Annotated in this window: 44 protein-coding genes (2 of these 44 cut by a window edge); 24 read left to right on the forward strand and 20 right to left on the reverse strand. The window is 63.6% G+C overall.

The genetic code is table 11. The features are described 5' to 3' along the window. Window positions 1-239, forward strand: partial view of an aminotransferase class IV gene (locus ACYVGC_RS08345; RefSeq protein WP_460583352.1) — the end only. Its footprint begins 571 nt before the window's first position; the window shows 239 of its 810 coding nt (coding positions 572-810); its start codon lies beyond the left edge, outside the window; its stop codon occupies window positions 237-239. 29 nt (window positions 240-268) lie between these two features. Here ACYVGC_RS08345 and ACYVGC_RS08350 read toward each other — a convergent pair whose 3' ends face one another. The 4 genes from ACYVGC_RS08350 to ACYVGC_RS08365 all read right to left on the reverse strand — a co-directional run bounded on the left by ACYVGC_RS08350 (window position 269) and on the right by ACYVGC_RS08365 (window position 3,289). Then, window positions 269-790, reverse strand: a complete 522-nt coding sequence (locus ACYVGC_RS08350; RefSeq protein ID WP_460583353.1) for a hypothetical protein — start codon at window positions 788-790, stop codon at window positions 269-271. A 23-nt stretch (window positions 791-813) separates the two neighbouring features. Continuing rightward, window positions 814-1,608, reverse strand: coding sequence for a thymidylate synthase (locus ACYVGC_RS08355; RefSeq protein ID WP_460583354.1), 795 nt, complete (start codon window positions 1,606-1,608; stop codon window positions 814-816). Between the two features lie 154 nt (window positions 1,609-1,762). Continuing rightward, on the reverse strand, window positions 1,763-2,818 hold the full coding sequence (locus tag ACYVGC_RS08360) for a type I restriction endonuclease (RefSeq protein ID WP_460583416.1): 1,056 nt from the start codon (window positions 2,816-2,818) through the stop codon (window positions 1,763-1,765). 219 nt (window positions 2,819-3,037) lie between these two features. Then, window positions 3,038-3,289 (reverse strand): hypothetical protein, encoded by a 252-nt coding sequence (locus ACYVGC_RS08365; protein ID WP_460583355.1) that lies wholly within the window; start codon window positions 3,287-3,289, stop codon window positions 3,038-3,040. A gap of 142 nt (window positions 3,290-3,431) precedes the next feature. Between ACYVGC_RS08365 and ACYVGC_RS08370 the strand changes: the two genes are divergently transcribed. The 8 genes from ACYVGC_RS08370 (at window position 3,432) to ACYVGC_RS08405 (ending at window position 13,373) form a co-directional block, all read left to right on the forward strand. Beyond that, window positions 3,432-5,747 (forward strand): efflux RND transporter permease subunit, encoded by a 2,316-nt coding sequence (locus tag ACYVGC_RS08370; protein WP_460583356.1) that lies wholly within the window; start codon window positions 3,432-3,434, stop codon window positions 5,745-5,747. 167 nt (window positions 5,748-5,914) lie between these two features. Next, window positions 5,915-7,222 carry a TraB/GumN family protein gene (locus ACYVGC_RS08375; protein WP_460583357.1) on the forward strand — a complete coding sequence of 436 codons (1,308 nt, stop codon included), beginning with the start codon at window positions 5,915-5,917 and terminating at the stop codon, window positions 7,220-7,222. Between the two features lie 89 nt (window positions 7,223-7,311). After that, a complete protein-coding gene (locus tag ACYVGC_RS08380; protein ID WP_460583358.1) occupies window positions 7,312-8,340 on the forward strand; it encodes a sensor histidine kinase in 1,029 nt (342 codons plus the stop codon). Window positions 8,341-8,455: 115 nt separating this feature from the next. Further along, window positions 8,456-9,253 carry a LytR/AlgR family response regulator transcription factor gene (locus ACYVGC_RS08385; RefSeq protein WP_460583359.1) on the forward strand — a complete coding sequence of 266 codons (798 nt, stop codon included), beginning with the start codon at window positions 8,456-8,458 and terminating at the stop codon, window positions 9,251-9,253. Window positions 9,254-9,659: 406 nt separating this feature from the next. Continuing rightward, window positions 9,660-10,439, forward strand: coding sequence for an oxygenase MpaB family protein (locus ACYVGC_RS08390; RefSeq protein WP_460583360.1), 780 nt, complete (start codon window positions 9,660-9,662; stop codon window positions 10,437-10,439). 69 nt (window positions 10,440-10,508) lie between these two features. Then, window positions 10,509-10,889 carry a ribosomal maturation YjgA family protein gene (locus ACYVGC_RS08395; protein WP_460583361.1) on the forward strand — a complete coding sequence of 127 codons (381 nt, stop codon included), beginning with the start codon at window positions 10,509-10,511 and terminating at the stop codon, window positions 10,887-10,889. Between the two features lie 221 nt (window positions 10,890-11,110). Then, a complete protein-coding gene (locus ACYVGC_RS08400) occupies window positions 11,111-12,988 on the forward strand; it encodes a PAS domain-containing sensor histidine kinase (RefSeq protein ID WP_460583362.1) in 1,878 nt (625 codons plus the stop codon). Next, window positions 12,969-13,373 carry a response regulator gene (locus ACYVGC_RS08405; RefSeq protein ID WP_460583363.1) on the forward strand — a complete coding sequence of 135 codons (405 nt, stop codon included), beginning with the start codon at window positions 12,969-12,971 and terminating at the stop codon, window positions 13,371-13,373. Before ACYVGC_RS08400 ends, ACYVGC_RS08405 begins: the two co-directional genes overlap by 20 nt. A 295-nt stretch (window positions 13,374-13,668) precedes the next feature. Here ACYVGC_RS08405 and ACYVGC_RS08410 read toward each other — a convergent pair whose 3' ends face one another. Both ACYVGC_RS08410 and ACYVGC_RS08415 read right to left on the reverse strand, forming a co-directional pair. Next, the gene (locus ACYVGC_RS08410; RefSeq protein WP_460583364.1) at window positions 13,669-16,221 is read right to left on the reverse strand and encodes an excinuclease ABC subunit UvrA; all 2,553 of its coding nucleotides are present in this window, start codon (window positions 16,219-16,221) and stop codon (window positions 13,669-13,671) included. Between the two features lie 100 nt (window positions 16,222-16,321). Further along, window positions 16,322-18,088 carry a VanW family protein gene (locus ACYVGC_RS08415; RefSeq protein WP_460583365.1) on the reverse strand — a complete coding sequence of 589 codons (1,767 nt, stop codon included), beginning with the start codon at window positions 18,086-18,088 and terminating at the stop codon, window positions 16,322-16,324. A 300-nt stretch (window positions 18,089-18,388) separates the two neighbouring features. On the opposite strand from ACYVGC_RS08415, the gene ACYVGC_RS08420 reads away from it, so the two are divergent. The 8 genes from ACYVGC_RS08420 to ACYVGC_RS08455 all read left to right on the forward strand — a co-directional run bounded on the left by ACYVGC_RS08420 (window position 18,389) and on the right by ACYVGC_RS08455 (window position 34,419). Then, window positions 18,389-19,729, forward strand: coding sequence for an SWIM zinc finger family protein (locus ACYVGC_RS08420; protein WP_460583366.1), 1,341 nt, complete (start codon window positions 18,389-18,391; stop codon window positions 19,727-19,729). A 53-nt stretch (window positions 19,730-19,782) separates the two neighbouring features. Next, window positions 19,783-22,773 carry a DUF6493 family protein gene (locus ACYVGC_RS08425; RefSeq protein ID WP_460583367.1) on the forward strand — a complete coding sequence of 997 codons (2,991 nt, stop codon included), beginning with the start codon at window positions 19,783-19,785 and terminating at the stop codon, window positions 22,771-22,773. A gap of 40 nt (window positions 22,774-22,813) precedes the next feature. Beyond that, entirely contained in the window at window positions 22,814-25,837 is a 3,024-nt protein-coding gene (locus ACYVGC_RS08430) for a DUF6493 family protein (protein ID WP_460583368.1), read from the forward strand. Window positions 25,838-25,991: 154 nt separating this feature from the next. Further along, window positions 25,992-28,991 carry a DUF6493 family protein gene (locus ACYVGC_RS08435; protein WP_460583369.1) on the forward strand — a complete coding sequence of 1,000 codons (3,000 nt, stop codon included), beginning with the start codon at window positions 25,992-25,994 and terminating at the stop codon, window positions 28,989-28,991. 30 nt (window positions 28,992-29,021) lie between these two features. Next, entirely contained in the window at window positions 29,022-29,420 is a 399-nt protein-coding gene (locus tag ACYVGC_RS08440) for a hypothetical protein (RefSeq protein ID WP_460583370.1), read from the forward strand. Window positions 29,421-29,593: 173 nt separating this feature from the next. Further along, window positions 29,594-32,146, forward strand: a complete 2,553-nt coding sequence (locus tag ACYVGC_RS08445) for a DUF4132 domain-containing protein (RefSeq protein WP_460583371.1) — start codon at window positions 29,594-29,596, stop codon at window positions 32,144-32,146. After that, window positions 32,125-33,021 (forward strand): YwqG family protein, encoded by an 897-nt coding sequence (locus ACYVGC_RS08450; protein ID WP_460583372.1) that lies wholly within the window; start codon window positions 32,125-32,127, stop codon window positions 33,019-33,021. The genes ACYVGC_RS08445 and ACYVGC_RS08450 overlap by 22 nt, the downstream gene beginning before the upstream one ends. Before the next feature lie 255 nt (window positions 33,022-33,276). Then, entirely contained in the window at window positions 33,277-34,419 is a 1,143-nt protein-coding gene (locus tag ACYVGC_RS08455; protein WP_460583373.1) for a flavin-dependent monooxygenase, read from the forward strand. A gap of 162 nt (window positions 34,420-34,581) precedes the next feature. Here ACYVGC_RS08455 and ACYVGC_RS08460 read toward each other — a convergent pair whose 3' ends face one another. After that, the gene (locus ACYVGC_RS08460; protein WP_460583374.1) at window positions 34,582-35,910 is read right to left on the reverse strand and encodes an erythromycin esterase family protein; all 1,329 of its coding nucleotides are present in this window, start codon (window positions 35,908-35,910) and stop codon (window positions 34,582-34,584) included. 286 nt (window positions 35,911-36,196) lie between these two features. Between ACYVGC_RS08460 and ACYVGC_RS08465 the strand changes: the two genes are divergently transcribed. Then, window positions 36,197-36,469 (forward strand): DUF1294 domain-containing protein, encoded by a 273-nt coding sequence (locus tag ACYVGC_RS08465; protein WP_460583375.1) that lies wholly within the window; start codon window positions 36,197-36,199, stop codon window positions 36,467-36,469. On the opposite strand, the gene ACYVGC_RS08470 is transcribed toward ACYVGC_RS08465, so the two are convergent. From ACYVGC_RS08470 to ACYVGC_RS08525, 12 genes are all read right to left on the reverse strand, one after another. Next, window positions 36,441-37,283, reverse strand: a complete 843-nt coding sequence (locus tag ACYVGC_RS08470; RefSeq protein ID WP_460583376.1) for an alpha/beta fold hydrolase — start codon at window positions 37,281-37,283, stop codon at window positions 36,441-36,443. The genes ACYVGC_RS08465 and ACYVGC_RS08470 overlap by 29 nt on opposite strands. Next, the gene (locus tag ACYVGC_RS08475) at window positions 37,273-38,706 is read right to left on the reverse strand and encodes a phytoene desaturase family protein (protein WP_460583377.1); all 1,434 of its coding nucleotides are present in this window, start codon (window positions 38,704-38,706) and stop codon (window positions 37,273-37,275) included. The genes ACYVGC_RS08470 and ACYVGC_RS08475 overlap by 11 nt, the downstream gene beginning before the upstream one ends. 54 nt (window positions 38,707-38,760) lie before the next feature. Next, window positions 38,761-39,327, reverse strand: a complete 567-nt coding sequence (locus tag ACYVGC_RS08480; protein WP_460583378.1) for a hypothetical protein — start codon at window positions 39,325-39,327, stop codon at window positions 38,761-38,763. A gap of 112 nt (window positions 39,328-39,439) precedes the next feature. Next, window positions 39,440-43,096 carry a DEAD/DEAH box helicase gene (locus tag ACYVGC_RS08485; RefSeq protein ID WP_460583379.1) on the reverse strand — a complete coding sequence of 1,219 codons (3,657 nt, stop codon included), beginning with the start codon at window positions 43,094-43,096 and terminating at the stop codon, window positions 39,440-39,442. 117 nt (window positions 43,097-43,213) lie between these two features. Beyond that, window positions 43,214-43,903 carry a 2,3-bisphosphoglycerate-dependent phosphoglycerate mutase gene (gene gpmA, locus ACYVGC_RS08490; RefSeq protein ID WP_460583380.1) on the reverse strand — a complete coding sequence of 230 codons (690 nt, stop codon included), beginning with the start codon at window positions 43,901-43,903 and terminating at the stop codon, window positions 43,214-43,216. 163 nt (window positions 43,904-44,066) lie between these two features. After that, window positions 44,067-44,651 carry a DUF2911 domain-containing protein gene (locus tag ACYVGC_RS08495; RefSeq protein ID WP_460583381.1) on the reverse strand — a complete coding sequence of 195 codons (585 nt, stop codon included), beginning with the start codon at window positions 44,649-44,651 and terminating at the stop codon, window positions 44,067-44,069. A 115-nt stretch (window positions 44,652-44,766) separates the two neighbouring features. Then, window positions 44,767-46,074: an MFS transporter gene (locus ACYVGC_RS08500; RefSeq protein ID WP_460583382.1), complete on the reverse strand. Its 1,308-nt coding sequence runs from the start codon at window positions 46,072-46,074 to the stop codon at window positions 44,767-44,769. Between the two features lie 61 nt (window positions 46,075-46,135). Beyond that, window positions 46,136-46,831, reverse strand: coding sequence for a hypothetical protein (locus tag ACYVGC_RS08505; RefSeq protein WP_460583383.1), 696 nt, complete (start codon window positions 46,829-46,831; stop codon window positions 46,136-46,138). A gap of 42 nt (window positions 46,832-46,873) precedes the next feature. Continuing rightward, the gene (locus ACYVGC_RS08510; RefSeq protein WP_460583384.1) at window positions 46,874-47,743 is read right to left on the reverse strand and encodes a helix-turn-helix domain-containing protein; all 870 of its coding nucleotides are present in this window, start codon (window positions 47,741-47,743) and stop codon (window positions 46,874-46,876) included. A 35-nt stretch (window positions 47,744-47,778) separates the two neighbouring features. After that, window positions 47,779-48,753 carry an NADP-dependent oxidoreductase gene (locus tag ACYVGC_RS08515; protein WP_460583385.1) on the reverse strand — a complete coding sequence of 325 codons (975 nt, stop codon included), beginning with the start codon at window positions 48,751-48,753 and terminating at the stop codon, window positions 47,779-47,781. A gap of 79 nt (window positions 48,754-48,832) precedes the next feature. Beyond that, the gene (locus tag ACYVGC_RS08520; protein WP_460583386.1) at window positions 48,833-48,967 is read right to left on the reverse strand and encodes a hypothetical protein; all 135 of its coding nucleotides are present in this window, start codon (window positions 48,965-48,967) and stop codon (window positions 48,833-48,835) included. Between the two features lie 179 nt (window positions 48,968-49,146). Next, entirely contained in the window at window positions 49,147-49,554 is a 408-nt protein-coding gene (locus ACYVGC_RS08525) for a hypothetical protein (RefSeq protein ID WP_460583387.1), read from the reverse strand. A gap of 266 nt (window positions 49,555-49,820) precedes the next feature. Between ACYVGC_RS08525 and ACYVGC_RS08530 the strand changes: the two genes are divergently transcribed. From ACYVGC_RS08530 to ACYVGC_RS08550, 5 genes are all read left to right on the forward strand, one after another. After that, complete coding sequence (locus ACYVGC_RS08530) at window positions 49,821-51,398, forward strand: NAD(P)/FAD-dependent oxidoreductase (protein WP_460583388.1); 1,578 nt, start codon at window positions 49,821-49,823, stop codon at window positions 51,396-51,398. A gap of 130 nt (window positions 51,399-51,528) precedes the next feature. Beyond that, window positions 51,529-51,891, forward strand: coding sequence for a CoA-binding protein (locus ACYVGC_RS08535; RefSeq protein ID WP_460583389.1), 363 nt, complete (start codon window positions 51,529-51,531; stop codon window positions 51,889-51,891). Between the two features lie 166 nt (window positions 51,892-52,057). Next, window positions 52,058-52,594, forward strand: a complete 537-nt coding sequence (locus ACYVGC_RS08540) for an RNA polymerase sigma factor (protein ID WP_460583390.1) — start codon at window positions 52,058-52,060, stop codon at window positions 52,592-52,594. 49 nt (window positions 52,595-52,643) lie between these two features. Beyond that, a complete protein-coding gene (locus ACYVGC_RS08545; RefSeq protein WP_460583391.1) occupies window positions 52,644-53,687 on the forward strand; it encodes a hypothetical protein in 1,044 nt (347 codons plus the stop codon). 101 nt (window positions 53,688-53,788) lie between these two features. Continuing rightward, window positions 53,789-54,937: a porin family protein gene (locus ACYVGC_RS08550; protein WP_460583392.1), complete on the forward strand. Its 1,149-nt coding sequence runs from the start codon at window positions 53,789-53,791 to the stop codon at window positions 54,935-54,937. Window positions 54,938-55,052: 115 nt separating this feature from the next. Here the strand turns inward: ACYVGC_RS08550 and ACYVGC_RS08555 are convergent, their stop codons facing one another. Next, on the reverse strand, window positions 55,053-55,808 hold the full coding sequence (locus tag ACYVGC_RS08555) for a TrmH family RNA methyltransferase (protein WP_460583393.1): 756 nt from the start codon (window positions 55,806-55,808) through the stop codon (window positions 55,053-55,055). Here ACYVGC_RS08555 and ACYVGC_RS08560 point away from each other — a divergent pair. Beyond that, window positions 55,799-57,671, forward strand: the 5' portion of a protein-coding gene (locus ACYVGC_RS08560) for a BamA/TamA family outer membrane protein (RefSeq protein ID WP_460583394.1). It continues 1,028 nt past the right edge of the window; only the first 1,873 of its 2,901 coding nucleotides appear in the window; it begins with the start codon at window positions 55,799-55,801; its stop codon lies beyond the right edge, outside the window. The two genes, ACYVGC_RS08555 and ACYVGC_RS08560, sit on opposite strands and share 10 nt — an antisense overlap.

The raw sequence follows: 57,671 nt of genomic DNA on the forward strand, positions 1-57,671 counted from the left end.
TGTTCACCCCGTCGCTGGCCAGCGGCTGCGTGGCCGGCGTGCGCCGCGCCGAGGTGCTGCGGGCAGCGCAGGCGCAGGGCGTGGAATGCCGGGAAGGGCTGTTTTTACGGGAAGAGTTGCTAGCGGCCGATGCCGTATTCACAGCCAACGTGGCGGCCGTGCGAATAGTGAAGCAGGTAGGCCAGCAGCCTTTCAACCCGCCCTCCCCGGCCTGGCAGCAGCTAATAAGTAGTTTATAATTTATCTTAACACGTTATCAACAAGATAGTTACTCCGCAATAAAGCGCATGGGCACCACCAGCGAATCCAGCGCGGCTGGGGAGCGCACGAAGCGCAGCGCGCCCAGTACGCGCAGGGCCTCGGCGTCGAGGGCGCGGATGGCGGCGGGCGGGTACTCGGCCTCGGGGCGGCTCAGCTCGCGGCGGGTGATGCGCGGGGGCTGGCGCACCGAGCCGTTGGCCCGAACGCGCACGCTCACCAGGATGCGGCCGGTGGGCATGAGGTCGTTGGGCTGGCCGGGGGCCGGGCGGGCGGCGGCCGGGTAGTGCGCCTGCTCCGACACAAACTGGAAGAACTGCTCGCGGCCCGCCGCCTGCCGGGTGGCGTCGGACTCGTGCCAGAAGCGCGCGAGCACCGGCGAAAGCAGCTTGGGCGCGGTGGGGCCGGCGGGCGGCAGCGGGCGGTGGTGCGGCAGCATCGGGAAGCCGGGGGCCGAGTAGCCCTCCTGGGCGTGGGCGGCCCCGCCGGCCAGCAGCAGCGCGCCCAGCAGGGCCAAGCATTGGTTTCTCATGCGGCAGTTGTCATGCTGCCAAGTTACACCGCAACGGGCGCTTTGATGGCCGGCCAGGGGTCGTAGCTTTCCAGCTGAAAATCTTCGAATTGGAAGCCGAAAATGTCGGTCACGGCCGGGTTGAGGCGCATGGTGGGCAGCGGGCGCGGGGCGCGCTCCAGCTGCTGGCGGGCCTGCTCCAGGTGGTTGCTGTAGAGGTGGGTATCGCCGCCGGTCCAGATGAATTCGCCGGGTTGCAGGCCCGTTACCTGGGCCACCATGAGGGTGAGCAGCGCGTAGGAGGCAATATTGAAGGGCACGCCCAAAAACACGTCGGCCGAGCGCTGGTAGAGCTGGCAGCTGAGGCGGCCATCGGCTACGTAAAACTGGAACAGGGCGTGGCAGGCGGGCAGCTTCATGGCCGGCAGGTCAGCCACGTTCCAGGCGCTTACTACCATGCGGCGCGAGTCGGGCTGCGTCTTTAATTGATTGATAATCTGCGAAATCTGGTCGGTGTGGCCGCCGTGGCCATCGGGCCAGCTGCGCCACTGGTAGCCATACACGGGGCCGAGGTCGCCGTTTTCGTCGGCCCACTCATTCCAAATTTTTACGCCGTTCTGCTGCAAATAAGCAATATTAGTGTCACCCTTCAAAAACCACAGCAGCTCATGGATAATACTCTTCAGATGAACCTTTTTGGTGGTCACTAAAGGAAAACCAGCCGTTAAATCAAACCGCATTTGGTGACCAAATATGGACATCGTACAGGTGCCGGTACGGTCGGTTTTAAGCGCGCCAGTTTCTAAAATCTGGTGCAGCAAGGCTTGGTACTGACGCATAACAGGGCAACTTAGATAGTGAGAAGCAGGTATATCAAGCAACCAGTAAGTTGAGCAACTTAGCTGCCATGAGGGGCGCAAAGGTACCCCGGCGACCCAAAAAAAGCCACCTCGAAACGGAGGTGGCTTTGCTTAGGAATAAGCATTTTTAGTGTCAGGCAGGCTGCATTTCCTGGCCTTTGGCCTCGTGGCGCTGCACCGCCGCCCGAATGCGCGATGCCAGCTCATACAGGTTATCCAGTGAGGTAATATCCACGCGTTCACCGCCTTCCACGTCAAATACCGTCACGTATTTTTTGCTGCTGTTGAAGTGCAACCGGCAAATTGGCTTGCGGTTGTTATCATCCAGCAATATTCCGCAGTACGATTGCACATCGCGCATTATTACCCGGCTCACAGCCACGGTTTTGCGCAGGATAGCGCGCACAATCATAAAGCCTTCCGTTTCTTCCACTGTTGTTTCAATCTCCTTGTCAACCGATTCGGCTGCTGTCAGTGGCAGCGCCAGTTCCGCCACGGTAATGGTTGGCACCGCCACAACCAAGGCGCTGCTCGTAGTATCCAGCATGGCCGAGCGCAGGCGCATGGTTATCTTATCATTTAGAAACTGATGAAACGAGCGGTGCACCAACACGCTGAATTGTTCTTTCAGCTTCGGTGTGAGCGTGCCATCATAAATCTGCTTGGAAACGAAGTGAATAAACTCAGCCGACGGCTGATTGAACTGTTCCTCGAAGTACTTTTTAAAGGCCCGCATGTACTTCAGGTTGTAAGCCGCAAACAGCATGTCGTCGATGCTGAAATCGGCCTTGCTAAGCTTTTTTATTTCAGAGACGTCGTTCTCCTGAAAATTGAACAAGTCAAACTCCATGAATGGCCGCTCGTCCATTTTATTGGCCTGCTCCAAATCGGTAAACAGCTTGTAGTGAATGCCATTAGTCAGAATAGCAATCCGGGCCTCCGTTACGTGAAAGTATCGGAATAGCTGGCTGGCGTGGTTGATATTCAAATCACCGCCAACGTGCTTACACTCAAACAGGATAATGGGCTTGCCATCGCGCATGATGGCGTAGTCTATCTTCTCCCCTTTTTTGGTGCCTATATCACAGATGAACTCAGGCACGACTTCCGTAGGGTCGAAAACGTTATAGCCCAGCGCATTAATGAACGGCATGATTAAGGCCGTTTTCGTAGCTTCCTCCGTCTGAATATGCTAAATCTGCTTTTGCGCCCGTGAGGCTAAGTTGGCAAGTTGGTCAATAAGCTCCATAGGCTAGGATTGAGTGAGTGAAAAGACATTGAAATGTACTGCTTTGTGATTTACTTTTAATTAAATACTTCACCGCTGCAAAAACAATAGCGTAGTAAAACAGAAAAAGCCACCTAGTAAGGTGGCTTTTTCTGTTTTACCTGATACTGAATCCAGACCTTACATCGACTTCACTACCGGCACTTTTGCATTGGCTGTGGCCGGAGTAGCAGCCTTGGCGGCGGCCATTTTGGCGCGGCAGCAGGCGGGCATGCCGGCCATGCTGGTGCCGGCCATACCTTTCTCGCATTTGGCGGCGGCTACGCCGGTGCAGTTATCGGCTTTTTTGCCTTTGGCGGGCTTGTCGCCGTCGTGAGCGAAGGCAGTGGCGGCCGAAGCCAGCAGGGCAAAGGCGAGCAGGGACTTTTTCATGGGCGCAGGGAGAAACAATTGGGGAAAACGGGGGGTTGCTGGTAGTTGCGGCTTCTAAAGTACAAAGCGTTTCGGAAATGCCGAAGCGGATACTTGCTGGTTGCTAACGATTACGCGGATTATAAAATTCGCGCTCCTGCTTATGCCCCTTCGCCGAACTGCCTACCTCACGCTGCTCGTGCTGGCCCTGCTCACGGGGCTGGCCGGCTACTTTGCTGCCCAGCTGCGCTTCAACTACAATTTCAACGACTTTTACCCCGCCGGCGACCCCGACCTGGACTACTACCAGGGCTACACCCAGCGCTTTGGCAACGACAACGACTACCTGCTGCTGGCCGTGGAGGCCGGGCCGGGGCAAACGGCCTTTTCGCCGGCCTTCCTGACGCAGGTGGACAGCCTCACGCGCGTGGCGCGGCGGCAGCGCAACGTGCTGCACGTCATCTCCCCCACCACGCTCAGCCAAACCGTGGTGGAGGGCCTCGGGGCCTACACCCTGCCCTACCTGCACCCGGCCGAGTACCGCGCCGACCCCAGCCGCCGCGCCGCCGACTCGACCTTGATTTACCAAACGCCCGGCCTGGTGGGCAACGTCTTCAGCCCCGATGCGCGGGCCGTGGCCCTGGTCATCCAAACCACGCCCGACCTCAAGAAGCCGCCCGGCGACTCGCTACTGACGCAGCTGCGCGCCGGCTTGGCACGGGCCGGGCTGCCGGCGGCGCGGGTCCACTTTGCGGGCAAGGCGGTGGCGCAGTCCGTGTTTGTGGACCGCCTACAGCGGGAGATGATTATTTTCATGTCGCTGTCTTTCCTGCTGGTAATGGGGCTGTTGTGGCTCACGTTTCGCACCTGGTGGGGCGTGGTGCTGCCGCTGGTGGTGGTGGTGGGCGCCATCATCTGGGGGCTGGGCGTGATGGGCGCCTGCGGCATCAGCATTGATTTGATGACGGCCCTGCTGCCGCTCATGCTCTTCGTGGTGGGCATGTCGGATACCATCCACATTATCAGCCGCTACGTGAGCGAGCTGGGCTACGGCGCGGGCAAGCGGCACGCCCTGCGTACCACCATGAAGGAGTCGGGCTTCGGCTCGGGGCTGTCGGCGCTCACCACTAGCATCGGCTTTTTTACGCTGATGACGAGCACCATCCGGCCCATTCACAACTTCGGGCTGTTTACGGGCATCGCCGTTATTCTAGCGTTCTTCCTGAGCTTCACGCTGTTGCCGGCCATGCTGGTGCTGCTCAATAAGCCGGCGCTGCGCGAGCCGCGCAAGCACGGCCACGACTGGGACGGCGTGCTGGGCCGCCTCTTTATGAGCGTGCTGCGGCGGCGGCGGCTGGTGTTTATGCTCAGCGGGCTCGTTTTGGTGGCCAGCATCGGGCTGGCCACGCGGGTGCGCATCAACTCGGCCATGCTCGACGACCTATCGAAGAGCGACCCGGTGCGGCAGGATTTTGCGTTTTTCAACGACCGCTTTGCCGGGGTGCGGCCCTTCGAGCTGGAGCTGAAGCCCGCCGGCGGGCGCGACGTGTACGACCCCGCCGTGCTCATCCAAACCGAGAAAGTGGAGCGCTACCTGACTACCACCTACGGCCTCAAGTTTTCGGCCTCGCCGGCCACGCTGGTGCGCACGGTGCACCAGGCCCTGCACGGCGGCGGGCTGGCCGAATACCGCCTGCCCCCCGATTCGGCGGGCCTGGCGCGGCTGCGGGGGCCGCTGCGGCAGTTTCGTAAGCGGCCCGAGTTTCGGGCGCTGGCCCTGCCCGACGGCAGCGCCGGCCGCCTCACCGGCCGCATGGTGGACGTGGGCAGTATGCGCGCCGATGCGCTCAACGGCGCGCTGCGGCACTTCCTGCGCACGGGCATCGATACCACCATTTTGCGCACGCGCCTCACGGGTTCGTCCAACCTCATCGATAAAAACAATGAGAACCTGACCCTCAATATGATACAGGGCATGGCGATTGACGTGGCCATGGTTACGCTTATTGTGCTGGTGCTGTTCCGGTCGGTACGCATGACGGTGGTGGTGCTCATTCCCAACCTGCTGCCCATCTTGGTAGTGGCGGGCGTGATGGGGCTGGCCGGGGTCAGCATGAAGGTGAGCACGAGCATCATCTTCACCATCGCCTTCGGCATTGCGGTCGATGATACCATTCACTTTATCAGCAAGTTGCGCCTGACCATGGGCCACGAGCCCAACTTGTTTAAGGCCGTGCGGCGCACCTATATCTTGGCGGGGCAGGCGGTTATCGTGACGTCGCTCATTCTGGTGGGCGGCTTCGGCACGTTGCTGTTTTCGTCGTTTGACGGCACGTTTTACGTGGGCCTGCTCATTGGCCTCACGCTGCTGTTTGGGGTGGTGGCCGAGCTGACGCTGCTGCCGCTGCTGATACTGGGCATTTATGGGCGCAAGCGGAAGAAGACCGGGGCCGTGCCCGAACTGGTGGGCGGCAAGTAGCCCGGCCGCCTGGGGCGCGGGCCCGCGCAGGCTGGCACCCGGGGCACTGACTCGCCAGCTTTTTCAGCGGCTTCGGCAGCTTTTTCCCTGGGTTCGGGGGCGGGCGCTGGGGAAAGGTCGGGCTAGCGGCGTGGTTTGGGCCACGTTTCACCCTAGCCTTTCTGAGCATGAACCTTCGCCCTCTCCTTCGCCCGGCCCGGCTGGTGGCTGCCCTGCTGCTGGCCGGGCTCGCCGCCCGCGCCCAGCAGCCCGAATCCATTTTTACCGACGCGCCCCGCGAAACTCTGGACCTGGCCGGCTCGCCCCAGTTCCGGCTTTTTGACCGGGCTTTTTACCAGAACAAGGTGTTTTTGCTGGGCGAGTCGCACGGCGTGCAGCGGGTGCAGGACGTGGACTTTGCCCTGCTGCGCCACCTCAACCAGCGCGCCGGCGTGCGCCGCTACCTGGCCGAAGTGGACTGTGCCAAAGCCTATTACCTCAACGAGTACCTGCGCACCGGCGACGCGGCCACCCTCGACCGCGTGTTTGCCAGCTGGGTGCGCGAGCAGGCGCAGTGGGGCAACGCCGACTTCCGGGCCAAAATCGTGCGCATCCGGGGCCTGAACCAGACGCTGCCCGCCGGCCGCCGCATCCAGTTTGTGGGCATTGACGGGGTGCAGGATTTCGCCCTGCTGGCCGACTACCTGCGCGACTTGCGCGCCGCCGGCTGGCCCCTGCCCCCGGCCCTGGCTACCAGCCTCGACTCGGTGCAAGCTGCCCTGCGCTCCCAGCCAGCCCAGGCCGCCGACCTGGCCCTGCGCGCCCAGCACGCCCTGCGCCAGGCCGCCCCCGCCGCCCGCCGTGCCCTCGGCACCGACGCCTACGCCGAGGTGCAGCACGCGCTCACCAACGTGGGCTACGCCCGCACCCTGCCCAGCCGCGAGCAGCAGCTCTTTGCCAACTACCAGGCCGCTTTGCCGCTCTGGCACCTCACGCACGAAAAGCTCTATGGCCTCTGGGGCCTGGGCCACGTGCCACAGCAAAAGGGGCTGAATTTCACTAGCCTGGCCGCCTATATCCTGCGCAGCGACCTGCCGGGCCACGACAAAATCGTGTCCATCCTCAGCACGTATTCGGGCTGCCAGATGCTGATGGCCTCGGCCAGCCTGCCCGCGCCCTGGCGCACGCCGGACCAGCTGTTTTCAGTGGTCGACAAGTTCAACCACGACGGGCCGCTGGTGCGCCTGCAAGGCCTAGCGGCGCTCAAAGCGTGCACCCAGCCCGGCAGCACCACGCTCGTGCGGCTCGACGCCCCCGGCACGGCCGCCCACCGCCTGCCCGTGCAGCTCAGCTACGCCTCCGGCCTGCCCGCCAATCAGCAAATGCAGTTTGACCCCGCCCTGCCCGCCACGGCCTACGTGCAGTACCTGCTGCTGGTGCGCGACTCGGGGCCCGTGCAGCCGCTGCCGGTGGCGGGCGGGGTAGCCGGCCGCTAGTGCGCGCCGCCCTCTCGCCGCCTCGCCTACCCATTGCCCCGTTTGAGCCGGGAGGCGGCCGGCGCGGCATCTTGCCCCTTCTTTGCCCCATGGAGTTGGATTCATCCTTTACCACCCAGCGCCCCTCGCGCTCCGACCTCGGCCTGGTGGCCGCCTACTGGCTGGTGGTGGCCCCCGTGCTACTGCTTCAGTACCAGGCCGATGCCGGGGCCGCGGCCAGCCGGGTGCTGCCTATTGTAGCCGCCACGGTGCTCTTCGACACGGCCACCGTGGCCCTGTTGGTAGGCGGGCTGCTGCCGTTGTTTCTGAGCCGGCGGCGCTGGCTGGGGCTGGCGCTGCTGCCCGGGTTTTTGCTGCTGAGCGGCGGGGCCTACGAGCGCCTATACAGCGTTCTATTCGGGCACCCGGCGGCGTGGTCGCTGGGCCGCGTGGTGCTGGGGGCCGTGCAGCACGCCAAAAGCTACGGCCTGCTAGCGGTGCTGCTCACTGGCAAGCGCTACTTCGAGGCCCAGCGCCACGTGCTACACTTACAAAAAGCCCAGGCCGAAAGCGAACTGCGCGCCCTCAAGGCTCAGATTGACCCGCATTTTTTGTTTAACAACCTGAATGTCTTGCACATGCTTATTGGGCAAGACGCCGAGGTGGCGAGCCACTACCTGGGCTGCTTCGCGGGCCTCTACCGCTACCTCATCCGGCACCGCGATGCCGATTTTGTAACCCTGGCCGACGAGCTGCGCTTTCTCGACGACTACGTGTACCTGCTGCGCCACCGCTTCGGGGCGGCCTACGCGTTTGAAACCACCCTGGCCCCCGCCCTCGACCCCGCCCGGCTGCACACCGTGCCCGGCACGCTCCAGATTCTGGTCGAAAATGCCCTCAAGCACAACAGCGGCGACGACGACGACCCGCTGCGTATCTCGCTGGAAGTGAGTTCCACCAGCCTGCGCGTGCGCAACCCCCGCCGCCCCAAGCACACCCGCCCTGAGCCCGGCGGCACCGGCCTGCGCAACTTGCAGGAGCGCTACCGCCTGCTGGCCGGCCAGCCCGTGCAGATAGTAGCTGATGCTGAGCACTTTACCGTCACGGTGCCGCTGCTGCGCCAAGTGCCTGTAGCGTAAGCTTTAGCTTGCGAGCGGGCGCAGCGAGCGGGCGGGACCGGGGGCACCCAATGCCCCTAACGCCAGCTGCTCGCTGCGCTCGCTCGCAAGCTACACCCGTTAAATCCCCGCTCATTTGCGCCTGCTCATCATCGAAGACGAGGCCCCCACGGCCGCCCAAATCCGCCGCTTCGCGGCCCGCTACGGCCTACCGGCCACTGACGTGCACGAGGTGCGCAGCATTAAAAAAGGCCTTGCCTGGTTTGCTGAGCACGAGATGCCAGCGCTCATTTTCTCCGACATTGAGCTGCTCGATGGCAACGTGTTCAGCCTCTACGCGCAGGTGGCCGTTACGTGCCCCATTATTTTTATCACCGCCTACGACCAGTTTTTGCTGCCCGCCTTTCAAGCCACTGGCATTGGCTACCTCTTAAAACCCTTTGATTACGAGCAATTTGCCGCCGCCCTGGCCAAGTACGACGGCCTGCGCGCCAGCTTCACGCCCGCGCCAGCCGCCGCGGCGATTCTGCCCGCGCCGGGCTTGTCGGCCGCCGTGGTTGAGCAGTTGCGCGCTGCCCTGCGCCCACCGGCCGCCAGCTACCGGCAGCGCTTCACCGTGCGCCAGCCCAACAACAGCTTTTACCTGCTGCCCGCCGACGAGGTGGCCTTTTTGCAGGCCGATGAGGGCGTGGTGTTCGCCATCGACCAGCGCGGGGGGCGCCACCCGCTCACCGGCACCCTCACCGAGTGGGAGCAGCAGCTCGACCCCGCCCGTTTTTTCCGCCTCAACCGCAGCGAGCTGGTGCAGCTCAGCGCCATCGTCAAGGCCGAGCCCTATTTCAATAATCGCTTGCTGGTCAGCTTAAAGCACGGCGCGACCCTCACCAGCAGCACCGCCCTCACCGCCGCCTTCCGCCGCTGGCTGGAGGGCTGAGCGCCGGCGCGTCGTATTGGGCAGGGTGGCAGCTATCGTATGGAAACGACATAGCCGGGGGCGATGATGCGGTGGTGGAAACTTGAGCAGGGTGGCAGCTATCATACTAGAAGGCAGGCGCTACTCCCTTGCATCTGTCCTGCTGACGAAGGAAGCATCTTATTGCGACACAATGACTTGTGCTAATGCGGTAGGATGCTTCCTTCGTCAGCAGGACAATGGAGCACCCTATCGCCCCCAGGCTGCGGCAGGGAAGCATGCTGCTCAAGGCTCACCTTAAAATTATTGCCTTTGTGGAAGAAGGTAAATTAACTAGTCAGGTATTAACTTTGAATTTCAAAGTAAAATTGAACACAAAGCAAAGCACACGGCACCTCTGGTTGCCGCCGCTTGTTTGGCCCTGCTTATGGACTACTTCGTTGCCCCCACTTCCATTGTGCGCCGCATCTGGGGCACTTCCGATACGGTGCTGTTCATCTTTGCCGGGGCGGCCGCCGAATTTGCCCTCAACAAGGCCGTGGACTGGCTCTACTTCACCGGGCGGCTGCCGGCCGACCCGCTGGGCCGGCTGTTTTCGACCGTCGATTACGCCCGCCGCATTGTGTTTGCCGACCGGGCGGGGGCCGAAAAGGCCATCGACAGCATCGCCGCCATTCACGGCGCGGTGGAGGCCAGCCGGGGGCGGGCCATTCCGGCCTGGGCGTATCGCGACGTGCTGTACCTGCTCATCGCCTACTCCATTCGGGCGTTTGAGGTGCTGGAGCGGCCCCTCACGCCGGCCGAGTGCGAGGAGATAACGGACGTTTTTTGCCGCCTCGGGCGGCGCATGGGCGTGCCCGATTTGCCCACTTCCTACGCTGCCTGGCTCGCCGACCGCGCCCGGCACCTGGCCGCCAATCTGGCCCCGAGCCGCTTCACGGCCGACCTCTATTTACAATATCGCAAGCACCTGGGCGGCGTGCGCTACGCGCTGCTGCGCGGCGTGCAGGGCCTGGTAGTGCCGCCCCCGGTAGCCGCACATTTGGCGCTGGGCAGCGGCGCGTGGCTACACCTGGCCCTGGTTTTTTACCGCCACACCAAGCAACTGGCCGCCAGCCAATGGTTGAAAAATACGATGCTCCCCACCGAGTACGCCGCCCGCATAAAAGCGCTGGATGAAGCACCCAAGGCCTACCAGCCAGCGTAAGCTATGCTTGTTATTCAGCAGCGCATTAGCTTATTAAACAGCTATTTAACAAATATAAATAACAACTGTATGCTGCGTTTGCACAAAGGTTACCTGGGCTGGGCAGCATTCTTACTGGCGCTGGAGGTTTTCATTGGCACATTTGTGCATGACCAGTTTGTGCGGCCCTACGTGGGCGACTTTCTGGTGACTATACTTTTGTATTGCGTGGGGAGGGGCTTGTGGCGGCAGCCGGTGGGGCGCGCGCTGGGGGGCGTGCTGTTACTTTCCTACCTGATTGAGCTTGGCCAGTATTGCCACCTGGTGGCGCGCCTGGGGCTGGGGCATGTGCGCGTGGCGCGCATCGTGCTGGGCACCTCCTTCGCGTGGGCCGACATGCTGGCCTACACGCTGGGGGCCGCCCTGGTGCTGGCCCTGGAAGCTGGGCGGCCTGGGCCCACGCCCGCCTAACCCGCCTGCGCAGCGGCGGCCGGCAACCCAAGTACTAGCGGCCGGTGAAACTACCGCCGGTACCCACCGGGCCCGCTCCCGCGGGGCCGGCCGGCCCCCGGGCAACGGCGCTTGCGTATCGTTGCGGGTAATTACGCGCGGCACAGCTAGCTTAGCGGCTCCGGCAGAAACCAGCTTTTGCCGACACCATACCTCCCCCTTCGCACCCAGTTTTATTGGCTATGCCCACCCCAGACCAGCCGGCGGCCGAGGCCCTGTTTGAGCAAAGCACGGAGGCGGCTTTTGTCCTGAGTCAGTCGGGTGTTTATCAGCAGGTTACCAGCGGATACGCCCGGTTGCTGGGCCGGCCGGCCGCGCAGCTGCTGGGCCGGCACTTTGCCAGCAGCCTGGCCCCGCACGAAGCGGCGCAGCACCAGCACCACCTGGGCCGGGCGGTAGCCGGGGAGGTGGTGCGCTACCAGGCCACGGTGCCCCACCAAGCCAAGCCCGTGGAGGCCGAGTTTCAGCTGCTGCCTTCCTTGCCGGGGGCGGGCGGGGCGCTGCACGGCCTGGCGCAGCCCGTGGCCGAGCGCCAGCACCCGAGCACCACGCTGCTGGAGCGCGAGCGCCAGCTGAGCATCATTTTCAACAGCCTGGCCGATGTCACGTTTGTGCTGCGCGTGGAGCCGGACGAGCGCTACCGGTTTCTTTTCGCCAACGACTCTTTTGAGCGCACTACCGGCCTGAGCCTGAGCCAGGTAGTGGGGCGCTACGTAGAGGAGGTGATTCCCGAGCCTTCGCTAACCCTGGTGCGGGGCCACTACCGCCGGGCCGTGGCCAGCCGCGCGCGCGTGGTATGGCAGGAAACGTCCGATTACCCTACCGGCCGGGTAACGGGCGAGGTGAGCGTGACCCCCGTGTGCGACCACAGCGGCCGCTGCTACCAGCTCGTGGGCGTGGTGCACGACCTCACCCAGGAAAAGCAGATTGCCGAAGACCTGCGCCGCAGCAACGAGCGCTTTCGCTACGCCCTGAAGGCCACCAGCGACGCCATTTATGACTGGAGCGTGGCCGACGATACCGTGTACTGGGGCGAGGGCTGGGCCGACTTGTTTGGCTACCCGCTCGCCCCGCAGCCCGCCGCGCTCGGCCAGTGGGCCCGGGCCGTGCACCCGGCCGATGCGCAGCGCGTGGTGCTGGGCCGGCAGCAGGCCGTGGCCCAGCCCAGCACCACCTTTTGGCAGGAAGAATACCGCTTTCGCCGGGCCGACGGCTCGTGGGCCACGGTGCTCGACCGGGGCTACCTGCTGCGCGATGCCCAGGGCCAGGGCGTGCGGGTGCTGGGGGCCATGCAGGATATTACGGAGCGGCAGCAGGCGGCCGCCCGGCAGCACTTGCTTACGCAGCGGCTGAGCCAACAAAATGCTGATTTACAGCAGTTTACCTACATCGTCTCGCACGACCTGCGCTCGCTCCTGGCCAATGCCCTGGGCTACGCCGACCTGCTGCCGCGCCTCGATAAGCACGCGCCCGTGTTTGCGGAGGCCCTGCAACGCCTGCACACCAGCCTGCGGCAGCTCGATGCGGTGGTCACCGACGTCAACGGCATTCTGTCGCTGCGCGATGCGCAGGATGGCCAGCGCCCCGAGCTGGTGGCCGTGGCCGACACCTGCCACCAGGCCCTGCTCGGCCTGCAGGAGCCGCTGCGCGCCTGCGGCGGCCAGCTGGTGAGCACCCTGCCCGGCGACCTGCGCCTGCTGGGCAGCCGGGCGTATTTTCACAGCATTTTTCACAACCTGATTTCCAACGCCATCAAGTACCGCTCGGATGCCCGGCCGCTGCAGATTGAGGTAGCGGGCCACGTCGAGCCGCACGGCGACACCATTATTACGGTGCGCGACAACGGTCTGGGCTTCGACCAGCAGCGGGTAGGCAGCGAGCTGTTTCAGCTCTACCGGCGCTTTCACACCGTGCCGGCCGGCCGCGGCATCGGTCTTTTTCTGGTAAAAGCGCACGTAGAAGCCATGCAAGGGCAAATCAGTGCACAAAGTGAGGTGGGGGTCGGCACGCAGTTTACCCTTGCTTTTAAGCCTAGCAGCGATGAAAACCTACTTGATTGATGACGATGAGCTGGCCCTTTTTCTGGCCCGGTATCTTATTCAGACCGAAGGCTTTGCCGAAGTCATCCATTCCTTCACGGCGGCCGAGGAGGCCCTGGCCAGCCTGGCCACCCTGCCACAAGAAGAGTTGCCGCAGGTGATTTTTCTGGATTTGAACATGCCCGTGATGAACGGCTGGCAGTTTCTGGATGCGCTGGCTCCCTACGAAGCCGACCTGCTCGGCCGCTGCCGCATCTACATCCTGACTTCCTCGCTGGCCCTGGCCGACCTGGAAAAATCCCGCCGCTACCGCCTGGTAGAATCCCTGATTCACAAGCCCCTCGACCGCGGCGAGCTGCAAGCCATTCTGGGCCAGCTAAATACCTCAGTGGCTGGCTGGTCGTAGCTGTTCAGCGCGTTGCGGCTGGCCCTGCCCGCAAGCTGCCCGAAACCTACGCCGGCTTAGAAGGACGAACCAGATAAGGTGTCGGCTGCCGGTCCGACGCCGGAGGCGTCCGACCGGTTGTCGTTGAAGCTTGCTGCTGTCGCGTGAGCTAGCGGCGCGGTCGTCAGCAGACGACAACCGGTCGGACGCCTCCGGCGTCGGACCGGCAGCCGACACCTTATCTGGTTCGTCCTACTGGTGGTCCACAGCTTTAGGTACATAGTAAATTGATGGTCAATCCACTACAACAAGACTCTTAGCCCTCGGCTAGGAAGCGCGCCAGGTAGGGCGCGGTGCGGCTGGCCGCCGACGCGGCCACCGCGGCGGGCGAGCCCTGGGCCACTACCTGGCCACCCTCGTCGCCGGCCCCGGGGCCGATGTCGAGCACCCAGTCGGAGCCCGCTACCACGCGCATATCGTGCTCCACCACCAGCACCGAGTGGCCGGCCTCGACCAGGCCGTTGAGCTGAGTGAGCAGCTTTTCGACGTCGGCGGGGTGCAGGCCGGTGGTGGGCTCGTCGAGCACGTAGAGGGTGTGGGCGCGGGCCTGGCGCTGCAGCTCGGTGGCGAGCTTGATGCGCTGGGCCTCGCCGCCGCTCAGCTCGGTGGCCGACTGGCCGAGGCGCAGGTAGCCCAGGCCCACTTCGCGCAGCACGGTGAGGGCGCGGCGCACGCTGGGCTCGTCGGCGAAAAAGGCCCAGGCCTCGTCCACGGTGAGGCGCAGCACGTCGGCCACGTTTTTACCTTGGTAGTTGATTTCTAGCGTTTTAGCGTTGTAACGCGCGCCGTGGCAGGTGGGGCACGGCGAATACACGCTGGGCAAAAACAGCAGCTCGACCATCACGAAGCCCTCGCCCTGGCAGGTTTCGCAGCGGCCCTTGGCCACGTTGAAGGAGAAACGGCCGGCGTCGTAGCGGCGCTTGCGGGCCTCCGGCGTGGCCGCAAACAGCTTGCGCACGTGGTCAAACAGGCCGGTGTAGGTGGCCATGTTGGAGCGCGGCGTGCGGCCAATGGGCTGCTGGTCCACGCGCACGAGGCGTTTTACCAAGTCGAGCCCAGCCGTTATTTTGCCTTGGATGGCCAAATCCTGGTCGGCCAATTCCAGGATTTCCTCGGCGGCCTCGCCGATGCTGGCTTCGGCCTCGGTGGTTTTCAGGCCCAGCGCTTCGCTCACCAGCTCGACCAGCACCTGGCTGACCAGTGTCGACTTGCCGGAGCCCGATACGCCCGTAACAGTTGTAAACACGCCCAGCGGAAAGGCTACATCGAGCCCGCGCAAGTTGTGGCGGGTAGCGTCGGTGAGCTTCAGACAGCCCACAGGCTCGCGCAAAGTACGTTTCTCAAATACTTTATTATCAAGCAGATACTTACGCGTCTGCGAATTTTCGACTTCGGCCAGGCCGGCGGGCGGGCCGCTGTAAAGGATATGGCCACCCTGCTCGCCGGCGGCGGGACCCACGTCCACGAGCCAGTCGGCCTGGCGCACCACGTCGAGATTGTGCTCTACTACGAAGAGTGAGTTACCGGCTTTTTTGAGGCTGGCGAGGGCCGCCAGCAGCGCCTGGGTATCGGAGGGGTGCAGGCCGGCTGAGGGCTCATCGAGCACATACACTACGCCGAACAGGTTGGAATACAGCTGGGTAGCTAGCCGCAGGCGCTGCAACTCGCCGGGCGAGAGCGTGGGCGTGCTGCGCTCCAGGGCCAGGTAGCCGAGGCCCAGGTCGAGGAGCACGGCTAGGCGGGCCACCAAGTCGGCGGTGATGCGGCGCGTGACTTCGGCCTGCTCGGGGTGGGCCGCGTCGTGGCTTTGGGCGCCGGCCGTGCCGTCGGCGTAGGGCCGCAGGCGGGCGGCTACCTGCTGCAAGGGCAGCCGCGCCATGTCGGCAATGTCGAGGCCGGCAAAAGTTACGCTCAACGACTCGGTCCGCAGGCGCTTGCCGTGGCACAGCGGGCACGCCTGGCTGAGCATGTACTGCAACACGCGCTTTTTCATAAGCGCGCTCTGGGTGTTGCCAAATGTATAGAGCACGTGCCGCCGGGCGCTCGAAAACGTACCCATGTAATTAGGTGATTCCTTGCGCTTTAGGGCGCGCTGCGTTTCGGCGGGCGAGTAGCCGGGGTACACCGGCACCACGGGCTGCTCATCCGTAAACAAAATCCAGTCGCGGTCCTTTTGGGGCAAGTCGCGCCAGGGGCGGTCCACGTCGTAGCCCAGCGTGACGAGGATATCGCGCTGGTTTTGGCCGCCCCAGGCCTGGGGCCAGGCCGCAATGGCCCGCTCGCGGATGGTGAGCGAGGGGTCGGGCACCATCGAGTCTTCGGTCACCTCGTACACCCGGCCCAGGCCGTGGCAGCGCGGGCAAGCGCCTTCGGGCGTGTTGGACGAAAAGGCTTCGGCGTAGATAATGCCCTGGCCCGCTGGGTAGTCGCCGGCCCGCGAATACAGCATGCGCAGCAAGTTGGACAGTGTGGTGACCGAGCCCACCGACGAGCGCGTGGTGGGCGCGCCGCGCTGCTGCTGCAAAGCTACGGCCGGCGGCAGGCCCTCAATGCTATCTACCTCGGGCACTGATAGTTGGTGAAACAACCGCCGGGCGTAGGGCGACACCGATTCGAGGTAGCGGCGCTGGGCCTCGGCGTAGAGCGTGCCAAAAGCCAGGCTCGATTTGCCCGAGCCCGACACGCCCGTAAACACCACCAGGGCATCGCGCGGAATATCCACGTCCACGTTTTGCAGGTTGTGCTCGCGGGCGCCGCGCACGCGCACAAAGCCAGTAAAGCCAGCCGGGTCAGAAGGAGTAGTTGCCATAGTATCCAAGGGCGCGTTGCGTAGCGGCCGGCCTTGGATACGAATCTAAGGGGCTTAACATCCAACTATAACACGCCCATAAAAGGTACGTAGCCCGTAATCAACCGGTTATCGCACCGCTTACTTCAGCTGCCTCACGCCCCGCGAGCGCCTGCTGCACCGCCCGGCGCAGCGCGGCGTAGTCGCCCGCGGGCACCAGCGTGAGGCCCGGCTGGGGCCCGAGGCCGCAGGCCGGCGTAGCCACCACCGGAATGCCCGCCGCCAGCGCCCGCAGCAGCAGCCGGGGCTGGTGCTCCACGTAGGCCGGGTACACCACCAGCCCTACGCCGGCCAGCGCGTCGGGGCAGGCGGGCGTGGTAGCCACGTCCTGCCAAAAGCCCGCGCCCTCGGTGGCGCGGCCGGCCACCACCAGCGGCAGGCGCAGTTCCTGGGCCAGCCGGCGCATTTCGTAGGCCCCCTTGCGGGCCACCGCCGAAGCCGGAAATAGGATGCGCGTACCTAACACAGCACCAGGTACGCTTTTCGGCCGCACCCATTCCAACAGTATCACTTTGTTGTTAAACAAGTTAGCTAGCTCAACGTGGGGCGTGAGCAGGCGGCGCGCCTGGGTGAGGGCGCGGCTTTCGGCCGCCACAAACGATGCGGGGGCGCGGAAGTCGCGCAGCGTGGGGCTGGTGGGGTGGCGCGCGTGGGCCGCGTCGAGGCGGGCGTGCAGCAGCGTGGCGGGCAAGCGGGTCAGCAGCACGTCGAAGGTGCGGCCGCCCAGCACCCCGGCCTGCCATAAAAACGGCAGCAGCGACTGCGCCACCACCAGGTGGGTGCTATCGGGCCGCAGGTGGCGAGCGGCGGCAGCCGCCACCCGCGCATCACCGCGCAAGGATTGGGCGAATAGGTTGCGGCCCAGCCTATTAGCCAGCCGCAACCCCAGCTGGCGCCGCCAGGCCGCGCCGCGCAGGGCCACCACCTGCGGCAGGGCGGCCAGCCCGCTGGCCCGCCGCGGGCGGCCCAGGGGCTGCGGCACCACTACTACATCGGCCGGGCCAGCGGTGGCTTGCACATACTGCGCAAACTCAGGCCAGCTTTCGTCGAGCACGAAGGTGGTGCGCGTGGCGGCGGGCCGCGCCGGCACTTGGCCGGGGTGCTTGAAGCAGCCCAGGTTGCCGCAGGCGTAGCAGTCGTGCAGCGCCGAGGCTGGGCGCGGGGTTTCAGTTGGGCGCGGTGGGCTGGCAAGAGCTGGGGTTTCGCCTCGAAAGCACACCACGAGTTGGTCGGCCGTGAGCTCCACTTCGAGGCGAAAGGCGACGGGGGCCCGAAAGCGCAGGTCGAGGTAGTTCCACTTCACGGTGGCGTCTCGGTCTTGCTCGGCCAGCGAGCCCTTGATAACCTGCGTATGCCGGTGCCGCTCTACAATGGTAAAGCCAGCTCGCAGAGTCGCATCATACAGGGCATTAGATAGTTGACACAGGCCGCCGGCCACAGTGGGCACCACGCAACCCTCCCGGATTTCGCGCCCCAGCACGTAGCCGCGGCCAAAATTGGGATTGCCCACCTGCCGCCAGAAGCTGAACGTGGCCCCGGCCGGCACCGCCAGGCCGTGCAGGCGGCGGGCGGCGCGGCGCAGGTTTTCGACCTTGCCGGCCGTGAGCAGCCAGTTGGCGGCGGTGTCGTCGGGGTTCCACAGGTCGCTGGTAGAGGTAGCCAGCACCGGGGCGGTTTCGGTGGGTTGGCCGGCGCGGGCCTGAAAGCGCGGCAGCGGCTGCCGCAGGTTCTGGAGCTGCCGCCAGCCGGTGAGCAGCAGCACCTTGAGGCGAAACGTGGTGTCGCGAACCCAGGTGTGGCGCTCGGAAAGGGTGGCCGAAGGGTGCATGAGGAAAGCAGGTGCAGGCGCGCGCAAGGTACTAGCGGCGTGCGATATATTGCCCGGAACGCCTGCGTTTAACGGGCGCGGCGAATAACTGGCCGCGTACGGCTTTGTGAACTTCATTTGTGAGCTGGCTAACGGCATAATACTAGTTGGCCAGCGGCCAGCAATAGGCAGCGAACGCGCGCGCCGGGCGCAGCTTGTCGATGATTTAGCAGTCAGATTCTTTTTGCTAATTTTTGCCAAATTTATTAGTAACTATAAAAAATTTAGCACACCTTTGCTAAACAAAAACACCCTTTTCCCATGTCCGACCTCACCTACGCCTACGCCCAGCCTTCGGCCCTAACCCACGCCCCAGAGGGCGCTGCGCTGCAACTTGCCGCCTACGCCGAGAATGCGCCCGCCAACGGGGCCGCCTGTTTTTTTCAGGGCCGGCTGCGCGACTCGTGGCTGGCGGCCCGCGGGCTAACCACGTTAGCCAAAGTAGTGGCCTCGCGCTTCGTGCCGCAGAGCGCCGCCCTGCGCGACCCCATTGTGACGGCCGGCGCGGGGCTGCTGCGCTTCGAGGCGTTTTCGTCGTGCAACGGCGTGTACGCCCGCCTCGACCTGGGGCCCGACGCACTGGAGGGCGAGTTTTTGAGCAGCGGCACTACCAACGTCGATTTCAACGAGCCCATGGTGAACGCCCTCAGCCGGGTGGCCCGCGCCGAGCCCGTGCGCCTCACCGTGGGCCAGCTGGAAGTGACCCTGGAGCGCGCCGCCGGCAAGGTGACCGAGCGCAAAGTGACGCTGCCCGAGCGTTGGATAAAGGGCCTCACCGCCGTGCAGGGCTACCTGGCCTTGATGGAGGAAAAAATGACCCTCACCCGCGTGCAGGCCACGCAGCTGGTGCAAAGCATTCCGGCGGGCACGGCCAAGGGCGACTTTTTTCTGGTGCTGCGCGGGCCGCGGCCCAGTTTTGCGCCGGTGGCCAGCGCGGGCGCGGTGCGGGTGGGCGGCGTGCACCGGCTGCGGCTGCTCGACGGCCTGCTGCCCCTCTGCGAAAGCCTGCGGGTGTTTGCCACGCCCGACGGGCAGGCCAGCGCCTTTGTGCTGGCGCTGGGCGGCGGCCAGGAGTTCGTGCTGGCCCTGTCGGCGGCCGTGAACCGGGGCTTTTCGGGCGAGGGCAACCAGCTCGATACGTTGCTGGAGGACTTGCCCGCCGACTGGCTGGCGGGGGCCAACAACCTATTTCGGGGCAACGAAACCTTCAACCCTACCCTGTTCGCGATGGAGCACGACCTGGCCCCCGGCACCGTGGACCGGCTGTGCGCCAGCCTCTCGGCCATGGGGCTGCTGGGCTTCGACCTGGCTGAAAACCACTACTTCTACCGCCGCCTGCCCTTCAAAACCGACCGCATTCTCAAGCTCAACCCGCGCCTCAAAAATGCCCGCGCCCTGCTTGACTCGGCCGACGATGTGCAGCTGGTGGGCGTGGGGGCCGGCGGGCGCACCGAGGCCCGCGTGCGCGGCACCGACGTGTGGCACACCGTGCTGGTGGGCGGCGCCGAGCCCGCGCGCTGCACCTGCCAGTGGTTTACGAGCCACCAGGGCCAGCGCGGGCCGTGCAAGCACATTCTGGCCGCGCAGCTGCGGTTTGGGTAGGGTGCAGGCTATTACTCATAAATCATTGCTGAACAAGTACTTGAGCTTTTAATATGCCTACTGCCGTCGAAACTTTTGAGTATATTATCAGCCGGCAAACCACTAAAGAGCTAGTGCCTTTTCTGCTGGCGCTATCGAAACGAGATGCACAGTTGGTGCGGCTAAAGGCGCTCGATTTTCTCAAGCACGGCATTCCTAATCCCCGGCCGCGGGCGGCACGCGGCTGGACGATATATCCGCCTCTAGCCGCAGTGCCCGCGATGATGGAGGCAGCTATGCAGCCGGCTGCCCCAGGGGCTACTTTTTACCTGGACCCTGTGCAGGAGGAAAGCGCCCTATTCTTTCTGACAGCCCTTGCCACTTACACGCGCAAGGAGGCCTTTGGCAATGGGTTTAATTGGTGTGGCAGCCTGGCGCACGACTTTTTTAGTTCGCGCCGCGAGGAGGTGCGGGCCGTGCTGGCACACGCCAAGCCTGCCTGGCTTGGCGATTGGGTAATAAGCAACGGTAATTCGCTTGCTGATTATTGGGTATTGCGGGAGCTGGAAGACGAGGGGTTTATTGAGTATCGCCCGCAGGATTTTGCTTTTCGGCTGGCCTGGCTGGCTTTCGAGCGGGACTTATCTCAATTGCGGGAAAAACTAGCGAAAGATAAGCTGGCGCTAACGCGCGATATACCCAGTCAGTTTGATTTTGAACTCTCAATAGCTCGGCTTGATGGCATGTCAGCGGCCAACTACGAAAAATTCACCTGGCTCCGCATTCTCGTTGACTTGATAGCGGCCGGCCACCTAAACCGGCTCGACCTCCTCACGCGCTGCCTACTGGCACTGCGGCGCGATTTTCGGCGACCTTCTCTTACGTGGTACATTGCGCTCTATCAGGCCCTTGAACCAACATTGACTGAGCGCTTAGCCTTACAAGACCTTCTTGCTGAGCTACTACTACAATCCCTACCGCTGGTCGTCAACTTCGCCCTCGACCAACTCAAGGACCTCCTGCCGGAGCCAGGCTTTACCCTGGCTCCCTTGCTGCTTTCAGCTGATAGCCTGCTGGTTAGGTCCGACCTCAAAACCGGCCTGCGCGCCCTGCTGGCCAGCCTGACGAAGCTGCCCCAGCAAAACCCCGCCAACGCCCCGACCGTGGCGCGCCTGCTGGCCACCGCCCTCGCCCACCCCGACGCCGCTGTGCAGGAGCGCGCCGCCAAGGGCCTGGTCGAGCTGCTGAGCGCCAAAAAGCCCCTGCTTGCGGCCGCTGAAATTGCCGCCCTCACCACCACCATCGGCCAGCAAGCCGACCTGCTGGGCGCGGCCGCCCGCACGTTGCTGGGGCCGTGGCTCACGGCAACCGTTGAGTTAACTACCAATTATACTGTTAGTTACCAGGAACTCACGCAGTTCGTGCCCGACCTCTCGCACGCCATGGCCATTGCGCCGGTGGCCGACTGGCACGAGCTGCTCTTCCTCACCGGCCAGGTGTTGCGCCACGACGACCCGGCCGCTACCGAACGCTGGCTCGACGGCCTGCTGCGCCTGCACGGGCAGCTGCCGGCCGGCCACGCGGCCCAACTCCAACCCTACCTGGTGCAGGTGCTGCCGCAGCTCAGAAAAGCGAGCGCCGCCGAAGCAGCGGCCTTGCTGGCTGCGCCCATTCGGCTGGGTGGGCACGAGGGGCTGACGCTAGCCCTGCTGCTGAGCTGGGCCGGCGGCGCGGCCACCCCGCGGGTGGGCAGCGTAGCCATTGCGGGGCCCGACGCCACGCGCTCGCCCCTGCTGCCGCTGGAGCAGCAGCGCTACCAGGTAGTGGAGGCCGCACTGCGCACGGGCCCCACGCTACCGATGCTGAGCACGCCCACCCACCAGCCGCACTGGGTAGCACCCAGCACATTGGTTAGCAAGCTGTTGGCTTACCAGGCGGCGGGCGTAGCCCCTAGCATCGCCGACCTTGTGCTGGCCCTCACCCGCACCGCTCACGCCCACCCCGCCGAAGCCGCCACCGCCCGCCACCTGCTGCCCCAGCTGGCCGAAACGGGGCTGCGGCAGCTGCTGGAGTGGTTTGTGGGTGCGCCCGAGCAGCCGCTGCCGGCGCTGGTGCCCGCGGGTGGCCGGCCGCCGGCTCCCCTCACTTCTACCCTAGCCGACGCGCTGCCCGAGCTATGGGCCGTGGCCGCCCGCACCAAAGCCCCCACCAAAACCTTTGCCGCGCTAGCGGCCAGCCTGGGCTACGACCACCCCGGCCTGACGCACCCGCTGCGCTCGACCTGCGAGGTGGTGCCCCGCGAAAACGTGTACCCCGACCCGAGCCAGCCCGGCCAGGTGAGTACCTACCGCTTCATCGAGCTGGCGTGGAGCAGCGGGGCTCCGGCGGCCGCGCCCTCCCCGCTGCTGCCCTACGCGCCGCCCGTGGGCAAAAACGAGTACGGGTCGTGGGAAGAAAACAACTTATTATCCAGCGATTTAACGTTTCTAACCGCGCTGTTACCCCACTACGCCGCCCCCGTCTACGACCAGGTGCTGCGGTGCGCCGCCTGGGCCGACAACCTCGAAACCACCGAGCGCGATGTGCTGGCCCAGGCCCTGCGCACGCTGCTGGGCCCCGGCCCGGCGCTGGAGGCCGCGGCCACGGCCGTGCTGGCCAGCGGCCTTATTCACCACACGCCGCTCTGCCGCAGCCTGGCCCAGGAAGTGCTGCTGCAAGCCATTGCCCAAGGCCGCCTGCGGCCCGCCGCGCTGGGTGAGGTGCTGGGCCAACAAATAGCCATTGGCTACGCACCCGCCCCGCGCCTCGCTAGTAATCTCTTGCCAATCAAGGGGCTAGATGCCCTGACTGATGACGCCCTGCGCCAAACCCTCAACGCGCTGCTGCCCGGGCTACCCGCCACCCCACCCCGCAACCTGTGCCCCCTGCTCGACGCCTACGCCGACTTGCTGGCCCGCACCCGCCAGCCCGTGCCCGCGCTTGTGCAGGCCCAGCTTGGCGCGTGGCAGGCTACGGCCAGCCTGCGCAAAACCAGTAAGACGCTGCTGAGCCTTTGCGCGGCTTAGTATAAGTTATTCACAATCAATATTTTATAATTTCGCTGCCATGACTCCTGCTGCCGTTGTTGACACCTTTGACCAGCTCGTGCGCCACCGGCCCATGCCGGAGCTAATCGACTTTTTGCTGCACCTGGACAAGAAAGACCTGGGGGCGGTGCGGCTCAGAACCAAGGAGCTGTACAAGGAAATGAACGACTGGCGCAACGACAGCCCGGAAACAAAAAAGCTGCGCAACCGCACCACGGCGGTCTTCCTGGCCGGGCTGGCTACTTACTCCAAGCAGGAAGCGATGGGGCGCAGCTTCGACCTGCCCTGGGGCATCGACCTGGACAATGCCAAGGACAACCGGGGGTATAAAGACCACTTTATGACGGTGGTGCGCCACAGCCGGCCCACCTGGCTCACCGACTGGCTGGTGCGCCTCACGCGCAGCAATTCGTGGGGTGGCCTGGCCTACAGTCAATTACGCGAGCTGGAAGCCGAGGGCTTGGTCAGCTACGACCCCTGGCTAACGACCCAGCTGCTCAGCCACCGCCTCAACCGCTACAACCGCGCCGAAAAGGAGCGCGGCCAGCACTTGGCTACCTACGTGCTTACCCAGCTGCAAACCGACGCCACGCTGCTGACCCGCGACCTGCCCCTACTGTTCGACTACGACACGGCGGCCGACTCCGCTTCTATCTACCTGGGTGAAAAGCGGGAATCCATCACCTGGCTTACGCTGCTGCCGCAGCTGGTAGCCTCGGGCCACCTGGAGCGGACCGACCTGCTCACGCGCTGCCTGCTGGCGCTGCGCCGCGACTTTCGGCGGCCGCTGCTCACCTGGTTTAAGAGCGTGTTTGGCAGCTTCGACCCCACCCCGGCCGAGCGCCTGGCCCGCCAGAGTGAACTGACCGAGCTGCTGGCCCACCCGCTGCCGCTGGTCGTCAACTTCGCCCTCGACCAGCTTAAGGACCTGTGGGCCGACCCTGGCTTTGCGCCCGACCTGCTGCTGCGCTACGCCGATGGCCTGCTGGCGCGGCAAGACCTCAAAACGGGCCTCAAAACGCTGCTGGCGGGCTTTGGCAAGCTGCTAAAAGTGAGCCCCGGCCTGGCCCCCACACTGGCCCCGCTCTACGCCGCCGCCCTGGCCCAGGCCGATGCCACCGTGCAGGAGCGCGCCGCCAAGGGCCTGGCCGAGCTGCTAAGCGCCAAAAAGCCCCTGCTCGCGCCCGCCGAAGCGGCCGGCGTGGCTGCCACCATCCCCACCTACGCCGACCTGCTGGCCCCGGCCGCCCGCGCCGTGCTGGCGCCGTGGCTATACCCGGCCGATACCAGTGCAACCAACACTAATACAAGTACTTATGAGCCAATAACAGATTTTGTGCCCGATATTTCGGCCGCCACGGCCCTTGCGCCGGTGGCCGACTGGCACGAGCTGCTCTTCCTCACCGGGCCGGTGGTGCAGGGCACCGAGCCGGCCGCCTTTGAGCGCTGGCTGGATGGGTTGCTGCGCCTGCGGGGCCAGTTTCCGGCCGGCTACGCCCAGCAGCTGCGGCCCTACCTGCAGCAGGCTTTCCCGTGGGAGTTGCAGGACCAATCGGAGGCGCAGCAAGCCCTCACCCTGCGCCACTACGCGTTTGGCGGCAGCCACGTGAGCCACCGCGATTTTAGCAAGGCGCTGCTAGCCAGCTGGTTTGCTAATTTTGAGCACCCCCGGCTCGCCAAAATGTCGCTAACCGACCACCCGCACAACCACCCCGACCCGCTGCTTAGCCTGGAGCGCCAGCGCCTGGCCACCGCCGAGGCGCGCCTGCACCCCGGCGCCACCCAGCCCCTGCCGCTGCTGAGCACGGCCAGCCACGCCCCGTACTGGGTGGCGCCTACCGTGTTGGTAGCTAAGCTTTTAGCCCATGAAGCTGCTGGCCAGGTACCCGACCCGGCCGACCTGGTGCTGGCCCTGGCCCGCACCGCCTTCGCCGCCACCGCCGATGCCGCGGCCGCCCGGCAGCTACTGCCCCAGCTGGCGCACGCCGGGCTGCGGGCGCTGCTCACCTGGTTTTTGGCGCCCGCCACCGCCGAGGTGGCGGCCGTGCCGCTGCCCATTGCCACGGGCAAGCCGGCGGGCCAGCTGCTGGCCGGGCTGGTGGGCCGGCTGCTTTCCTTCAAAGGCAGCCCCGCGCCAGCCGCGCCGCTGGCTGAGGCGCTACCCTGGCTGTGGGCCGTGGCCGCCCGCACCCGCTACCCCGCCGCCAACCTGCCCGAGCTGCGCCCGCTGGCCGACTACCCCGGCCTGGCTACTCCCTGGCAGCCCGCCTGGTACTTCGAGGCGAAGTCGCACACCTATAAGTACCCCTGGAACAAGCAGCAGCCCGAAGTCACCAACACCTGGACCGAGCTGACCGTGGCCACCGAGCACCCCGGCCAGCGGCCCCCTTCCCCCTTGGCCCTGTACTCGCTGCACGCCCGCCTGCGGCAAGACAAGCCGTATTACCTGTGGTCGCTGGGGCTAAGCCTGCCCCTGCTGCTCACCCTACTGCCCAACAACCCTGACCCGCTGCACTGGCACCTGCTGCGCACCGCCTGCCGCACCGACGGTACCGGCTCGGAGGCCCGCAACACCCTGGAGCAGGTGCTGGCCACACTGCTCGCCGCCGGCCCGCGCTTCCCCGCCAGCACCACCGCGCTGCTGGCCGTGGCCCTCACGCACGCCGCGCCCACCTGCCGGGCGCTGGCCCGCGAAGTGGTGCTGGCCGCCGTGGCGCAGCGCCGGTTGGTACCCGCCGACCTGGGCGCGGCGCTCGGCCGCCTGCTGGCCGCCGGCTTCGTGCCCGTGCAGCGCCTCGCCGATGGCCTGGCCGACCTGCGCGCCATCGACGCCACCACCGACGAGGTGCTTACCCAAACCCTGGCCGCCCTGCTGCCCGAGCTGCCCGCCGAGCCCCCGCGCAACACCCGCAAGCTGCTCGACGCCTACGCCGACCTGCTGGGCCGCACCCACCAGCCCGTGCCTGCCCCCGTGCAAGCCCGCCTGCGCGAGTGGCAAGCCAACGCGTCCCTCAAAAAAACGGTGGTGGCCCTGCTGGCCTGAAACCCAGCCCCGGTCCGCCGGCGAAGCCGGCCGACCGGTTATCGCGGGCGCTGCGGGGCCCGTCGTTTCGCCACGTTCACGCGACAACCGGTCGGCTGGCTCCGCCAGCGGACCGGGGCAATTAGCCCTTGATAGCTTACTCTTGCTTTAGTTTATGACGACTCCGACCGACACCTTCGCGCACATTATCCGCCGCCAGACTGTGCAGCAGCTTCTGCCGTTTTTGCTGAGTTTAGCGAAGAAAGACGTGGTGCCCGTGCGGCAGCAAGCGCTGATTCTCAAGAAAGAGCTGGAAGAATACAAGGAGCGCGAAGTGACGCCCGGTAAGCTGCAATGGGATTGCCTGATGACGACCGAGCAACATAAAATGCTGTTTTTGGCGGGTCTGGCTACCTACTCGCGCAAAGAGGCGCTGGGGCGGGGGTTCGATATTCGATGGAAACTCGACTGGGACAGCCCCGACAGCCCCACGGCCGACAACTCACTGGCGCTTAAAGTATTAGAGCACACCCGCCCCGACTGGCTATCCGAGTGGCTGACGCGCCGCACCCGGACCAACCTGTGGGCGGCCCCGACCTACCACGTGCTGCGCACGCTGGAAACGCGCGCGCTGCTGGCCTACGAGCCGTGGCTGTTTGCGCAGTCGGTGGCCCACCTGCCAACGGTGTACAACTGGCAGCGCAATAACGTAAAAGGAGGCGATATTGAGAACTACGACCAGCTTATCCTCAGTGAGTTGCGAGCCGATACTACGCTGCTGGAGCGCGACGTGCTGCTGCTGTTCGACTTCGACACGATGGCCGATTCGGCCTCTACCTATTCGGGGCAGGCCCGCACCACCGTTTCCTGGCTCACGCTACTGCCCGAGTTGGTCGCCTCAGGCCACCTCGGGCGGGCTGACATCCTCACGCGCTGCCTGCTGGCGTTGCGCCGCGACTTCCGCCGGCCGCTGCTCACTTGGTTCAAGAACCTGTTTGGCAGCCTAAACCCTACTCCGGCCGAATGCCTGGCCCACCAGGGCGAGCTTACCGAACTGCTGGCCCACCCGCTGCCGCTGGTCGTCAATTTTGCCCTCGACCACCTCAAGGCCTTCTGGCTGGCGCCGACTTTTGAGCTGGACGCCCTGCTGCGCGCCGCCGATGGCCTCATGACCCGGCAAGACCTCAAAACCGGCCTCAAAACCCTGCTAGTGGGCTTTAGCAAGCTCCTGAAAACCCACCCAACCCAGGCGCTGCCGCTGGCGCGGCTCCACGCCGCCGCCCTCGCCCACGCCGACAGCGCCGTGCAGGAGCGCGCCGCTAAGGGCCTGGCCGAAGTACTGAGCGCTAAAAAGCCCCTGCTCACGCCCGCCGACACCGCCGAACTCACCACCACCGTGCGCGCCTACGCCGACTTGCTGGCCCCGGCCACCCGCGCGGTGCTGGCTCCCTGGCTGGCCGCGGCCCCATCAGTGGCTCTCGCAGATACGGTGGCTGAATCCGCTCATTATGAGTTGCTTGCTGAGTTTTTGCCCGACCTGTCGGCCGCTACGGCCATCGTGCCGGTAGCCGATTGGCACGAGCTACTGTTTCTCACCGGGCAGGTGCTCAAGCACGACGACGCGCTGGCCCTGGAGCGCTGGCTCGATGGCCTGCTGCGCATGCGCGGCCAGCTACCGGCCGGTTACGCCGACTTGTTGCTGCCCTACATTGTGCAAATGGACCCCTACCTGGCGGGCACGACGGCCGAGCGGGCCGCCACTATCACAGCAAGGGCGGCTAAGAGCCAAGTGGGCTACGCCCTCTTACCCTGCGTGCTGCTGTTAAGCTGGGCCAACGGCTTTACCGAGCCCTTTGTGGCGCGCACCCTCATTGCCGACACCCACCTCGTGCCCGACCCACTAGTGGCGGTAGCACAGCAGCGGCTAGCCTTTGCTGAAGCTTTGTTGATGGGTGGGCATGATTTGCCATTGCTTAGCACGCCTACCCACGCGCCCTACTGGGTAGCACCTAGTGAACTGGCAGAGCGCCTATTAGCTTACCAACAGGCGCAGCAGGAACCCAACCCCACCGACCTGGCCGTGGCCCTGGCCCGCACCGCCTGGCAGGTGCCCGCCAGTGCCGATGCCGCCCGGCAGCTGTTGCCGCAGCTAGCGCACGCCGGCTTGCGGGCGCTGCTCACCTGGCTGCTGGCCCCCACCGAGGCGCTGCTCCCCACTCTTCCCGCCCTGCCTACCCCGGCCGCCGCCGAGCCCACCACCCTGGCCGAGGCGCTGCCCTGGCTGTGGGCCGTGGCCACCCGCACCCGCCAGCCGGCCGGCCACTTCCCGGCGCTCATCCACCTCACGCCCCACGCGTGCCCCAACGTGGCACAGCCCTGGCAGCCGGGCTGGGAGCTGCACCCCAAGTCGAACACCTACGTGCAGCAGTATCTGCCCGGCAAGCCCGAAGTAACTGAGCACTGGCTGGAGCTGCTTATTAGTGATAAGGACGACTATTCGCCGGTCCCTAATAACTTGTTAGTCTATTCATTACATCAGGAAGTTAAGAATGCGCACGTACCCTATCAGTTCGGTCGCCTGCGGGCCCTGGCGGCTGACTTTCCTTTCCTGGTGGCGCTGCTGCCGCAGTACCCGGCCCCGCTCTACTGGCATACGCTGGCGCTGGCCGCCACCCGCGACACGGTAGATTCTACAAACCGCGACGTGCTGTTGCAGGCCCTGCGCAGCCTGCTGGGCACCGGGCCGGCGTTCGACGAGGCCGCTACCCTGCTGTTGGCTATCGGCCTGACTTATAACGCCCCCACCGGCCGGGCGCTGGCGCTGGAAGTGCTATTGGCCGCTACTGCCACGGGCCGCCTGGTACCCGCCAGCCTGGGCACGGCGCTGGGTGGCCTGCTGGGCGGCGGCTTCGTGCCCGTGCAGCGCCTCGCCGATGGCCTGGCCGACCTGCGCGCCGCCAGCCCCGTGGCCGATGCAGCCCTGCACCAAGTCCTCGACGCCCTGCTGCCCGCCCTGCCCGCCGAGCCCCCGCGCAACACCCGCAAGCTGCTCGACGCCTACGCCGACCTCCAAAGCCGCACCCAGCAGCCCACGCCGCCCCCGGTGCAAGCCCGCCTGCGCGAGTGGCAAGCCACAGCCTCCCTCAAAAAAGCCGCCGCCCTACTGCTGGCGTAAAGTCCCAATTCATACTTCACACTTCACGTCATGGCCCTCCTCACCATTCAGGATGAAACCGCGAGCGGCAGCATCCTCACCCGCCTGGAGCTGGAAATAGCCCAGGAAATGCTCACCGTGCGCGAGCTCATTGCCCGCCGCGTGCACGACGAAGTAGCCACCTACAATGACCACCAAACCGGCGTGTTCCGGGGCCTCATGCAGCCCACCGACTCCGAGCGCCTGCTCAACGGCGACACCTACCGCCTGCGCCACGCCCGGCGCATCGACGCCGAGCAGCAGGTGTACCACGCCCTCGAAGCCTTCCAGAACAACGGCTTTTTTCTGCTCGTGAACGACCGCCAGGTTGAAACCCTGGATGAGGAAATCTGGCTCGGGGCCGGGGCCACGGCCAGCTTCATCAAGCTCACACCGCTGGTGGGCGGCTGAGGTTAATAAAGAACGTCATGCTCATCTGGCGTCCGCTTGCCGAAGCATCTCTACTACGCCGTTGGTTAGTAATCCAGCGGCGTGGTAGAGATGCTTCGGCAAGCGGACGCCAGATGAGCATGACGTTCACTTAGACCTTAATTACTTTATTTATAATTAGTTAATCGTCTTTTATGGCTGATTCAGAAAAATTCACCCTGGCCGCCCTCTCCGCCGCTGCCAGCCCCGAGTCGCAGGAAATGCAGCCCGTGCTGCAACAGCTCATCCGCGAGGCTGGGGGCACCGCCAACTGGCACAGCGCCATCACCGAGCTGCCCACCTACCAGGCCGCCAAGGCCCAGAATGCCACCTACCGGGGCCGCCTGGCCCTGGCCGCCGTGGTAGCCCTGCGGGCCAATGCGGGCCGCCTGCGTACCACGCTCATGCAGCTGCTCGGCGGACTGATGCGCACAACTATTACGCTGAGCGACAGCGACTTTATTGTCCTGCTTCAACACTACGGGCTCACGTTTGATAGGCTTCGGGATACTATCATTCGCGATGCGGCGGGTGTTTTTCCAGTGAGCCTCACCCTAGGACAGGTGGAGAAATCAGTGAAGAAAAACGGCCTCAGCAAGCCCCTGGCCACGTACCTAACCCAGTTTCTGGCCGCCACCGGCAAGGAGGTTTCCGGGTTTCAGGCCAATGAGATAATCGCGACGCAGCGCCGCCTGCAAGCCATCCTGAACCTGGGCAATGCCGAGGCGCGGCCCGTCCTCGTCTTCCCCGAGGGCGATGCCTTTGGCCAGCAGCTCACGGAGTTTGCCGTCGGCCTGCCCGACGATGCGCCCACCACCCGGCCCTGGCTGCACCTGCTCCAGCTGTGGCAACGAACCAGCGGCGGCCAGCCCACCGCCAAGTTTCGCAAGGAGCTCGATGCCGCCACCGCCGCCGTGGGCGCCGCGGCCGTGCAGGAACAAGCTATTACCTGGCTCGAACTACTGGCCGCCACGCCCGTGGTAGAGGAAACCCAAACCGTAGCGTACGGCGAGGGCCGCTCCCAAACCTACACCTCCTACCGCTACGTGCTGGAGCCCAACCTCATCGTAGCCAAGGGCTTAGTGTGGACGGTGCAGCCGCTGCTCACCGACGCCCTGCTGCACCAGCTGGCCAGCCTGGCCGCCAAGTGCTACCGCAAGATTCCGGAAAAAGGCCCCCTGGCTATGGCCCTCGGCAACGCCTGCCTGCTGGCCCTGGCGCACGGCGGCCTGCCCGGCGTGGCGGCCCTGGCGCGGGTGCGCCTCAAAATCAAGCAAACCAACACCCAGGCGCTCATTGCCAGCCACATCGAAAAAGCCTCCCAGGAATTGGGCGTAACCCCCGACGAAATCGAGGACATGGCCGTGCCCGACTTCGACCTGCACAACGGCCGCGCCGAGTGGCAGCTGGGCGACTACACGGCCACGCTAGTACTCGAACAAGGCAAGGCCGAGGTGCGCTGGACCAAGGCCGGCAAGCCTCTCAAAGCCACCCCCGCCGCCCTCAAGGCCACGCACGCCGCCGAGCTTAAAGAGCTCAAGAACAGCCAGGTGCAGGCCCAGCAAACCTACACCGCCCAGCGCGAGCGCCTCGACCGCAGCTTTGTGGCCGGCCGCCGCATCGCGGCCCCGTGGTTTCGGCAGTACTACGCCGGGCACGGCCTGCTGAGCTTGCTCACGCGCCCGCTCATCTGGCGCTTTCACCACCCTGACCACACTCACACCGACGCTATTTGGCTGGCCAACGCCTGGCGCGACACCCAGCACCAGCCCGTGGCCCCGCCCACCGACGACGACACGGCCGAGCTGTGGCACCCCATGCTGGCCGCCCCGGCCGAGGTGCTGGCCTGGCGCGCGCTGCTCGAAGCCCAGCAGCTGCAGCAGCCCATCAAGCAGGCCTTCCGGGAGGTGTACCTGCTCACGCCGCCCGAGGAGCGCACCCGCACCTACTCCAACCGCATGGCGGCCCACCTGCTTAAGCAGCACCAATTCAACTCGTTAGCTAAAATACGTGGTTGGAAATACCGCCTGCTCGGGGCCTACGACAAGGGCTACGAAACCGAAACGGCCACCCTGGCGCTGCCTGCCCACCACTTGCAAGCCGAGTACTGGGTAAGCGAAGTGGACGCCGACAACGCCTTCAACGACACCGGTATCTGGCTCTACGTGAGCACCGACCAGGTGCGTTTCACGCGCGCCGGCGAGGCCGTGCCGCTGCCCGAAGTGCCCCCGCTGGCCTTTTCGGAGGTGATGCGCGACGTGGACCTGTTTGTGGGCGTGGCCAGCGTGGGCAACGACCCGCAGTGGCGTGACAACGGCGGCCTCACCCAGTTTCGCACCTACTGGGAAAACTACAGCTTTGGCGAGCTGGGCGAGGTGGCCAAAAACCGCCGACTGGCCCTGGAGCGTCTGGTGCCCCGCCTCAAAATCAGTAAAGTCAGCACCCTTACCGACCGGTTTTTGGTGGTGCAGGGCAAGCTGCGCACCTACAAAATCCACCTGGGCAGCGGCAATATCCTGATGGAGCCCAACGACCAGTACCTCTGCATTGTACCCGACCGCTCGGCCAAAAACGTGGGCGCCACCGGTGTATTCTTGCCCTTCGAGGGCGACGCCATGCTGTCCATCATCCTCAGCAAAGCCCTGCTGCTGATGGACGACGATAAGATTACCGACGAGACTATTTTATGGCAGCTCAAAACCAAGTAGTTATGCAGCAACTAGCTGATTTACAAGAGTTAGCAACCAGCAAGGGCTTGGGTGAGTTCTGGCCGCTCCTGGCCCCGCATTGCCGCCCCAGCATCCGGGTGCTGCCGCAGGCGGAGGCCGCGGCGGCCCCGCTGGCCCTGGGAGCTTCGCGCCTGGGCGATGCGCCCGACCTGCCGATGGCCGCCGCCTGGCCCACCTGGCAGGGCCGCAGCCTCAGCTTTATCGCCCAGCTCAACCTGGCCGAAGTAGCCCCGCACGATACCCGCGGGCTGCTGCCCCCCACCGGCTGGCTGGCCTTTTTCTACGATGCGCAGGAGCAGCCCTGGGGCGATGACCCCGCCGACCGCGGCCGGGCCGTGGTGCAATATTACCCGGCCACGGATACGCTGGCTACCCGGCCCCTTCCCCCCGATTTAACGGCCGAAGCTTACTCTGCCTTCCCGGCCGCCGCGCTAACCTTCGCCCCAGAAATGACGCTGCCCAACCCCTGGGACGAGGACTTACCCCTGCCGGAGGAGGCCTTTACCGAGGACCAGCGCGCCGCCTACGGCTTCCTGCTACTCACCCAGCACGGCGACGGCACCAGCCGCCTGCTGGGCAATTCGGACAACCTCCAGGGGCCCATGCGCAGGCAGTGCTCCCTGGCCAGCCGGGGCATCATCAGTATTGATAACCAAAATCTTAGCTCCGAGCAAGCAACTGCGCTTGCACAGCAAGCGGCCGGCGAGTGGGAGCTGTTCTTGCAACTCGACAGCCACGAAGCCGAGGCCGGCATGATGTGGGGCGATATGGGCCGCCTCTACTTCTGGATAAACCGGACCGACCTGGCCCGCCGCGATTTCAGCCAACTGGTGCAGTTCTTACAATGCTACTAACGTGGTTTCGGAGTCAGTATACGGTCGGCCGGCTTGCGCCGGCTGACCGGAGGCAAGTGCCATGCTGTACGCTGACTCCGAAACAGCTTTCATGCCAGCCCCAGCCAAAACTGACCGGAGCCAAAAGCTGGGCTAGCGCCGCGTTACGGCGCTACATTCGCTACGCCAATAGTTGGCCACCCAACGGCCAGCTACCCACGCTGGGCGGGCGCAAAACGAATAAGTATTCCGCTAGCTTTTTACTATCGCCTTCTTATGCAGCTTCCTGGCCTCATCATTGGCGGCGGCATTGCCGGACTCACGGCGGCTCTGGCGCTGCGGCAGCGCGGCATTGCCGCCATGGTGTGCGAGGCTGCTCCGCAGATACTGCCGCTGGGCGCGGGCATCTGGATGGCCCCCAACGCCATGCAAGTGTTTGAGCGCCTGGGCCTGGCTGACCGCATCGACGCCGGCGGGGTGCCCCTGCAAGCCATTGAGATAGTGGATGGGCAGATGCGCCCCATCATGCGCACCAACCAGGACCGGATTCGGGCGCGGTTTGGGCACAGCACCACGGCTATTCGGCGGGCCACGCTACAAGGCCTACTGCTGGCCGAGGTGGGCCCGGCCCACGTGCAGCTAGGCAAGGTGTGCACCGCGCTACTCGAAGATGCGGACGGCGTCACGGTCACCTTTGCCGATGGCAGCACCGTGCGGGCGGCCTTCGTGGTGGCGGCCGATGGCATTCACTCGCCCATTCGGCAGACGCTGTTTCCGGGGGTGCGGCCGAGTGGCACGGGGCACCTGGTGTGGCGCGGCATGTCGGCGGTGCAGCTCACGCCGCACTTCAAGCGGGCCATTCGGGAAGCCTGGGCGGGCGGACTACGGTTTGGCTTTTCGGAGATTGAGGACGGCGTGGTCGATTGGTTTGCGGCCGTACCGGGCCGCTTTGGCGGCGCGCGCGAGGGTTTGCTGGCGCGGCTGCAAGCCGCGTTTGCGGGCTTTGCCTACCCGGTGCCAGCCATTTTGGCGGCGGCTACCGAGGCCGCTATTATTAAGAACGAGGTGCTCGACATCGACCCGCTGCCGCACTGGCACCGGGGCCGCGTGTGCCTCATCGGCGATGCCGCCCACGCCGCCACGCCCTACATGGGCCAGGGCGGCTGCCAGGCCGTAGAAGATGCTTACGCGCTGGCCCTCAGCCTCTCACAAAACCCCGCCGACCCGGCGGCGGCCTTCACCGCCATGCAGCGCCTGCGCCACGCCAAGGCCCGGCGCATTGTGCACACCTCGCGCCTCATGGGCCACGTGGGCTACTTAGCTGGAGCGCTGGGCACCCTGCGCAACGTGGCCATGCGGGCCGCGCCCATGTGGGCCACAGAGCGGCAGTTTTGCGCGGTGTATGCGCTTAATTTTTAAGTAGCGTGCAGGTGGCACTGCCTGCGAGATAAGGCAGCTGTTTAGGAATTCATTTTCGCCGGCAGCCCGCCCCAATAGCCCTATCCCTAAACAGCTTCAAAGGCAAATTGCAACCTGGCTCCGTGCGAATTACCTGGCTTTTCTATACCACTTAGTTTAGCATCAGCGCTTCGGCTCCTGAGTTATCAGCGGGGAAATCCAATGCTTCTGAAAAACCTCTTCCGTGTAAAATAATCCATCCATAACGAGTGGCAATCTCATATGCATTTCTTTGTACCCAAAGGGCCGAGCAATTAGCGGGTCTTGTAGCCATTGCGGGAGGTTGGGCTTATGCAGGTCAATAAATAAAAACGGCTGTTTCGTCTGCCCCAATGCATACTCTATACTGGTCGGCTTATGCTTTTTCACATTAAGCACGTGAAAGAAAAGGAGCTTTCCAAATTCCCCCCGGTAGCCCGTAAACCCAATGCTGTAATAGTTATCGCCGTAGCCCTGCTTGATGTAATCTCCTAGCCTGAGATTCTGGTGGTAAAACGCACTTGCTATGTTAGCCCCATTATAAGTCAGGTGCGAGGAAGCTGCCCACACAATCACTTTTTCACCTTTGTACAACGCTCGTTGTAAGTACATTAGGTTATCACCCATCTGCCGGTCGCGCAGCTGCTCATTTGGTTTTTTCCCAGCCTGCACCTGCTTATTCGAGAATTTTCGGGCTATTTCGGCCAGCGAGCTGCGGCAGAATTGCTGCCAGAATAATTGCTCCTGCGACCTGCCCGCCGACAACGCAGCCTTTCCCTTTATTTCCGCCAGAATATTCTTTAAGGCAGGATTTAATAGCAGCGTATCGGCTACGCTCGGTTTAGTATAGTAATCTGAGATGTCGATAGCGTGCTTTAGTGCAACGCTGAACGCTCTCCACTTGGCGGTATCCTGCACAAGGGCGGAGTTACTGGCCCGCAGATAATTATTCAAGTCGGGCAGCAGGTTTTCGCTGGAATATGTGCCTGAAAATTTGCAGTCGATACCCGACAATATCAACGGCCGGTCGGTATTCTTCTGTTTATCGATATACTTGAAAAGCTCCTCGGTTTCCGTGCTAATCCAGAAAGGATAAATCGATTTCCTGGCGGCATCCATTGTCGCTTTCCCGCCTTGTATTTCTTGCCAGGCCTTGTAGCAATCATAGAAACCACTCTCAAAGGCAATTACCCGAAAACCCAGCTCCTGGTGCAGGAATTTAATTAATCTGGTTTTGGCCTTGAACGCGCTGCCATCGTGATGAATTGGCTCTCCCAGCCCGACAATAGTCACGTCTTTCAAACTTTGCTTGAGCGGCGCTAAGTCCGTGTAGTCTTCGTTGGTTGGCTCTACATTGCTGACTATAAGTGCATTGCCCTTGAGATAGGCCACTCGGTCGGCAACGGCTTGTGCCTGCACCTGATTGGCAAGGCCAATCAAAAGGATGAGCAGCAAATTTGTTCTTTTTCTCATTTGGCAAGATGACGCTATCTAGCGGGCCAGCACAGTTTATTTCTACTAGTGCGCCCGTGACAACGATATGACACGCCAGCCGGGCCCACCAGTTGCAAGGGCAGCGCGCTAAAAGCAGCAGCCAAAAATAATTTTTGGCGCTGAAATAAACTATTGGGCAGCGGGAGTGCGTAGGAGCGCAATCAGCACGCCAAAAGCATTCTCTTGTAACCGGAGAGGCAAAACCTATTTCTAGTACTACTAACTGGGTGTAATTTCCCAAACACCTATTACTTCTACGTTCTCAATGATTTTACTGAGTCTGCTATTTCTCAATGCGTTATGCTTCTTACTATTTTACTTAGACAAGCGAAAAGCCCAGCAGGGCCAGCGGCGCATTTCCGAAAAAACCCTGCATCTGGCCACGCTATTAGGGGCCGCGCCGGGCGCGTGGGCGGCCATTTTTTTGCTACACCATAAAAATCGAAAGGCAGCTTTTTGGAGCATTACCTTATTGATTACGCTGCTCCAGGGCGCGGCTTTTTATTTTGCTATGCACCATTTTCAAGCGCTGAGCTAGCGGCATAAAACGCCCGCAGCCGCGCCGCCACCTCCGGGGTCCGCGCCAGCACCATCCAGTGCGTGGCGCCGGGCAAAATGGTTACCTGCGCGTGCGGAATCTGAGTGGCCAAAAAGCGCGCCTGCGAGGGCGGAAAGTGCTTGTCTTTTTCGCCCCACAGGATGAACGTGGGGCACTGCACGCGCCGGTAGCGCTCGGGTAGGCGGGGTAGCTGCGCCTCGTAGCCGGCGCACATGCGCACCACGTAGTCGCGCACAGCTGGCCGCCGAAACGTGCGCCACAGCTCACGCCGCAACGGGCCGCTTAGGCCCGGCCCGCTCCAAGGCAAAAACGTGTGTAGCGCCCGCCAGTACACCAGCCGGGGTAGGTGCTGCAGCAGTAGCTTATTCATCCCAAAGCGGCGCAACCACTTGATTTCCCAAGAGGTAGCTTCATCACCACTGACCAGGCTGTTCATCACGACCAGGCTGTGCACGCGCTCGGGGTAGGCGGCCGCGAACACCAGCGCCGGCTGCCCGCCCATGTCCTGCCCCACAAGGTGCACTTTGGCCAGGCCCCAGGCGTCGAGCAGCGTCAGCAGGTGACGAGCCAGCACCACCGGCGTGGCCCCGCCGGGCCAGGCGTCACTGTCGCCCAGGCCCGGCCAGTCAAAGGCTATGACTTGTTTATCAACGGCTAACAGTGGAAGCAACTCACTAAAAACCTGCAGGTTATCGGGGTAGCCGTGCAGCAGCAGCACGGCTTCGCCCTGGCCCTGGCGGGCCACCCGCACCCGGCCGGCGGGGTGCGGCTCCAGCGCGGTATCAAGCAGCATGGGGCACGGGCAGGTCGTGGGTTAGGCAGTCGGCGGCCAGCACGCCAGCAATTGCGCAGAAGCTCACCCACTGGCCGGGGTGCGTGCTGCTGCCGGTGAGGTAGAGGCCCTTCACGGTGGGGCTGCGGTGGGCCAGGCGGCCCTTCAGCATCAGGCGCGAGGTCATCACCGGGTTCATGCTGTCGCGGTAGAGGTAATAGTCGCGGCCCCACTCGAAGGTGGTGCGCCGGTGCAGCACCTTGTATTCGGCAATGCCCTCCTGCCACCAGGGCTCAGCTAGCTGCTGGTCAATGAGTTCGCGCTGGCCATCGGGCCCCAGCGTCTCGGCTTCGGCGTGGGCGAGCGGCGAGATGAGCCGGGCCGGATACCAGCCATCCTGCGCTAGCTCAGGGGCCAGCAGGCCGGGCTGCACGAAGGCCGTGCAGCCCGCGCCCCGCAGCTTGAAGCGGATGTAGTACGGCGGCTGCCGGCCCCGCACGGCCAGGTAGGCGCAGGTGCCCGGCGATTGCAGCGGCAACTGCTGAAGCTTTTCCTTCTCAGAAACTGGAAAATCCTCCACCAATTCTACATAAGTACCGATACCGCTAGAATCGGACATGATGGCCGTAGCCGGCAGAAAACCACCCGCTGCCGTGCGCACGCCCGTTGCGCGGCCACCAGGAGCCACAATGGCTTCTACTTTCGTATTATACTGAATATCAACGCCTTCTTTCAGAGCCGTGGCTGTGAGAAGCTCGGCCACGGCGCGCATGCCGCCCTTCGGGTAATACGCACCTACGCCGTGAAATAGGCCGGGCACAAACGCCATCGGGGCCGGGGCCTGGGTCATGGGCTGCCCGGCAATATGCGTCCAGATGCCAATGCTTTCCTGCAATTCGGGCGGCAGCACGGCCTTATCCAGCACCGAGGCCAGCGAGCTGAGCATAAACGGCACGCTGCCCAGCGAGCCGTTGCGCAGCACGTCCCACACGCCAGGGTGCGAGTGAAACGTGAGCGGCTGCACGTTGGCGTGGGTAGCCATCATCTTCTCTACGAACGCTTTATAGCGCGCACCGCTGCCCGGGAAGCGCGCCTCAAAGCCCGCCGCCGTAGTATCGAGGCTGCGGTCGAAGGCCGTGGCCGTGCCGTCTTCGTGCAGCACGTGGTACACGTGGTCGATGGGGATGAGCGGCAGCGCGCCGGCCGCAATACCCAACTCGTTAAACGCCCACTCCAGCCCCGGCTTGTCGAGCAGGATATACGGGCCCGCATCAAACGTGAAACCCTCGGCCGTGAAGCCCGACGCCAGCCCACCGGCCTGCGCCCGTGCCTCCAGCACCTGCACCGCGTAGCCCTGCCGCGCCAGCCGGATGGCGGCGCTCAGGCCACCTACTCCGGCTCCGATAACGATAATCTTATTGGCAGTTTGGTTTTGGCTGGACATACTGATTTACTAATTTTTAGCGGTTATTAATTCAATAAATCGCCCGAGATAATCTTAATAGCTGGCGACTGCTTTATGCTCCAATTGACTAATAATTTTCAGAATATTCGCCCGGTTTTTAGCGGCCTTAATAAAATTCGGCAGACACTCTACCATCGTCATGGAGAACTGGGTTTGGCGCTCGCGCAAAGTGGCTTGCACATACGCTTTTATATCCGCTAAATGGGGCCGGTTATACGCCCAGAATACCTCGTTTTTTAGCGAATGCTGCAACCACAGCGGCAAATTAAAAACTGGGTCATTTATCGCGCTAACTGACTCTTGTTTACACACATACCTTTCGTACCGAGGCTTTACTGCATACTGCGCCCGGCAATGGGTACAAGTAATTAATAAGCTAGCCGCCTTCTCTTTAACATTCGGAATAGTTACGGCGATTGGGCAGCCACAATCCACACAATTCCTCTTTACGAGTAACATGTAGCGAATTTGATTATGCGCGTTTTCGGTGTGGTGGCAGTTGCCACAGTGTAGCTTACCACCGCATCGAAAACCGGCATCGTAATCCGTTACCAGCGCATCTTTTTGGCATTTTGGGCACACTACCAAAAACTCCTTCATGTAGGAAAGCCGAATGGTTGGGGGGCCACTATATCGGCTGTCTTCGTCAGGTAGTACCATGTGGGTTAGCTGGCTAAAAATTGTGATAAATTAAGCAGGTTTATCCAAGAAATCATTCCCTTCCTACCCAGCCGCCCGCAGTCCGCACCCTTTCCAAAAGGGCGGCGTGGTGTGGGCCGCGGCTCAGCACCAGCTCATTGCCCAGCAAAATCAATTGCTGGCGCGCCCGCGTTACGGCCACGTTGAGCTTGCGGTCGACCTGGCCGGTTTCGTCGGGCGATACCATTAGCTCCAGTTGGTGCTCGTGGTGGCAGCAGAAGCTCACAATAATCACCTCGCGCTGCGAGCCCTGGTAGCGCTCCACGGTATCGACGCTGACCTGGGCCAGCTGGGGCAAGTTGTGCTCCTGGGCCAGCTGAGCCAGCCGCGCCCGGATGCGGGCCGCCTGGTTGCGGTAGCTGGCAATGATGCCCAGCGTGGCTTCGGGGTCGAAGGCTGGGCCGTAGCCCTGGACCACGGCCAGGGCGGCGCGGGCGGCCAGCTCGGCTTCCTGGCTCGACTCCTTTTGTGAAAGGTCGTCGGGCTGGCGGCGGGTGGGCACGAACACGAGGCGCTGGCGGCGCAGGGCCGCGCCGAAGGTATCGGCCGGGTTGGCGGGCGCGGGCCAGGCGTGGGGGTTGAGGCTGGCGTGCTGCCAGGGCAGAGGGCTGCGCAGCTGGCCGTCGTAAAAATCTTCGTTGACGAGCGCGGCCAGGTCGGCGTGGGCCCGGTACTGGTTGGCGAGCGTGCCGTGGGCGTAGGGCCACTGCGCCTCGGCGCGGCGAAACAGGCGCTCGAAGTACGAGTTGCGCAAGTTACTGAGGCCCAGCTGCTCGCGCAGCAGCTCGGCCACGGCGGGGGCCACGGCGCTGGTTTCGGTTTCCTGGGTTACCACGGCGGGCAGCTGGCGGTGGTCGCCGATGAGGATGAATTTCTTGGCCTTGGCCAGCAGCGCCAGCATGGGGCCTTCGAGCACCTGGCTGGCCTCGTCTACCACGGCCACGTCGAAATTCTTGAGCTGAAACAGCTCGGGCCGGCCCAGTAAGCTGCTGATGGTGCCCACGTAGAGCGGCGTGCCGGTGAGGCGCGCCCGCACCATCTGGCGGGTGGGCAGGTCGCGAATCATGTTATCGAGCAGGTACGGGCGGTAGGCCGGCGAGGTGCCCAGCCGTGAGCCGATGCGAATAAACGGCAAGCCAGCGTCCATTAGCTGCTCGCAGATTTCGTCCACGGCGCGGTTGGTGTAGGCGGCCAGCAGCGTCTGCTTGTCATCGGCCACGAGGCGGGTGGCCAGCTCGCGCAGCACCGAGCGGGTTTTGCCGGTGCCGGGCGGGCCGCAGAGCACAAACCAGTCGGGCGCGGCCAGGGCGCGGGCCACCACCTCGGGCGCGGCGGTGGCGGGCTGGGCACGGGCGGCGTCCCAGCCTTCGGGCGGGCGCGGAGCGGTGCGGGCCAGCAGTTGACGGCGGCGGGCGGGCGGCAAACTCAGGAAGCTGGTCAGCCCCGCCCACTCGCGCCGAAAGGTGTCGTAGGTATCGGGCTCCAGGGCCCAGTGCGAGTGGCCGTGCAGGTAGCGCGGGGCCATGCGGCGGTTACGCACGGCCAGCACCACGCGGCCATCGGCCCCGAGGTCTTCGGCCAGCGTCACCTTCACCACCTGCGCATCGAGGGCGCTGAGGGTCTTGAGGTTATGGGCAGGCTGAACGAGGGCGCCAGCCGCATTTTCCACTGCCTCGCCGGCAGTTGCCGCCTCCGCGAGCGGCTGGCTTTCGGCCGCGGTGCCGCGGCGGCGCGGATATAAAATTAGCGTGTCGCCGGCCCGGAAATTAACTTCCCTCCCTCCCACCGGCCGCTGAAAAATGAGGTGCGGCCCCAGGCCCTCGCGGGCATCGTCGGGGGCGTTGCTGTGGTCTTCGATTAATTCCAGCTCATCTAGTAGACTGAAGTTCTGGTGTTTACGGGCTTGCGGCAGCAGCCAGAGGCCCGCCTGGCCACCGGCGTCGCCGGGGCGGCCCTCGTCGCCGAGCAGGGCCAGGCGCATTTCGCGGGCCGCGAAGCGGGTCATTTCCAGGCAGTAGGCGCGCTCGGTGCGGTCGGCGTCGGCCCACACGCGGGCGGTTTTTTCGGCCTTTTCGCGGTTGAAGGGCGGCACGGCCTGCAAGTTGGGGCGCAGCACGGGGGCCAGCAGGGCCGCCACCTGGCCGGGACCAGTGGCGCGGGCCAGCTGCAACTCGGTGCCTACCAAGTGGTTGCGGGCGGCCAGTAGTTGGTCCACAAAGTCCTGGTTTTGAATGACCGGGCGCACGGCGGGCTGGTCCTCGGCGGCGTTGGAGTACAGGATGCTAGTGCGGCCCCGGCCGGCGGTTTCGCCATCGGCCCCAAATACCGATTCCAGCAGCAAGCGGTAAAGCTGGGCCTGGGCGGCGTGGTTGGTCCAGGGCTCGGCGGCGGGCACTTTCACCGAGCTTTTCAGCTCCACGAGGTCGTAGCCGGTGGGGCTTTCGTGCAACAGGTCGAGGCGGCCTTGTAGGCCGTAAGTAGCTGACAGAAAGGTGGGTTCGAGAAAGCAATCGACCAGGCGCAGGGGCTGCTGCTGGTAGCCGGTGCGCGAGAGGGCCGCGAAGCCCTGCCGCTGGGCCTGGCGCAGCGTGCGGTGGTGGCGGCGCAGGTCGTTGAGCAGCTCGGGCACGCCGGTGCGGGTCTGAAACTCGGGCAAGGTACTCAGCGTGAGGGGCTCGGCGCGAAAGAGCTTCTTGGTCAGAAAGTGCTCCAGGTCGAAATCGGCGGCCGGCGCGGGATTGGCGGCTGGCTGGGGCTCGGCGGCCGCTTCGGCCGGGCGCAGCAGGGCCAACGCGGCCGCCACCTGCGCCTGGCGCGCCACTACCTGCTGGGCGGCGTGGCTTACTTCCTCATCCAGCAGGCGGTTTACGAGGTTACCCACCACCAGCGAGCGCGAGGTTTCATCGGGCAAAAACGCCTTGAGCAGGGCCAGCTCGCCGTAGGTGCCATCGCGCTGCGCGCACTCGGCTAAGGTGGTGACGCTGATGAGGTAATCGGGCTCCAGCACCACGCGGCGGGGGCGCACGCGGCCGCCCGGCAGCACCACGGGGCCGATGAGATTGAGGGCCGGGTGCAAGGCCTTGGCCGCCAGCAGCAGGCCCTCATAGGCGGCCGGCAGCTCCAGCTGAAACGGGCCGGCCGGGCGGCCGTCGGCCGGCGTGCTCAGCTCCACGGTGATGACGCCGGTGGGTAGGTCGGCGTGCAGCACCTGCACCCGCCACACGGCGCGCGGGTCGGCGGCCAGGGCGGCGCGGGCCGAGCTGGCGGGCGCCGCGGCCGGACTAGCCGCAACCGCCGCCAGCGTTTCGGCAGCGGCGGGTTGCGGCGGGTATGGCCCCGTATAGGGCTCACCCGTAAGCACTTCCAGCAATTCGGCCACGGCCGCGAAGCCGGCGGCTACCTCGGCGGCGGTGCCCCGGTAGCTTTCGTGCAGCACCAGGTTGGCGGTCAGGCGCAGGTCTTGCAGCTGGTCGCGCAGGGCGGTGGGCAGCTCCAGCGAGTAGCAGGCCCCGCCGATGGCCTGAAACAGGTTGCCAAACGGCGCTTTGCGGCGCTTGTAGTCGGCGCGCAGCAGGGTTTCGAGCAGCTTGCGCAGGCGCGGCAATTGGTCGGCGGGCGCGGCGAGCGGGTCGGCCAGGGCGGCAAGGCGGGCGTGGGGCGTATCGGACAAAATTAAGGGGGCCTGAACTGACCTTAAAGGTAAGCTCAGGCATAGCAATACGTGTTATGGTTCTGAGGGCTTGGCTCCGGCCTGGGGGCACCTCACCCCCAGGCCAGGTACCCCAAGCTACGTCAGGTAATAGTGCCGGATGCGGTTGAAATCCTCGTCCAGCTCGTACACCAGCGGCACGCCGGTCGGGATGTCCAGGGCCGTCACTTCCTCGTCGCTCAGGTGGTCGATGTACTGCACCAGGGCGCGCAGGCTGTTGCCGTGGGCGGCGATAATCACCTTCTGGTTGCGGCGCAGGGCACCCATTATCTTCTCGGTCCAGAAGGGCATGACGCGGGCCAGCGTTTCGCTCAGGTTTTCGGTGGTGGGCAGCTCGCGCTCGGTGAGGTGCTGGTAGCGCCGGTCGTGGCCGGGCCAGCGGGGGTCGTCCTTGGTCACGGCCGGCGGGTGGGCGTGCGGCGAGCGCCGCCACTCCTGCACCTGGTCGGCGCCGTACTGGGCAGCGGTTTCGGCCTTGTTGAGGCCTTGCAGCGCGCCGTAGAAACGCTCATTGAGCCGCCACGATTTTTGCACCGGAATCCAGAGCTCGTCCATGTTTTCGAGGGTGATATCCAGCGTTTTAATGGCCCGCTTGAGCACCGACGTGAAGCCGATATCGAAGGTGTAGCCGTGCTGTTGCAGCAGTTGGCCCGCGTGAGCGGCCTGCTGCTTACCCAGCTCCGAGAGGTCCACGTCGGTCCAGCCGGTGAAGCGATTTTCCTGGTTCCACACGCTTTCGCCGTGGCGTAGCAGCACGAGCTTTTCCATAATTACTTTATTATCAATATTTTATACAAAATCAGGCAGCTTACCTAAAACAGAACGTCATGCTGAGCTTGCCGAAGCATCTCTACCGCATCGTTGGATGAAGCGGTAGAGATGCTTCGGCAAGCTCAGCATGACGTTCTATATTCTAGGTGAAGCCAGCGGGCTACTTCACCATGAAGGCAGCCTCCGACTTAGCCCACATGAGGGCCACTTTGCCGGTTTTGTCGGCCGTGATGGTGAACTGCTCCACGGGCGTGGTCAGGGTGGTGGGCTTCACTTTTACGCGCAGCACGTCATCGGCAGCTTTGTATTCGTAGGCACCCCACTGCTTGGCGGTTTTGTTGAAAATAATGGTCCACTCGGTAGCGCCGGGGATGGTGAACAGCCCGTAGGTGCCCGCGGCCAGCGCCTGGCCGTTGATTTTCACGGCCTTGCTCACCGTGAAGGTCGTAGCCTCGTTGGCACCCGTGCGCCACACGTCGCCCACTGGAGCCAGCGGCGATTTGGGGCCGAATGCCTCGCGGCCCTTCAGCGCGGGGCGGCTGTAGTCGATGGTAACGTCGGTGCTGCCCACGGTGGTTTTTACCACGGCCGGCGGGCTGGGGCGCTTGGACTTGTCTTCGGGCTTTTTGGCCTGGGCGGGCTCCGTCATGGTCGTTTGGGCTTGGGCCCGGGCGGCCTGGGAGCCGAAAACCAGCGTGGTGCCGGCTACGGCGGCTACGATAAAGGAGGATGAAAGGAAACGCATTTTTTTAGGAAAGAAAAGTGTAGGCAGGTAAGCCAGAAGCCCGGCAATTAGTTTGTCTCAATGTCGTCGATTAAAGTTCTGTCATTGCGAGCACAGCGAAGCAATGACAAACGATTTATTCGCCCTGAATCTCATCCGCCATGTGTCCGCTGGCCCGGCTCTCGCCCATGCGCCAGTACACGAGCAGCGAAACAAGCGCGCAGCCCGTCACGTACCAGTAAAACCACTCGGCCACGCCTTGCTCCTTGGCAAAGAGGGCCAGGTACTCGGCCGTGCCGCCAAAGATGGCCACCGTGAGCGCGTAGGGCAGCCCCACGCCCAGCGCCCGAATGTGGGTCGGAAACAGCTCGGCCTTCACCACGGCCGAGATGCTGGTGTAGGCGCTCACCACAAACAGGGCCGCCACCAGCAAGCCAAACGCGCCCCACTCGCTGCTGGTGTGGGCCAGCGCCCGCAGCAACGGCACGGTGCCCAGCGTAGCCCCGATACCAAAAAACAGCAGCACCGGCCGCCGCCCCACCGCATCAGAAATAGCTCCCAGCAGCGGCTGAAACAGCAGGGCCACGGCCATCGCGCCAAACGAAATGAGGGTGGCCTGCTCCTTACTGAAGCCGCTGGTATTCACCAAAAATTTCTGGGCGTAGGTGGTGAACGTGTAGAACGCCAGCGTGCCGCCCAGCGTGAGGCCCACCACGGTGAGCGTTTCGCGCGGATACTGCCGCAGCTGTTGAAAGGCCGATAGTTGGGCGGGGCGGCTGGCCGCCGGCTCCGTGGCCTGCGCCTGCTCGAAGGCGGCCGTTTCGCGCATGTGGGTGCGCAAAAACAACGCCCCCAGCGCCGCCCCGGCCCCGATAACAAACGGCACACGCCAGCCCCAGCTCGTCATCTCGGCCGGGGTAATGAGCTGCTGCAATGTTAGTTGCACCACCAGCGCCAGCAGCTGCCCGCCCATGAGGGTGAGGTACTGAAAGCTCGACCAGAAGCCGCGGTGCCGCGCGCCGGCCATCTCGCTAAGGTAGGTGGCCGAGGTGCCGTACTCGCCCCCCACGCTGATGCCTTGCAGCAGCCGCGCTACCAGCAGCAGCGCCGGCGCACCCAGCCCAATGGTAGCGTAGCCCGGCGCGCAGGCAATGAGCAGCGAGCCGCCCGCCATCAATTGCACCGAAAGCAGCAGCGCCGCCCGCCGCCCGTGCTTATCGGCGTAGCGCCCGAGCAGCGCCGCCCCCAGCGGCCGCATCAAAAAGCCCACCGCGAAGATGGCGGCCGTGTTCAGCAGCTGCGCCGTGGGGCTGCCCTTGGGGAAAAAGACCGGCGCGAAATACAGGGCAAATGCCGAGTACACGTACCAGTCGTACCACTCCACGAGGTTGCCGATGGAGCCGGAAATGATGGAGCGCAGTGGGGAGGCGGGGGCAGCGGACATGCGCCAAAAGTAGCGGCGGAGCAACCGCCAACTGGCGCGCGTTATTTTTTTAGCCCGCTTTTTATTCCAGGGCTACTTTCCGCATCAGGTGAATGCCCCCGATACTATAAGCAACGTCAATGGCAACGACTTCGCCTCTCAAGTAAAAATTTCCGTTTTGAAAGGGCGTAATTCTATCGTCAATCAGGAAAAAATAAGCTTCCCTATCCGTTAGCACGCCCAGATTTTCATTGGTTAACTCAACCTGCTCGACGTACTCCACCAAACCAATCTTATTTAACTCCGGAATCGTTATTTTTTGAGAATCAATTTCGCAAACGTATTTTTCGCCGAGCCCGGGCATACCAAACCACGGCATTGCCTGGGCTACTTGCAAAGAAATCCGGGAGGTATCGCCCGTAAAAAGGAAGTTTTTAACGGCGAATGTCTCGAAAACCGGCGGCAAGGATTTCTTCGGAAAGAGCTCTTCCGCTCTCCAAAAAAACATGACTTTATTTTGCCACTCCTGGTCGTTTGGGTCTTGGCAAACCAGCTTATCCGTCCAGTAGTGCATGTAAAGCTGGCTGGCTTGCAGCAAAATCGTTGACTTACCAACGCTTTCTTTTTGCGCCGCCGTCAAGGGCCGGCTGATTTTGAAACCATAATTATCCCCAGCCGAAACGAATGAGTCGCCCGCCTCCAAACGCCCGGTTTCGGTTGTTTTTTCTGAGTTAGCGTCCGGCTGCTTACAGTCAAATAGTTTAGCAAAGAATCCCATAATTTTATTTTATTGAGCGTAAATCGGGATTGCTGAACGGTTTTAAGTAAATGAAGTCCTGAATTCCAAAGGCGAGAGCTTCGTCTTTGACTTGAACAGCTTGCTAAAGGAGGGCAAATGCTCAAAACCCAGCTCGTACGCAATTTCGCTCACGGTCAGGCTGGTAGTCGATAGCTTTTCCTTGGCTTTGGCTATCAGCTGGGCGTGAATGTGCTGCTGGGTATTTTGCCCGGTTACCAGGCGCAGGACGTTACTCAGGTACTTGGGCGAAAGGTGCAGGCAATCGGCCACGTAGTGTACGGAAGGCAAGCCTATTTCCGCTAAATCGGGGCGATTGAAATACGCGTGCAGCAGGGTTTCCAACCGTTCGAGCACCTGGTGGTTAGCTTTCTCACGGGTAATAAACTGGCGGCTATAAAACCGGTCGGCGTAGTTCAGCAAGCCTTCTACTTGCGAGATAATAATGTGCTTGCTGAACCGGTCAATAGCGGAATTACACTCCTGCTCAATGGCCAGAATAATATTCGTAATAATTGCCTCTTCCCTGGCCGAAAGAAATAGGCCCTCGTAGAGCGAATAATCCCAGAAATCGTAGTGCTTGATGGTTTTGGCCAGCGGGGTATTCCAAATAAAATCGGGGTGAATATAAATTACCCAGCCCGATTTTTCCACGGCTTCGGCTTTGTTGGCAACGGCGGAGCTAAACACCTGATTGGGTGCCATAAACGACAAAATACCCTCGTTGAAATCAAACGAATGTTGCCCATATTTGAAGTTAATATTGTGCATTCTTTTTACGGAAATGGCGTAAAAATCCAGCATCATAGTAACCGGCTCCTCTTCCTCACGGTGCGGCACGGCCCCAACATCCACTACGCTGAGTAGTGGATGTTGGGGTTTGGGCAATTGCACGAACTCGTGGAATTCGCTTATCGTTTTGAAATGCCTCATGCGGGCTCGTTTTCGTTGCGTATTTCCAGCACCAATTTACCCCGCACGTGCCAGGTTTCGCTTTCGCGGTGAGCCTCGGCCACCTGCGCCAGCGGAAACACGCGGCTGACAAACACCTGCACCTGGCCGGCGTCGATTAGCTCGGCGATTTCGGTTAGCCAGTCCTGCCGGGGCTGGTTGGGCGCGAGCTCGCCGGTGGCCTGCTTCTGGGCCAAAGCGGCCAGCACGGCCTCGTCAAACGGCGCATCGACGTTGACGCTCACGAAGATGCCGCCGGGCTTGAGCACGGCCACCGCCTTGAGGCGCTCGCGGTTGTCGCGCTGGGGCGAAGCTTCCAGTACCACGTCCACGTCGCGCACCAGCTCTTCAAACGGCTGGGCCCGGTAATCAAGCGCCTCATCGGCCCCCAACTGCCTGACGTACTCCAGGTTGCCAGCCGAGGCGAGGCCGATGACGTACGCCCCTTTGGCCTTGGCAAACTGCACCGCGAAGCTCCCTACCCCGCCCGAAGCCCCCTGAATGAGCACGCGCTGGCCCGCCCGCAGCCGGCCGTGGGCGAAGAGGCCCGTCCAGGCCGTGAGGCCGGCCAGCGGCACGCCCGCCGCCTCGTTGAAACTCAGACGCTGGGGCTTGCGGGCAAACTGGCTGGCCTTGGCCGCGCAATACTCGGCGTAGCTGCCGTTGCCCGGAAAATTGGGCACCCCGTACACAGCATCGCCGGGCTGAAAGCCGGTAACCGCGCTCCCGACTTCGGCCACCACGCCGGCCGCATCCCAGCCCAGGGTCAGGGGCAGGGTCAAAAACGCCCGCATCGCCTCGTTGCTACCCTCCCGAATTACCCAATCGACCGGGTTTACGCCGCTGGCAAACATGCTAATCAAGAGCTCATCCGGCGCCGGCACGGGGCGCGCTACGTCTGCTAATTGGAGGACCTCCGGGCCGCCAAAGGCATTGATTCTTACTGCTTTCATACGAGCTTTTTTTCTGGTTGATGACGATACAAAGGTCATCACCCCCCGAAAAGCAGGCTTACGCAAAATGCCCTTTGTCTTAGCCAAAATGCCGCCGCCCGGCCCCGGCCGCTAGCCCGCCGGCCGCTAACCACACCAGGCTGCCCGTAGCGGCTAGGGTAGCTAGGTGGCTTAGGGAGCGGGGAAGGCGGGCGTGAAATGGAGAGGCAGGCATAGCGCCGAAGGTAACGAGGCACCTCTTTTGATGATGTATCTAACGGTCTTCGTCTCGACTATGTAGCGGAAATTAAAGCGCGAATTTTCAATTTTATACTAAATTTCAAGTAAAACTGAACTAAGCTTAGCACTTTATATACCTCATTACCGAATCAATATTGGAGCCATTTTTTATTTTCAGGCTAGAAAAGCATTCATTTCACTTGGCATTGGATAATACCCATTCTGTCGCATTATCAGAATCATTTCACCAATATGGAATGACAAGTGAATTGTTAAATCTTGAATTATTTTTAATTTTCGCTCAATACCTTCCTGCTCTACTGTCATTTTACCTAATTCAATTTTAATCATTTCTAATTGCTCATTAAATTTCATTATCTTATCATTAAGCAGACTTTGGTCCGATACTTTTTTTTCCGTAGGCCAAGTAGTAATTTCTTTTATATCTTCTGTGCTGATGTTACAAAACTTATCTATTTGATAACCCTGCCAAATTACTAAATGATTTAATATTTGCCACACACTGTTAGGTGAGCTATAATTTATCAAATTAGCTTGCTGAATGCTCAGTTTGTCAAACACTTTAAAAGTGTCAAAAGAATCTGTAAAAACGTTTGCTAATTTCATTCTTTTTCTCGTTACACTTGCTACTGACACCTATATTGCTGCTCACTGTATTCGCACAAAGCGGCAATCACACCATTGTTAGCGTGGTTGCCGCAAGTATAAGCAATAATTACGTAGCGTCAAGAACCTGAGAGCTACCAGGCTGGCAGAGAAACCCGCCCATCCCGCCCCCCATCGTAAATTTGCGCCTGCTTAACGGCTAACTCCCGTTCGCCTGCTGTATGAAACAAGAACTAGACTTGGCCCTACCCCCCGAGGTGGCCTACGACGAGCTGGCCCGCTACGCGGCCATTCTGGCCGCCGCCGGCCTGCGCCCCGGCGAAGCCGACTTCGTGCACATTCGCAAGCGCTCGCTCGATGCGCGGGGCCGCCGGCCCCTCATCCGCCTGCGGGCCGACGTGTACGACCGCGCCACGCCCGCCCCCGCCCACGAACTGCTGGGGCCGTGGTTTGAATACCCCGACGTGCGCCAGGCGCGGCGGCGGGTGCTCATTGTGGGCGCGGGGCCGGCGGGGCTGTTTGCGGCGCTGCGCTGCATCGAGCTGGGTATCAAGCCCATCGTGCTGGAGCGCGGCAAGGACGTGCGCACCCGCCGCCGCGACCTGGCTGCCCTCAACAAGGAGCACCTCGTGAACCCCGACTCGAACTACTGCTTTGGCGAGGGCGGCGCGGGCACCTACTCCGATGGTAAGCTGTATACCCGCGCCACCAAGCGCGGCGACGTGGGCCGCATCTTGCGGCGGCTGGTGCAGCACGGCGCCACCCCCGATATCCTGGTCGATGCTCATCCCCACATCGGCACCAACAAGCTCCCCGCCGTGGTGCAGAGCCTGCGCGACGCCATCATCGAGGCCGGCGGCGAGGTGCGGTTTGAGACGCGGGTCGAGGATTTAATTCTGGAAAACAACTACTTGCGCGGGGTGGTCACGCACACCGGCGAGGCGCTGGAGGCCGAGGCCACCGTGCTGGCCACCGGCCACTCGGCCCGCGACATCTACGAGCTGCTGCACCGGCGCGGGGTGGCCATCGAGGCCAAGCCCTTCGCCCTGGGCGTGCGCGTCGAGCACCCGCAAAGCCTGATTGATGCGGCGCAGTACGGGCGGCCCGAGCGCGGCCTGCTGCCGGCCGCCAGCTACGCGCTGGTGGAGCAAACGAAGGTGCGCGACGCCCAGCGCGGCGTGTTTTCGTTTTGCATGTGCCCCGGCGGCTTCATTGTGCCGGCGGCCACCGCACCCGGCGAGGTGGTGGTGAACGGCATGAGCCCCAGCCGCCGCGACTCGCGCTTTGCCAACTCGGGCATCGTGGCCGCCGTGGAGCTGGCCGACATGGACGTGGCCCGCTACGGCGTGCTCGCCGGCCTGCGCTTGCAGCAGGAAATAGAGCAGCGCGCCTGCCAGCTGGCCGGCAACACCCAGCTGGCCCCGGCCCAGCTGCTGGGCGATTTCCTCCAGAAGAAGCTCTCTTCCAGCCTACTAGAAACCAGCTACCAGCCCGGCCTGGTGAGCGTGGAGATGGACGCCGTGCTCGGCCCCGCCCTCAGCGAGCGGCTGCGGCAGGGCTTCCGCGCCTTCGGCCGCAAAATCCCCGGCTTCGCCACCAACGAGGCCCAGATTGTGGGCGTGGAGAGCCGCACCTCGTCGCCCGTCCGCATCCCGCGCGATAGCGACACCCTGCGCCACCCGGTGGTGGCCGGCCTCTACCCCTGCGGCGAGGGCGCGGGCTACGCGGGCGGCATCGTGAGCGCGGCCATGGACGGCGAGCGCGTGGCGGAGGCGCTGGCCGTATCCGTGGGGCGCTAGAAAACGTTAACCACCATGTTTGTCATGCTGACGAAGGAAGCATCTTGTCAGGGTAGAACATGGCTAACTGAACTAACCTGCTGAGATGCTTCCTTTGTCAGCATGACAAATGCATTTTAACTTAGAAACCATGAAGACTTTAGTTCTCGGTGCCACCGACAACCCCGACCGCTACGCCTACAAGGCTGTGCATTCGCTCAAAAATCACGGCCACGAAGTAGTGCCCGTGGGCATCCGCAAGGGACAGGTGGCGGGCATTGACATTCATACCGACCGCCCCACCGAGGCAGGCATCGACACCGTGACGCTCTACGTGGGCCCCCAAAACCAGCCCGCCTGGTACGACTACATCCTGAGCCTCAAGCCGCGGCGCATCATCTTCAACCCCGGCACCGAAAACCCCGAGTTGGAGCAAAAAGCACAGGCCCAGGGCATTATGACCGAGGAAGCCTGCACGCTGGTGATGCTGAGCGTGGGGCAGTACGATAAGTAGCTATCAGACAACTCCTTGTGAATAAAGCCAAAAAAGCTCCGGCCGCCAGCCGGAGCTTTTTTGGCTTTCGCAGGTAATTTTCCAATCGTCAGGCAACCCCGGCACTCACCCGCGCATCTACCGCCCCAAATACCTTCGTGCCGCTGCCCTACTTCTACCTTTTTCCGTGACTGAGCCCGACCTCATTGCCGCCTGCCTGCGGGGCGAGCCCCGCGCCCAGCGCCAGCTCTACAACCAGTTTGCGGGACTGATGCTGACCGTGTGCCGCCGCTACCTAAAGCGCCCCGAAGACGCCGAGGAGGCCCTGCTGCTGGGGTTTGCCAAGGTGTTTCGGGCGCTGCCCACGTTTCGGCAAGAGGGCTCGTTTGAGGGCTGGATACGGCGCATCATGGTGAACGAGGCGCTCATGGAGCTGCGCCGCCGCGAGCCGCTGCATCTCTCGTTTGAGGACTTTGCGCAGCCCGAAAACCTGGCCACCACCCCCGCCACCGCCGATACCCAGCTGCAAGCCGAAGAGTTGCTGGCCCTGCTCCAAACCCTGCCCACCGGCTACCGCACCGTGTTCAACCTCTACGCGCTGGAGGGCTACTCGCACCCCGAAATCGCGGAGCTGCTGGGCATTTCGGAGGGCACCAGCAAGTCGCAGCTCAGCAAGGCGCGGGCCATGCTGCAACGCCGCCTCCAATTGGCTACGAGCAATTAGGCTAAAACGGTATTAAGTAATTACTTGACAAACAATAATTTATAATATAATGGCCACCAACGACCTCGACGACTTGTTTCGCCAGCAGCTGGATGGGCACGCCACGCCCCCCGGCCCCGGCTTGCAGCAGCGGCTAGCCGAGCTAGCGGAGGCCGAGCGCCTCGACACCCTGTTTCGGACGGGGCTGGGCGGCCATGCTTCCCAGCCCCGCCGTGAGTTGTGGGAGCGCCTGGAAGACGAGCACCTGCACCCCCGGCCCCGCCGCCGCCGGGTGGTGGCCTGGTGGCAATACTCGGCCGCCGCCGTGCTTCTACTTACGCTGCTGGCAGGCGGCGCCGGGCTGTGGCGCGGGCAGCTGGGGCGGCTGGCTGGCACCGTGGCTACCGCTACTACGAACCCTCGGCCGGCAGCATCCGCTACGGCTGCGCAGCCTGGCGCACCCAGCCGCCAGGTGCTATCAACCCTGACGCTAGAAGCACAAATTATTGATAATAAATCAATTGCGGGCAACAAAACCAGCATTTCTAAAAAAAATCAAGAAAATGTTACTCGCCAGGCAACGGCTCCTCCCCTTTCCCCATCTAGCCACCCGATAGCCACTATTACCCGGCCGCGCCGCCCCGCCACGGCACCCCAGGTAGCTAGTAGCATTCACCCAACAACCCGGCGGCCGGACGCGGCCACCGGCCAGCTGGCCACCACCGGGGGGCGGAAAGCCCCGGTCGACCAGCTTTGCACTACCTCGCAGGAGGCCCCGACAACAATCGGTAGTCCGGCCGCCCCCCGTGACAATGCCGCCCTGGCCGTAGCGGCCTTCACGGCCGCCACTGCCCCAGCCGGCGTGATTGAAGTAGATGTGCGGCGCGGCCCCGAAACCGCCCGCCCCACCGCGGCCCCGGCCGCCGCCGTAGTGGCCGAGGCGGCCCCCCAGCGCCGGCCTCGCCTGCGCCTCGGAGGCCTGCTGCGCCAAGCCGACCACCTAGTGCACGGCGAAGCCGTGAGCCTGACCGAGGCCACCGCCGGCCTGCCCGAAACCCTGACCGTGCACGCCCGCCTCGGCGGCCGCACGCTCAGCAAGACCATTGCCCTGTAGCCGCCGACGCTAGCTTACTTACTGGTGTTAGTTTTCGATTTCCTTGCCTTTTTATCGGGGCAGCCTTCCTTTTCACAGCCTTTTCTCAACGTCTTTCACTGATGAAACCCGCTCTTTTTTCTGCTGCGCTGCTGGCGCTTTTTGCCGCCGCTGCTACTGGTGCGCAGGCCCGTACGCTGGCCCTGCCCAAGCTGCCCCTGGCCGCCGCACCCACCGACACCATTGTGGTGCGGCTGCCCAATAAGGCTATTATGACGCTGGTGGTACGCGATGCTGCCCAGCTGCGCCAGCTGCCCCAGTACCACCTCGACTCACTAGTGGCCCGGCTGGGCGGCTACATCAAGCAGGCCGATGCGGCGGCCCAGGTGGCCACCACCGACCGCACCACGATGGAGTTTCACCCCAACCGCGACCAGCCGGGCAAAGACTTGCCCGAGGAAATTCGCATCACCACTCACAAGGCCCCCGGCCAGCCCGGCGACCGCACCAGCCGCGTAGATGTGGCCCTCGACAAGGCTTTTGGCTTGCAGATGCGCATCGACCACGACGGCAAAAAAACGTACGTGACGGGCAACTCCGAAACCCGCCAGGCCCGCCGCGACTCGATGCGCCAGGCACGCTGGGACCGCAAATCGTCGTCTACCGACTTTGTGTTTGACCTGGGACTGAACGCGCTCACCAACCTAAGCAGCGGCCCCGGCCGGCCCGACCTGCGCACGCTGGGCTCGCGCTACGTCAACCTGGGCTTCGACTTCAAGCAGCGGCTGGGCGGGCGGCGCAGCCCGCTTTACCTCATCTTCGGACCCGAATTTGCCTTCAACAATTACATGCTGGAAGGCAACTCAAAGTGGGTGAATATTAATGGGATAACCAGCGTAGTAAACGAAACCAATGGCCGCCAGTACCAGAAAACCAAGCTGGCCACTTCCACCTTCACTGTGCCGCTGATGTTTCAGCTCAACCTGCACGACCAGCACCACCGCACCAGCCTGCGCCTGGGGGCCGGCGGCTTCGTGGGCTACCGCCTCAACAGCTGGACCAAGCTCAAATACTTCGAAGACGGCAATACCCGCAAGGACAAGGACTACGGCAACTACGGCCTCAACGACTGGCAGTACGGCCTGCAAGGCGTGCTGGGCTACAAGTCGGTAACCTTCTTTGCGAAGTATAATCTGAACAACCTCTTCCGCGACGGCCAGGGCCCGCAGGCCCAAACGGTGAGCTTCGGCGTGCGGCTATTGGGTAATTAACATGTAGCGCGAAGCTCCGGCTTCGGGCGCGAGCATAGCGAGCAGCCGGGGCAGAAACTTCGCCCTAGCACAGATGCTCGCTGCGCTCGCGCCCGAAGCCGGAGCTTCGCGCTACTTAGCTATTCCGAAAGAAATTATCCAGCAGGATGGCGGCCGACACGGCCACGTTGAGGCTCTCGGCGCGGCCGCCGGGGCCGTGCGGAATGTGCAGCCGGCGCGTGAGCTGCGCGCCCACCTCGGGGCTGAGGCCGTGGCTTTCGCTGCCCATTACCAGCACGCCGGCTGGTTGCAGGTGCAGTTTATGCACGTTATCACCTTCTAAATCAGCCCCGTATACGGCAACTTCTTTTGGTAGCGCGGCCAACCAGGCAGCGAGGTCGCGGTCGGCCCACACGGGTACGCGGCCGAAGGCGCCCATGCTGGCGGCCACGGCTTTGGGGTTGAAGGGGTCGGCGCAGTTTTCGCTCAGCACCAGGCCGGGCAGGCCATACCAGTCGGCCAGGCGCCAGAGGGTGCCCAGGTTGCCGGGGTCGGCCACGTTGTCGAGGGCCAGCACGAGGTGGGTGGCGGGCAGGGCGGCGGGCAGCGGTATTTCGGGCGGGCGGCGCACTACGGCCAGCGCGGCGGCGTTGGTTTGCAGGGTGCCGAGCTGGGTGAGCTCATCTTCGGTGGCCAGCTGCACCGGCAGGCCGGGCGTGGGCGGCAATTGCCCGGCAAAGGCGGGCGTAACGAGCAAGTGCTCGATTTCGAGGCCCGAGCCGAGCAATTCTAGCACGCTTTTCGCACCTTCGACCAGGAAGGCGGCGTGGCGTTGCCGATATTTGCGCTGGTGTAGCGACCGAACGTATTTGGCGAGAGCTTTTGAAACCATTAGGACAACAAAGTAACGACCGGCCGCGCATCGGCCCCACCAGCCTGGCCGCTGGGCTGCTGCTGGCCGTGGTGGCCCTGCTGGTGGCGGTGGGCTGCTCGCCGCTGCGCCTGCTCACGCCCCAGCAGCGCCTGCTCACCAAGGTGGAGGTGGAAAGCGACGGCCTGAGCACGGCTCAGCAGGAGCGCCTGCTCACGCTGGTGCAGCAAAAGCCCAACCGCACTATCCCCATTCCCAAGCTGGCCGTGTACCAGCTGGGCCATTCGTTTTATGATTCGGCCCGCATTCAGCGGCGGCTCACCAAAATAAAGGACCGGTACGCCGGCCGGCTGGCCGGGGTGACGGGCGATTCCACCCGCACCGGTAAGGTGCTGGCCCACCGCAACCGCCTGCTGGCCCGCAAGCGCACGGCCCTCGACAAGGGCAACTCCATTATGCGCCTGGGCGAGCCGCCCGTTATCTACGACCCCACGCTGAGCCAGCGCACCGTGGACCAGCTTAATACCTACCTGCGCTCGCAGGGATATTTTCGGGCGCAAGTCGGCTTTACTGATTCGGCCCGCTCGAAGCCCAGCCTCATTGCCAGCGCCCTGCGGGCGGTGGGTTTGCGCAAACCCGTGCGGCCGGTACCGCTGCGCGACTCGGCCGGGCAGCGCCTACACCGGCTCGTGACAGTTACTTACCAAGTGAAAGAGGGTCAAGATTTTACGTATAGCCGCCTCACGCGCAGCATTCCTGACTCGGGGGTGGCGCGGGTGGTGGCCGGGGCCCAAGGCGCTACCGTGCTGCGCGTGGGCGATGCCTACAACGAGGACGTGATTGGCCAGGAGCGGCAGCGCCTCGAAGCGCTGCTCAAAAACGCGGGCTACTACGATTTCCGGGCCCAGTACATCACCCTGGAAGCCGATACCAGCTTCGAGAAAAACCAGGTGCGGCTGCGCGTGCTCATTGCCAGCCCGCCCGGCGGGCATCGCGCCTACCGCCTGCGCAACGTGACGGTGCTCACCGACGTGAGCCAGAACCGTGCCCTACGCCTGGCCTCGGGCGATACCACCCGGCGGGCGGGCCGCCGCGCCGGCGGCCGGGTAGCCGCCCCCGCCGATAGCACCAACGTGTCGGGCCGGGCGGTGGGCTCGGCCACGGGGCGCATCTCCACGGCCAACATGCCGGCGGGCGTGACGCCCGCCGCCGTGGCCGACTCGCTGAGTGCGCGCCGGCTGCGGCGCGTGGGCCGCAACGCTATCCCGCGCGACACGGTGCGCCTCGATAGTATCATCTTCTCCAGCCGCGGGCCGCTGCCCATTAGCCCGGGCATTTTGGCGCGGCAGGTAACGGTGCGGCCCGGCCAGCTCTACAGCCAGGCCCGCACCCAACGCACGCAGCGCCAGCTTTCGAGCCTCGACATGTTCCGGTTTAACACCCTGAGCTACCGCAAGGTAACCGACCGCCCCACCGCTGGCGAGGCCAGCGGGGGCGGCACCGAGGGCGTGGCCGCCGACAGCAGCCGGGCGCTCACGGCCGGCTCAGCCGCCACGGTGCCCACCGGCCCGGCAGCCCCTGGCCTGCTTGATGCCATTGTGACTACTTCGCCTAGCCCGCGCTTTTCCGAAACTACCGAATTTGGCGGCACCTACGTGGCTACCAAGGTGGGCCCTTTTGCCAACTTCCGCCTCAAGTGGCGCAATCCCTTTGGCGGGGCCGAGGTGCTGGAGCTAAGCGCCCGCGCCGGCCTGGAGGGCCAGCTGGCCCAGCTCGGCAACGACAGCGTGAGCATTGCCACCTACACGGTGCAGTACGGGGCTACGGCGGCGTTGCTGGTACCGCAGTTTCTGGTGCCGTTTCGGCTAGGCAATTTCCTGGCCG

The sequence above is a fragment of the Hymenobacter arcticus genome (assembly GCF_054779975.1).

Excerpts from the sequence above, each read along its gene's own strand:
- ACYVGC_RS08435 (WP_460583369.1), top strand. The coding sequence starts at position 25,992 with ATGACGACTCCGACCGACACCTTCGCGCACATTATCCGCCGCCAGACT.
- ACYVGC_RS08460 (WP_460583374.1), bottom strand. The coding sequence starts at position 35,910 with ATGAGAAAAAGAACAAATTTGCTGCTCATCCTTTTGATTGGCCTTGCC.
- ACYVGC_RS08380 (WP_460583358.1), top strand. The coding sequence starts at position 7,312 with ATGGAGTTGGATTCATCCTTTACCACCCAGCGCCCCTCGCGCTCCGAC.
- ACYVGC_RS08550 (WP_460583392.1), top strand. The coding sequence starts at position 53,789 with ATGAAACCCGCTCTTTTTTCTGCTGCGCTGCTGGCGCTTTTTGCCGCC.
- ACYVGC_RS08355 (WP_460583354.1), bottom strand. The coding sequence starts at position 1,608 with ATGCGTCAGTACCAAGCCTTGCTGCACCAGATTTTAGAAACTGGCGCG.
- ACYVGC_RS08515 (WP_460583385.1), bottom strand. The coding sequence starts at position 48,753 with ATGAAAGCAGTAAGAATCAATGCCTTTGGCGGCCCGGAGGTCCTCCAA.
- ACYVGC_RS08370 (WP_460583356.1), top strand. The coding sequence starts at position 3,432 with ATGCCCCTTCGCCGAACTGCCTACCTCACGCTGCTCGTGCTGGCCCTG.
- ACYVGC_RS08545 (WP_460583391.1), top strand. The coding sequence starts at position 52,644 with ATGGCCACCAACGACCTCGACGACTTGTTTCGCCAGCAGCTGGATGGG.
- ACYVGC_RS08415 (WP_460583365.1), bottom strand. The coding sequence starts at position 18,088 with ATGCACCCTTCGGCCACCCTTTCCGAGCGCCACACCTGGGTTCGCGAC.
- ACYVGC_RS08495 (WP_460583381.1), bottom strand. The coding sequence starts at position 44,651 with ATGCGTTTCCTTTCATCCTCCTTTATCGTAGCCGCCGTAGCCGGCACC.
- ACYVGC_RS08395 (WP_460583361.1), top strand. The coding sequence starts at position 10,509 with ATGCTGCGTTTGCACAAAGGTTACCTGGGCTGGGCAGCATTCTTACTG.
- ACYVGC_RS08555 (WP_460583393.1), bottom strand. The coding sequence starts at position 55,808 with ATGGTTTCAAAAGCTCTCGCCAAATACGTTCGGTCGCTACACCAGCGC.
- ACYVGC_RS08520 (WP_460583386.1), bottom strand. The coding sequence starts at position 48,967 with ATGCCTGCCTCTCCATTTCACGCCCGCCTTCCCCGCTCCCTAAGCCAC.
- ACYVGC_RS08475 (WP_460583377.1), bottom strand. The coding sequence starts at position 38,706 with ATGTCCAGCCAAAACCAAACTGCCAATAAGATTATCGTTATCGGAGCC.
- ACYVGC_RS08455 (WP_460583373.1), top strand. The coding sequence starts at position 33,277 with ATGCAGCTTCCTGGCCTCATCATTGGCGGCGGCATTGCCGGACTCACG.
- ACYVGC_RS08470 (WP_460583376.1), bottom strand. The coding sequence starts at position 37,283 with ATGCTGCTTGATACCGCGCTGGAGCCGCACCCCGCCGGCCGGGTGCGG.
- ACYVGC_RS08410 (WP_460583364.1), bottom strand. The coding sequence starts at position 16,221 with ATGGCAACTACTCCTTCTGACCCGGCTGGCTTTACTGGCTTTGTGCGC.
- ACYVGC_RS08405 (WP_460583363.1), top strand. The coding sequence starts at position 12,969 with ATGAAAACCTACTTGATTGATGACGATGAGCTGGCCCTTTTTCTGGCC.
- ACYVGC_RS08420 (WP_460583366.1), top strand. The coding sequence starts at position 18,389 with ATGTCCGACCTCACCTACGCCTACGCCCAGCCTTCGGCCCTAACCCAC.
- ACYVGC_RS08505 (WP_460583383.1), bottom strand. The coding sequence starts at position 46,831 with ATGGGATTCTTTGCTAAACTATTTGACTGTAAGCAGCCGGACGCTAAC.
- ACYVGC_RS08440 (WP_460583370.1), top strand. The coding sequence starts at position 29,022 with ATGGCCCTCCTCACCATTCAGGATGAAACCGCGAGCGGCAGCATCCTC.
- ACYVGC_RS08450 (WP_460583372.1), top strand. The coding sequence starts at position 32,125 with ATGGCAGCTCAAAACCAAGTAGTTATGCAGCAACTAGCTGATTTACAA.
- ACYVGC_RS08445 (WP_460583371.1), top strand. The coding sequence starts at position 29,594 with ATGGCTGATTCAGAAAAATTCACCCTGGCCGCCCTCTCCGCCGCTGCC.
- ACYVGC_RS08350 (WP_460583353.1), bottom strand. The coding sequence starts at position 790 with ATGAGAAACCAATGCTTGGCCCTGCTGGGCGCGCTGCTGCTGGCCGGC.
- ACYVGC_RS08465 (WP_460583375.1), top strand. The coding sequence starts at position 36,197 with ATGATTTTACTGAGTCTGCTATTTCTCAATGCGTTATGCTTCTTACTA.
- gpmA (WP_460583380.1), bottom strand. The coding sequence starts at position 43,903 with ATGGAAAAGCTCGTGCTGCTACGCCACGGCGAAAGCGTGTGGAACCAG.
- ACYVGC_RS08400 (WP_460583362.1), top strand. The coding sequence starts at position 11,111 with ATGCCCACCCCAGACCAGCCGGCGGCCGAGGCCCTGTTTGAGCAAAGC.
- ACYVGC_RS08375 (WP_460583357.1), top strand. The coding sequence starts at position 5,915 with ATGAACCTTCGCCCTCTCCTTCGCCCGGCCCGGCTGGTGGCTGCCCTG.
- ACYVGC_RS08530 (WP_460583388.1), top strand. The coding sequence starts at position 49,821 with ATGAAACAAGAACTAGACTTGGCCCTACCCCCCGAGGTGGCCTACGAC.
- ACYVGC_RS08535 (WP_460583389.1), top strand. The coding sequence starts at position 51,529 with ATGAAGACTTTAGTTCTCGGTGCCACCGACAACCCCGACCGCTACGCC.
- ACYVGC_RS08425 (WP_460583367.1), top strand. The coding sequence starts at position 19,783 with ATGCCTACTGCCGTCGAAACTTTTGAGTATATTATCAGCCGGCAAACC.
- ACYVGC_RS08430 (WP_460583368.1), top strand. The coding sequence starts at position 22,814 with ATGACTCCTGCTGCCGTTGTTGACACCTTTGACCAGCTCGTGCGCCAC.
- ACYVGC_RS08390 (WP_460583360.1), top strand. The coding sequence starts at position 9,660 with ATGGACTACTTCGTTGCCCCCACTTCCATTGTGCGCCGCATCTGGGGC.
- ACYVGC_RS08500 (WP_460583382.1), bottom strand. The coding sequence starts at position 46,074 with ATGTCCGCTGCCCCCGCCTCCCCACTGCGCTCCATCATTTCCGGCTCC.
- ACYVGC_RS08480 (WP_460583378.1), bottom strand. The coding sequence starts at position 39,327 with ATGAAGGAGTTTTTGGTAGTGTGCCCAAAATGCCAAAAAGATGCGCTG.
- ACYVGC_RS08365 (WP_460583355.1), bottom strand. The coding sequence starts at position 3,289 with ATGAAAAAGTCCCTGCTCGCCTTTGCCCTGCTGGCTTCGGCCGCCACT.